Here is a 57671-nt window from a genome sequence, read left to right as displayed (position 1 = left end):
TCCTTTAAAATCATGTTCTACTTGGACCAAATATTCATCAAACTGGTGATTATCCATATAGCCTTTGGGGACAGGTTCAATATTAACTAGTACTGTATCAATAATATCTTTTCCAAGATGTTTATTTAAAACGGCAACGTGATCACTATCTCTAAAATGCTCAGTCTCACCATACTGAGTCATGATGTTACAGACATAGGCTATTTCAGCTGATGTTTCTAAGAGGGCTTCTTTAATCTCTGGAATCACTAAGCTTGGTAAAATAGAAGTAAATAAAGAGCCTGGTCCTAAAACAATCATATCACTTTCCATAATGCTTTCTACCACTTTTCGACTAGCTTTAGGAACAACATCATTATAAGTATTAGTCACATAAACATAATCAATCATTCCTTTATAGTTTGCAATTTGACTTTCTCCTACCACTTCATGCCCATCTTGAAAAATGGCGTGAAGGGTTAGGGCTTGCTCACTTGCTGGTAAAATTTTTCCAGTAACATGAAAAAATTTTGAAAGTAGTTGGATAGCATTGTAGGTTGAACCTTGCATCTCCGCAATTCCTGCAATAATCAAATTTCCTAAAGGATGACCAGCTAAAGCACCATCATTTTCACTGAAACGGTATTGAAAAATTTGTTCATAAAATTTTGGCATATCACTCATTGCCACTAAAACATTGCGTAAATCTCCTGGAGGCACTAATTGCATGACAGACCTAAGCTCACCAGAACTCCCACCATCATCTGCAACCGTTACAATCGCAACAATATCAACATTTTGATGACGTAAACTATTTAAAATAACTGGCATACCTGTGCCGCCACCAATGACGGTTATTTTGGGTTTTTTCATGAGCGATTTAAAGTCTCCTTGCGTTTTTGGTAGTCTCTATGGCTTTCATTGACTGGCCAATCTTGTTTTAAGTCCTTTGCAATACGGTGAGCAAAAGCGACACTTCTGTGTTGACCCCCAGTACAACCAATAGCAATGGTTAAGGTTGATTTTCCTTCTTTTCGATAACTTGGTAATATTGGCTGTAACAGCGTCATTAAATGGCCATAGAAGTCTTCTGATTCTTGATGGTTCATCACGTAGTCATAAACGGGTTGATCTAGTCCAGTCATTGGCCTTAGCTCAGGTTGGTAATGAGGATTTGGCAAAAAACGCACATCAAAAACAAGGTCCGCATCTAAAGGTAATCCGTATTTGAAACCAAAACTAATCACTTCTATACGAAACATTTTTTGTTGATTATCTCCGGAAAACTGATCAACAATCGTTTGACGGAGTTGTCTAGGTGTTAGGGTTGTTGTATCTACCACATTTTGACTAAGGCTTTTTAGAGGTGCTAACAATTCTCTTTCTAATTTTATGCCATCTAAAATACGACCATCCGCAGACAAAGGATGACTTCTTCTGGTTTCTTTGTAGCGTGAAATCAACTCACCGTCTGTGGCATCGAGAAATAGAATTTTAACAGAAATTTGATCATTAAGTTCTAAATTATCTAAAATATTGGTTAATTCAGAAAAGAATAAACGACTTCTCATATCAACCACTAAAGCCACTTTATGATTTTCATTAGCTTGTAAAACCAACTCTAAAAACTTGGGCATGAGGGTTGGTGGCATATTATCAATGGTGAAATAACCCAAATCTTCAAACGATTGGATGGCAACCGTTTTCCCAGCTCCACTCATTCCAGTGACAATAACAAGGTTAATGGTTTGATCAGACATGGCAACTCCTTCTCTCTTTTTCTTTTCTATATTATATCAAAAAATTCACCATCCTTGTGGTGAATTTCTTTTTATGTTTGACTTATTTTAAAAGCGCCAATTGTTCTTCTAGCATTTCTTCATTGATTTGACCTGGATAATATTTTGCTAAGCTACCATCGCTATTAATGAATACATGTGTCGGAAAAGCTCTAATCGCATACTCTTCCATAAAGTGATCATTACTGTCAAAGTAAACGGGATAAGTGGCACCAAGTTCTTTTGCTGCCGCTAAAATAGTGGCAGAATCCTTGTCAGCAGGATTACTATTTTTAAATTGTTTATCGTTTGGTGAGGTGACAGATAAAAAGACAATATCATCATCTTCTTTAACATTTTGATAGACTTTTTCTAATTCTGGAAATTCTCGCTTACAAGGACCACACCAGCTCGCCCAGACATTAATATAAACTTTTTTTCCTTTCAAATCACTTAAGGAAATGGTTTCACCTTTATCATCTATCAAGGTGAAATCAGGTGCTTTTTCTGTCTTTGCTTCTTGAGTTGTTTCAACTTGACTCGAAGATTGTTTATCTTCTTTTGTGGTTGAGCAAGCTGTCAGTAAAAAAAGTGATGCTAATAATAAAAAATATTTTTTCATGGGTTAACCTTTCTTATATTAAATGATTCATAACAGTCGTAAATGATCCCGTCATGATGCTAATGCCAATCACAAGTAGAATAAGGCCTGAAACAATTTTAGTATAGCTGACAAATTTTACTTGTTGTTTAAAGAATTGGAGTATTTTCTGAGAAAAAATAGCCACTAGTAAAAACGGGAGCATAAAACCAATAGAATAAACTAACAAAAAGAGGATGCTAAGACTTCCTTGATGGGAACTGGCATAAAAGAAGACACTCGCTAAAATAGGACCGATACAGGGACTCCAAGAAAAACTAAAGGTAAATCCTAGTAAAAAAGCTAAGAGTGGCCCTACTTTTTGACCTACTTTATATATCGATTGTTTAGCTGAAAATTCTCTCAGTAGAAAGTCAATTTTAAGCCATCCCATTTGAAATAGTCCCATCGCAATCATCAAAATGCCACTAATCATCTGTAATAATTTTAAATGCTCATTTAAAAAACGACTTAAAAGACTACTCGCAAAGGCTAAGATAAAAAAAGTTAAAGCAATGCCTGAAATAAAACATAATGTATTAATCAGCACTCTTTTTTGCCGCTTGACTAAACGATCTTGACTGTTTTTATCACTATCTCCAGCTAAAATCCCAATATATATCGGTAAGATGGGTAAAACACAGGGAGAAAAAAAGGATAAAATGCCTTCTAAAAAGAGGGCGAATAGTGTGATGTTTTGGATTGCCATATCATCCTCCTTATGATTGTTATCGTTAAGACTAAATATTGACAAAACGATAGCGATTATTTACTCACTAACATCATCTGAAATAATAACATCTCTATTTTTAAAATAGAGTATCGGTGCTAGTAATACTAGCAATAAACCTAGCAAAATAAAGGTTCTTGCAAAACCACAATTATCAATCAACCAACCCGTGAAAGGAAAAACAATAATCATTGACAAGCTAAAACACATAGCGTTAACACTTAACAGCGTTGCTCTCACTTCACTTGGTAAATTGTGTTGTAGATCGTTGTTGAAAATGGGTAAAAATAAGGCATATAAGCCATTACTAAGAAGATAAATCAAAGCATAAAAGATGACATTTCCAGTGATAGCAAAAACAAAACTCAGTCCTGTTAGAAAGACCAAAATCGGAAAAATGCGTCTGGAATGCCATTTTTCACCAATACGACTAGCCAACCAAACGGCTAAAACATTGATGACACTCCCTAAAAGCATGATAAAACTAATTTGCCAAACGGTTAAATTTGGTAGTTCATTTTGATAGTAGAAATAAAACATACACATGATGCTAGCGACAAATTGAAAACTAAGCATCCAAAAGAGTAGCCCTGGTTTTTCTTTAAATTCTTTTGACACAACTAAAACGATTGATTTTAAAGTTGTCTGTTCACCTTCTTTAGCTTTTAACTGTGGTTCTTTCATCAGATAGATTAACCCAATACCAATCAATGACAAAACAATCATGATGTAGTAAGTATAATGTAAAAGACCATGAACAAAAAAACTAGCCATAACACTGCCAAGGGCTAATCCTGCTTCAACAAAGCCAGCAATGACACTTGTGATTTTTAAGTAGCGTGACTCAAGCCCCGCTTCTTTAGCCGACTCAAAAAGCATGGCAGAATCTGTTCCTGAGCTAAAATTATAACCCAAGGCGGTTAGAATCATGGCGATGGCATAAATCCAGAAATTGCCTTGTCCTAAAATCATTAAAAGACTGGATAGGATAGTCATCACTCGACTGATATAAAGATTGGTTTTATAGGTGAATCGATCTGCCAGCATGCCTGAAGGAATTTCAAAAAGAATACTAGTTCCATGAAATAGACTTTCCAAAAGACCAACTTCTAATAAACTCATCCCGTTTTGGCTAAGAAATAAGACCCAAAAAGTGGTAATGCCAAAAAAGGATAGGAAATCTAATCCTCCAAGAAGGCTGATATTGCGACGATATTTTTTCTGATACATGCTGTTTTATTCTCCCTTACTATCAGACATTATATCATAAAAGACCCTGCCGATTCAGTCCTGTATGGAATAATTTTGAAAAAATTTAATAAGGTAATTGGTGTCGTTGCCGATGTTGTTATAGTCATTATTGGTCAGTTATACTAGTAATGGCACTATCAAAATAATAGTATTAATCCCTGCATGACATAAGATTGAAACCCATAAATTGTTGCTCTTTTTATAGGCAGTACCTAATATTGCTCCAAAGAGTGCATAATAGCCAAATGAAGCAAATGTTTCTGGACCATGTAGGATTGAAAAAATGCTAGAAGTGAGTACAATACCCCACCATGTGTTTTTAAAAGCACCTTTTTGGATAAATCCTCTTAAAAACAACTCTTCTTCCAATGGAGCAAAAATGGTAATGCTTAAAACTAATAATAATTGATAACCATCTGTCATCAAACTATTATTAATATCAGTACCCGACTGTGAATGAAGAACAAAAACAGAACTGTAAATACCGGAATATAAAAAAATTGTCACCAAAGACACAAGAAAAATTAACCATTGCTTTTTAGTTGGAAAACGAAGTTTGTCTATCTCAGACTTTTGAAAATACCGAAAACTAAGCCACAATAGAATGATCTCTAACACCACTTGAACGATATCATTTACCGCTCTATTATCAAAACGAAACATGTATAAGATAGCCCCCAAAAAAAGAGGACCTAATAACCCAATAAAAAAATTACCTACTCTTGCCAAATTCTTCTCCTTTTTTTGAATTCATTTATCGAAAAAGCCATCTAAGCATTCTTAACCAGATGGAATTCCCTTTTTTCTGTGATAATTCTTTTTTATAACGCTCACGCTCATCTTTCATACCGTCTTTAAGTACAAAATAAACAATAAGTACAGTTCCTAAAATAAAAATCAGTTCCTTTAACCATTGCATCATTTTCTCCTTTTATTTTTTATTTTAATAGCACAGGTTATTTGCTTAACCTGTCCTATTAATTTTACATCATCGCAATTGGGCCATATAGTTTAAGATTTGGTTTGACGTATTCAAAATGGAAACGATCATAGGATTTCCATGCTTGATAGGCATCAGCTTCCAACTTTAATTGTCCAATCCCAACCAAAAGACTAGCCGTTTGATAAAATTTTTCCAATTCTAGCAATATAACATTATCAATCTTTTTGTTTTTTTCAATAGTTCTCATGATACCATCAATATTACTTTGAAATTTTTGTTCATCTCCCAACCCTTTTTTAGAGTTTTGGAAATTTTGATTTAAAGTATTGATAAGTGTAGTTGCTTGTTTAAGTGTATCATTTGTAAATGTTGCCATTATAACTTCCTCCAATCATCCAAGTGACAGTTTTAAAAATCGAAATACTAAAAAATGAAACAGTGAAACAGTCCCCGCCCTTGATAAACAATCAATAGTATCAATTAATTTTCTAGCGTCTTCAGGAAGCGTCACACCCGCAGTCACAATTTTTTTATTGACCGTTGTCACAAATTCCTTTGCTCTCTGTCGCAGGATCACATCATTTGACTTGCCTTCTTCTAGGAACACTAAAAAAATCTTGGTCAAGTGATTTAAATTGATTTTTTCATTGAGAGTGTACTCATCTCTAATGATTTGATACAAGTTTTTAACTGTTGCTTTTAGTGCCTTTTTCAACATTATTGACCCCTTTCTTGTCTCTAACCAGTAGATAACCTTCATTACAAAATCATAACTTCTTTTGATTATCCTTTAAAAGCAAAAGGATATATCTTGCTTGTCGTTTCAGATGAGCTGTTTAATGCCTGAATTTGATGCCATATCTCACTGCCTTCTTTCGATAAAACAATACCACCAGGCATTAGATGTCTTCCAAATACTATAACAAAGCGACGTATTTTAGAAGCTACCACAGCTTCACTTCTTCTTTGGAGTGACGAAGGTCTAAAAATTCCTGGATCGTTTTGAGAGCATTTTGTTTAGACTCACTAGCAATAGCCATGGCAGCAATTTCTTTTTCCAAGCTTGTCACTAAAGCAATACTTTTTTCTTTATAAGAGGTTGTCATAATTTTTTCCTTCCTTTTTACATCATTGCGTATGTCATTGATTTTTAATACCATAGTGATGTTTTTATAACTAAATAATAGCACAATAAGTTATTTTAGTTATCCTTTTTCCTAAACAGTCATTAAAACGTCCTGAATGGTAAAATCAGTGTTTTTTGAGAAATAATAAGACATTTATATGACTGGATAACTTAATGATTTAAAATAACAATACGTAAAGAGTTATGAAGCTATTATATCCCGTATGACATAGTATCGGTACGAGTAGATTTTTACTTGATTTTAAAGAGAGGGCGAAAATGGATGAAGAAAGTGCATAATAGATAAATGAAACGACATTACTAGGTTCATGCAATAGAGCAAAGACGCAAGTCGTTAAGATTATACCTAACCAAGAATTTTTAAAAACACCTTCTTGTATTAACCCTCTGAACGTTAATTCTTCTTGAATTGGGGCTAAAACTGAAACAGTAACAATAAATAAAAGACTGAGTCCTTTCGTCATTTCTTCATAAAGATAATCAGAATTATTAGTTGTTACATCAAAAATACTGGTATAAATGAAAAGTAGTGCAATAGAAAGTCCTAAAAAGAACAACCATTGAAAAAATTGTTTTTTACTTAGAAAACTGAGACTAACAACATTTTCTTTTTTAATAAACCAAATAAATAGCGATAAAAGTAAAAGATTGATGATTATAAATAATAGTTCATTTTTACCTCTCATATTGAGATTATACTTCAAGGCACCAGAAATAACTGGTAACATCATTCCTATAAAAAAGTATTTAATTTTTTTGAACATGTTATTCTCCTATAACTAAAAAGTGAACATGATTTTTGGAAGAGATTTTCCAAATGTTTATGTTTTTTGTTAATCTATTATCTCAAAAATTAAGAGAAATATTCTATTAAATCCTAAACAGTCGTTGAACTATCATAAATGGGAAATAATAACCATTTAAAATTAAAAATCAACTCTTTAGGAAGGATGACTCAAAATAATTTTTTAATAGTTTTACCATTCTGGACGTTTTAATTTACATATCCATGAAAAGATTTTTATAAAAGCGTATTTATATAGTTGTTTGATAATTATCAAACTAAAATTATTTTTTGTAGCATAAAAGAAGATTAGATATCATCTGGTCTTCTTTTTAATTAAGTTTTTAATAACCAAATATAGTTGATAAATTGTTATTATTTAGAAATATTATTTTTAATATTAATAATTAGAAGAAAATTAAATATAGAAAATGCAAAAGTATTTAAAATTAAAAATAGTGGGTTTGAACTCTTGAAAAAATTAAAGAATATTAAGCAATCAACAAGAGTTGAAACCATTTGGTCTGATTTAAAAAACTTTTAAAACGCTTTGAAATCTGTAAGGATGTACGATCCGTTTTTAATGATTTATTAATCAACCAATAGATAGATACTTCAAATAAAGAGCTGTACAATAGTAACCACCATATCTTCAAATAAGGAATAGATAACATTAATCCAGTCAGACCAGATAGTATGATATTTAATAACATTGGTAACAGTACTTTGTATTTATTCATGAGTTGTCCCTTTCTTTTAACAAATAATTTAATCTTTCAGAAAAATCTCAATCTCTAAAATGATATCTTTATATCTTAAAGAAGGTGCCATGTCCTTTGTCACTGTATTTAGCATTAGTTTCTTCAATAGAGCGGTAAAGTTCACTTTCCTCAGTGGTCAATGTCACTGGTCCATCATGCTTAATAGCACCAATCTCTTTGATTAACCACTTCACTTTTAAAGAAATACTTAAAACACTACCACCTTTTGGCGAAATTTCTTTAAGCCCTTCATCAATTTTAGCCACTATGGCTTGATGAAAGGTATCGTCATAAGATGCCATTTTTTCTTTGAAGGATTCTATTAAGGGCACAATAGTAGTTTGAAATTCTGCTGTTTTATCAGCTTTTTTTGTATGAAACATTTGTATAACCTCCAGTAAATATTCTCATGTTAGTGAATAACTTTATAAGTTTAGTATAGCACAACAAGCTTTTTTATCATTATCTTTTCCTAAACAGTCATCGAAATGTCCCAAATGGTAATCAGTGACTACCTGACTAAATAATAAGTTCAACTATAATATTCTGGTAAATATAACAATAAACTCTTTAGATAGTTTTACCATCTAGAGAGTTTATTTCATTTATAAATATATCTCCAAAACTTGACTAAAATGATAGTTCTGTGCACTGGTTTTTAGAGAAACATTGGGATAGTGTTCAACAATTTTCATGACATTATATAAACCAATGCCTCTTCCTTCGCCTTTGGTGCTCACTCCATAGTCATAGAGGCTTGAAATAGCAATCGTTTCTTCTTTGATGGTGTTTTCCACTATAAATAATTGCTTATTACCCGATGAAAGAAAGGCAATCGACATTTCTCTTGGCTTTGCTTCTATCGCATTATCACAAAGGATTGAAACAACCGTGATAAAGTCAATTAAGTCCATTTTTTGAACTTCAATGACTTCAGGAACATCAATGCTGACTGAAATCTGTTTTTCTGTTGCCTGAAAAAATTTAGTAGCCAGTAAACTCTTTAATGCTGGATTGTTGACATTGACCAATCGTCCTAAATCATATTTATGATTTTTAAAGTTCACATCAGAATCTTTGAGAACAGAATTATAAATAGCTTTGACTTGATTGATATCCTCAGATTCAATGCCCAGTCTCAATGTTGTCAATAAATTGATATAGTCATGACGAAAACTTCTAATTTCCTTATAAAGTTCTTCAATTTGCTTATTATATTTTTCCATTCCCTGCAATTGCAAATCTTTTTGGAAACTTAACTGCTCTTGCACTTGCTTACGCAAACGTCTATCCATTTGATTAATAAGACTCATGAAAAAAATTAAGTAAATCACAAACATGAAATTACGGTAATTCTCCGTTCCAATTAGCTTCTCATAATCTAAATAACTAAGTAATCCATAAACTAAATGATATAAGAACATTATGAAATTAGCAAAATAAATAATATTTTTTTCTTTAATATCCAGGAAAATTTTCTTCAATTTAGTAAAGTCATACTGTAACCATTTTAAAAAAAATAAACAATAAGACGTAACAATAATATTAACCATTAAATACCAAAAATAATTGTTTAGCAACTGCTCTTTAAAACCCAAAATTGGTAATACAAAAGAAACAATCATTCTATTAAAAAGAATGTAGAGCGTTGGTGAAAACAAACCATAAAAAATTAACAACACTATTGGTAATGGTCTTAGAAAAAGGAAAGAGAGGAGTGTCATATAGAGAGGATAATCAAAATAAGACAAAAAATTAATTTTAAAGATAGTAATTAAAGTTACTGACAATACTGCAATCGGTAATCGAATAATAATAGCTAAGAAGATTTCTTTCAAAGATAACCTTCTTTGATTAACTTTTGAAAATAAAAGTAAATCAAGAGACAAAGAAATAAATGGAAATACTATAAACAAAAAGGTAGACATGAATTTTTCCATTAGTGCAAGCCCTCAACAATCTTTACAATAGTATTAATCTTTTGTCTTGAAACGAGGCAACTAGTACCATTTGGAAAATAAACGACTCTGTCTTGTCTATCTACCTTAAGAACATTTGCCGGATTAATGGCAAAAGAGCGGTGACATTGAATGAAGCGTTTGTCCTGCTTTAAAATTTCAGATAAACTAGCCGTAAATTCCATTCTATCGTTTTTGGTGTAGAGGATAACACGATGTGGTCGTGGTGATGTTTCGATATAATAGACTTCATTGAAAGGGTACTGAACTTGGGCGAACTTAGATTTAAAATAGAAGGACTCTTCTGCCACTGTTCTGCTATCTTTTTGGTCAACATAGATAAGAGTTGTTTCAATTCTTTCTTCAAACTCTTCTTGAGAGAGTTCTTTAGCAATAAAGTCTAAAGCAGCGACTTGATAACGAAAGGTGAGCGGCATAAACTCAGTATGTGTGGTCACAAAAACAATAATCGCATAGGGATCAATCGCCCTAATTTGTTTTGCCACTTCTAACCCTTTCAACTCGTCTGTTTTGATTTCAATATCCAAGAAAAACAGCTGGTGTGCTCCTTTTTCTTCAATCGCCTCTAATAATTGATTGGCTTTCCCAAATACTTCCAATTTTTTAGGAGAAATGCCATGCTTTCTTGTTAGTTCTTTAATAGCTGTTTCCATTCGTGTTTGTTGAATAAAATCATCTTCTAAGACAAATATATTCACTTCATTTCCCTCTTACTTTCCATCACTTTGTTAGGATTACTTTCAAACTCATGTAGTAATGATTATCCATTTTTAATAATATGATTAGTCCTATCAATGATAGGTTATCATAAAACATGACGTTTTATTACCCAAATCTCAAAAGGTCATCAAAACGTCTTAAACTGTTTTTCTCATTGATAACGAAGTAGAATTCTCTTTTTTCTTTGATTATTCCTATTTTTCAATTATCTATTTTATCATAAAATTAACTTCTTTAACATCTGACAAAATGCATTTTTATCTAAAAATTGGAAAAATTAATTCTCAATTTTTAACATTATAGTTACTATCAGCAGTATGATAAATGCTATAAAATCACTTTTTCAAACTAAAAAAAAGCAACTCCTAGGAGTCACTCTTTTCTTCTTATCTTTTTATGGTTTCAAGCGGTGTAGCATACGTGGGAATGGAATAGCTTCGCGGATATGTTCATTGCCTGTGACAAAGGTTACCATACGTTCTAGGCCTAAGCCAAAACCAGAATGTGGCACGCTACCGTACTTACGAAGATCTAAATACCAACCGTATTCTTCTTCGGATAGACCGAATTCAGCAATTTTAGTTTTTAAATAGTCATAGTCAGTCGCACGCTCACTACCACCAATAATCTCGCCATAACCTTCTGGTGCAATCAAGTCGGCACAAATGACCACGTCATCTCTCGTTGGGTGTGGTTTCATGTAGAAGGCTTTAATCGCTTTTGGATAGTTCATGATGAAGGTTGGCACACCGTAGTAGTTTGACACAAAGGTTTCATGTGGTGAGCCAAAATCATCACCCCACTCGATTGGTTCGTAATCATTTTCGGCTGCTTTTTCTTGCAATAAAGCAATCGCATCATCATAGGTCACGCGCTTGAAGGGTTCGTTGAGGTATTTCTCTAAAAGACTTCTGTCGCGTTCTAAAACATCAAGCGCATAGCCTTGATTATCCAACACTGCTTTGATTAAGAACTTAATATAGGCTTCTTGAATATCAAGGGATTCTTCGTGTTGGACAAAGGCCATCTCTGGTTCAATCATCCAAAATTCCGTCAAATGACGTCTTGTTTTTGATTTCTCAGCACGGAAAGTCGGACCAAAGGTAAAGACCTTACCAAGAGCCATTGCCCCTGCTTCTGCGTAAAGTTGACCAGTTTGGCTTAGAAAGGCTGGTTGGCCAAAATAATCTGTTTCAAATAGTTCTGTGGTCCCTTCAGGCGCTGATCCTGTTAAAATTGGTGAATCAATCTTGATGAAGCCTTCTTTGTTAAAGAATTCATACGTCGCACGAATCAGCTCATTACGGATTAACATGATGGCATGTTGCTTACGCGATCTCAACCAAAGGTGACGATGGTCCATCAAGAAATCTGTTCCATGTTCTTTTGGTGTGATTGGGTATTCATCACTTTCACCAACCACTTCAAGGTCAACAACATCTAACTCATAACCAAATTTTGAACGTTCATCTTCTTTAACAATTCCTTTAACAAGGACAGATGTTTCTTGGCTTAGCTTTTTAATCGTATTAAATTTTTCTAAGCCTACTTCTTCACCAAATTTTTCAATAAAGTTTGGTTTAAAGGCAACCGCTTGGAAAAAAGCAGTTCCATCACGAAGTTGTAGAAAGGCTAATTTCCCTTTTCCTGATTTATTGGCAACCCAAGCACCGATGGTGACTTCTTGACCAACATAGTTCTTAACATCAATAATTGATACGTATTCTTTTGACATAATCTCTCTTTTCTATCTTTTAGTTATTTTTCATAAAGGCTGTTAAGCGACGAACGCCTTCTTTGAGGGTTTCTAGGTCGGTGGCATAGCTTAAACGGACGTTTTCTGGGGCACCAAAGCCCTCTCCTGTTACTAAAGCAACACCTGCTTCTTCTAAAATGGCCATTGTAAAGTCTGTGACATTTTGATAGCCCTTTATTGCCATTGCCTTAGAGACGTTTGGAAACAGATAAAAAGCGCCTTGCGGTTTAACCACTTCAAAGCCAGGGACAGCTGCTAACTGAGGGTAAATGGTATTCAGACGTTCTTCAAAGGCTTGCCTCATCTCTTCAATCACATCTTGAGGGCCACTAAGGGCTTCAATGGCAGCATACTGAGCAACTGTTGTCGGATTTGAGGTGGTCTGTCCTAAAATTTTGCCCATAGCAGCAATAATCTCTGGCTGCCCAACCGCAAAACCAATCCGCCATCCTGTCATCGCATAGGTCTTTGAAACACCATTGACAACAATCGTTTGTTGCTTAATCTCATCACTAAGCGTTGAGATAGGTGTGAACTGAGCCCCATTGTAAACCAGCCTACCATAAATATCATCTGCTAAGATAAGAATGTCATTGTCAACCGCCCACTGACCTATGGCTAGAAGTTCGTCTTTATCATAAATCATTCCCGTTGGATTAGAAGGTGAGTTCAATAAAAGAACTTTTGTCTTCTTCGTTTTAACCGCTTCTAGCTCAGCCACCGTCACTTTAAAGTGATTGCTCTGTTTGGTAGGAATAATGATAGGAGAGCCTTGTGCCATCTTGATTTGATCGGCATAGCTCACCCAGTAAGGCGCAGGTATCAAAACCTCGTCAAAAGGATTAAGCACCGCCATGAAAAAACTATACAAGATAAATTTGGCACCAGTCCCTACGACAACCTCTGCCGTTGAAACCGAGTAGCCGTAGTGTGCTTTCATATAATCTCTGATTGCTTCTTTAAGAGCAACTAATCCTGAAGCTGGTGTATAAAAACTTGCTGCCCCATTTCTAATCGCTTCAATCGCTTTGTCTTGAATCGTTTGAGGGGTCACAAAATCAGGCTCGCCCAAGGTCAAATTGATGATATCACGTCCACTTGCCTGCAAGGCTTTAGCACGTGCGCCAGCTGCCAAAGTCACACTCTCAGACATGTTTAAGACACGATCTGATAATTTTACCATATCTCCTCCACGCTATTCTATCATTCTTTAATGGTCAAAAGTGATAAATAACTTTTTCACCATGATAATCTCATAATGATTTACTAAAAGTTCTCACCACTTATTTAACACTACCTATTATAGCAAAAAATCAGATAGTTCTGATAGGATTTCTTCAAAATTTTCTTCTCTAACGGGAGATTGCTTGGTTAAGGCATGACGAATTTGTTTGCCATAACGTTTAGTGACCACTCTATTATCTAAAATAATAACCGCAGAGCGTTGTGTTTGTCTACGATTGGTCCGTCCGATAGCCTGCTTTAATTTTAAAATAGCAACTGGCAAGGTATAATCATAGAACGGATTTTTCTTATTGTCTCTAAGGTAGCTTGCCATTTTTTTAGTGAAAAAATCCTCTGGATTATCAAACGGTAACCTTGTGATGACTGCTATCATTTTATCTTGGCTAGTAAAGTCAACCCCTTCCCAAAAACTGCCCGTTCCAAGGAGAACTTTACTTTCTCCATTGTCAAAACGTCGTTTTATATTACTAGCTAAACCATTTTTATACTGAGTCAGATGTTTGATATGATGCTCCTCCAAACGTTCCGAGACAGATAACATGACTTGTTTTGATGTAAATAAAACTAGCATCGGAACGTTTTTTCTGCTCAATGAGACTATTTTTTTAACCAATAAAGCCTCATAGGAAGCTAAGTTAGTTTTCTCATAGGGCTCTGCTTCTTTATCCAGCCAAATCTTTTGATTAAGACTGACGTCAACAGGCAAATAATCAAAGGTAACCTCATCAAAACCTAGTAAATCAGCGAGATTGACTTTTTTACTAATCGACAGTGTGGCTGATATAGCGTAGGTTTTCGTTTTCGGTGATAAATATTCTTGAAAACGTCTAAAGTCGGTCTGACCACCTCTGAGATAGGTGTCACGATGCGTCTCCAGTTGCTCACTCTCTAACCAAAAAACAGTTAAAGAGCCAAACAACAATTCCTTCAACTTGTCTAAATCATTATCAGGATATTCACTAATATCTTGTTTAAGTTGTATAAGCTGTTCTTCTTTTAGAAGGACTCTTTTTTTCTTGTAAAAATCCTCAACTAAATGGCTTAATTCAAATTGAAGACTCTCTAGTAATCTTTGTAAAATAAGTGGAGGCTCTTGTTGCAATTTTTTGTGAATGATTTGTAAGATTTTTGTGACATTCACCTTTTTTTGTGAGGTTCTTTCTAAAGCCAAAAAAAATTTTTGTGCTTCATCAATCACAAGAACCTTATTTTCTAAAAAGGACTTGTCATGTTCTAAGCGAGCAAGCAAATAAGCATGATTAGTGATAATAATTGATTTTTTGTGATAATTTTTTTCTATTTTACGCCAAAAATCAACATTAAAAAATGGAGACAAAGTATCAATATAGCCATCATGTTTTATCTCGTCAAAATATGCTTCAAAGCGTTGTTTTTGTTTAACTTCATCCAAATCACCCGTATCGGTTTCAAGTAACCAAACCAAGAGTTGCATTTTATAGCGGTTAATCAGACGATTATGGTCTTGTCGATGCAAGGTTTGATAAAAAACATCTAGTTTAAGATAATTTTGCGGGCTTTTGATGCTTTGACAATCAATATTAAAAGCTTCTTTAATGTTTTGACCTTCATTAACAACAATCTGGTCTTGTAGCACTTTAGTTGGCACACTGATAAGGAGTTGTTTACCATCAAGTCTTGGTAGAAGAGTCAAAAGGTAGCCGTAAGTTTTACCAATCCCTGCTTGTGCTTCAATAAAACTCGTTGTCGGCTCATCAAAGCGTTTTTCAATTAATTGCGCAAACTGTGATTGGATTGGGCGTTCATCCAAACCCAAATAATGACAATTGGTATCAAAGTCATGAGATAAGTGTTTTGGTTTAGCCATGGCTTGATCTTTTTTTAGTAGGATATCTGCCACTCTAATAAAATCTTTATCATCATAGGATGATTTTTCAGCAAGGATTTCTTTGATCACCAACTGGGATTCAAACAAGAGACTGTCTCCAAAACTCACTATTTTTTCAAGAGTTCTTTTAGGTAATTGACGCATTTTACTTCTTAATTTTAAGAATAATTCTGCGGTGGCAATGGCATCTGAGATGGCTGTATGGGCATTTGCCAAATTAAGAGACAAACTTTTAGCCAAAATAGGCAAACTATATTTTTCTAAGGTAGGGTAGAAAATTTGAGTTAATTCAACCGTATCAACACGTGGTGTCATTAATTCATACCCTTCCAAAAATAATTGTTCTGCTAAAAGATTAGCATCAAATTTCACATTGTGTGCTACAAAAATACAGTGTTCAAGTAACTCAAAGATTTCTTTTGCTACCTGTGAAAATTCAGGTGCCCTACTTAAGCGCTCATCTGTCAAACCTGTTAAAGCAACAATATGGTCATCCAATCTTTCATGAGGGTTAATATCTGTTTCATAGGTTTTGATAATAATGTCATCTTCAATAATGACGATGCCAACTTGAATAATGGAGGCAATTGTTCCTGCTGAGGTTGCTTCCAAATCTACAACGGCATATCTTGGCTTTTTTATCTCTTCTTTCATAATATCCCTATTATATCATAGACTTTAGTACTTTTCTAAAACTCCTACAATGTCTTTTCAAAATAAAAAACTCTAACAAAATCATTTGTTAGAGTTGATTTTTAACGATTAAAACTTTCAGTCAATTGTGGTACCACTTGTTTTTTACGAGAAACCGCCCCCTCAAGGAAGGCATGGTTGTCAACCAATTTGAAATTAAAGGCTGCTTCAATTTTATCTCTATTATTGCCAAGTGATAAAATTTCTGAATTAGAATTGATAATATCAGTAATCATCAAGACAAAATCAGAATAACCATTTGTAGCAATTGCTTTTTTGATAGCGTCTTCGATTTCTGCTTGACGTTCTAGGACATCAGCAATGTCGACTGTATTGACTTGAGCGACACGGACCTTATTGCCATTAAGTTCAAAAGTCTTAGCATCAATATCAATCAATTCTGCTGCTGTTTTACTTGCAAGATTAGTACCAGCCTTAAGCATTTGAAGCCCATATTCTTCTAAGTTAACTTCTGCAATGGCAGCCAGTTCTTTGGCAACACCATGGTCAATTTGGTGCGTTGTTGGGGATTTTAATAGCAAGGTATCTGAAATCAAGCCAGAAAGTAGCATTCCTGCAATATCTTTAGGGACAGAAATGTTATTTTCTTTAAACATGCGATAGGTAATCGTGCTAGCTGAACCTACTGGTTCTAAACGCATAAAGAGTGGATTAGCTGTTTCAAAATTAGCCACACGGTGGTGATCGACGACATAAACCACTTCAACATCTCGAATATCAGAGATAGATTGTTGAAATTCATTGTGGTCGGTTAGCATGACTTGAGTTGAACCTGCTTCTTTAGCAGAATAAACAACTTCAAGAGGTTTAACACCAAAATAATCTAAGGCAAAAGTTGTTTCTTCATTTGGTTCACCAAGAGCCACTGCCTTAGTGTCATAGCCGAATGCTTCTTTTGCTAGATAAGCAAAACCATAAGCAGAACCTATTGCGTCAGTATCAGGGTTTTGATGACCAAAAACTAAAATTTTAGACATAATTATTACCTCTTCTAATATCTTTTTCTAAATTCACTTTATTTTAGCAGAAAAATAAGAATATAGCAAAATGAGACACTCCCATTATTCAAAAACAAAAGAAGTTATTGTTAAACTTCTTTTTTCTTTTTAACCGTGAATACGTTTCATATATTCTTGATAGCTCTCTGTTTCCATCAACTCTTGTGCATTTTTAACACGATCTTTTGTCGGTGGTTTAACACCTGCTAATGGATATGGAAGCCCAAGTTCACGCCATTTGAATTCACCCATAGTATGATAAGGAAGAATTTCAAACTTATCAACATTTTTTAGAGTTTTCACAAATTTCCCAAGTTCAATTAAATCATCATCGATATCTGTTAGACCAGGCACCAAGACATGACGTATCCAAACGGGAATGTTTTTATCAGACAAATAACGGGCACAAGCAAGAATATTTTTGTTGCTCTGACTTGTCACAAAACGGTGAGTGTTATCATTAATTTCTTTAATATCTAATAAGACTAAATCTGTTACAGCAAGTAGTTTATCAAATATTTTATGGTATTCTGGTTTATCACGAAATGGTAGAGCACACGTATCTAAGGTACAATGGATACCCAATTTTTTAGCTTCTGTAAACAGAGCTGTGACAAATTCTATTTGAAGAAGAGCTTCACCACCACTAACAGTAATGCCTCCTTTTTTACCCCAAAAACCACGGTAACGAAGAGCTTCTTGTAAAACATCTTCCACTGTACGTTCTTTAGATTGATTGGTTTGCATCTCCCAAGTATCAGGGTTATGACAGTATTGACAACGCATTTTACAACCCTGCATGAAAATGATAAAACGTATCCCTGGACCGTCCACGGAACCAAAACTTTCTGTTGAATGTACCATGCCTGTTACTTTCCCATAATCAATAGTTGACATGTCATATCCCTTCTAATCTTATTTCTTTAACTCATTATACCATTTTTCAAGTAAAAAAGACTAGTTTTTGAACTAGTCTTTTTCGCTTGATTCAGGAATTTCTGTAATCATGATTTTTAATTTTGTTACCCTACCATCTCTTACTTTATCATTAACTAACACAAGATGCTTATCTTTTGAGTCAACATCAAAGAAACGTTTTTCATCAGGACTGGGAATGGTGCCAACTCCTGTTAAATAAAAACCAGCAATAGTATCCACATCATCACTTTCAAGACTTGTATCAAAATAATCATTGAATTCATTAATAGTCATAGTTCCAACAACAATATAGGTATTCTCAGCAATCTCTCGGACAAATTCTGATACCTTATCAGATTCATCATCAATTTCACCAACAATTTCTTCTAATAAATCTTCTAAAGTCACAAGTCCTGCAACTCCACCGTATTCATCTAATAGAATTGCCATTTGGTTTTGAGTGTTTCTTAGAGCACTTAATAAATCATCAACAAAAATAGTCTCGGGAACAAATAAAGGTTGCTGTAATATTCGACGGATATTAATATTTTCAAATCCTTCAGTAAAACCAGCTTTTAATAGTTTTTTTGTATGAATTAAACCAATAACCTTATCGCGGTCATCATCATAAACTGGTATTCTAGAAAATGATTCTTTCAAAATAGCTTTTATAATTTCTTGTGAATCATCATTGATATCAACCATGAAGGCATCAGTTCTAGGCACCATCAATTCACGCGCCATCATCTCATCAAGTGAAAAAACACCTTGAAGCATTTCAATCTCATCTGCATCTAGAGTTGCTTCACTTTTGGTTAGCATGTATTCAATCTCATCACGTGTCATTTGTTGATCAGCATCATCAAAGGTCATAGGTGTCATACGACTCAATAAATTAGTGCTCGCAGATAATAACCAAACAAAGGGACTAACCACTTTCCCTAAGAAAATAATGAAAGGGACAGCTGCTACTGCCAAATTTTCTTTCAAATTCATAGCAATACGTTTTGGATATAATTCACCTAAAACAATTGAGATATACGTTAGAAAAGTTAATGATATCATACCACCTATTGTTTGTGCAGATGGTAAATTGCCAAACCAAGAAGCAATGACTTTTCCTAATGAATCAGCCAACTTTGCTCCTGATAACAGCGTTAAAAGTGTAATACCAACTTGAATGGTAGACAAAAAGTTATTGGGGTTTTCTAAAATTTTTAGTAAACGCATGTATTTATGGTCGCCTTCGGCTGCTTTTTGTTCAACACGAGAACGGTTTAGTGAAACCAAAGCCATTTCACTGGCTGAGAAAAAGGCATTAAAAAGAGTCAAAACAATTAATAATAATAACTGTAATATTATCGATTGACTACTCGGGTCTTCCATTGTAATATCTCCTAATATTTTTAATATAGTCTATCCATTATATCATATTTCTTAAATAATGTATTAAAATCATCCTTTTAATTATCATTAAAAATTTTATCAAACCTATACTTCTAAAAACATTTGTTGATTATTCACTTCTTTTTTCAATCATAATTAAATAGGGAGGGTGATTGATTTGATTCATAGATTGGTAACGCATAATCGTATACTGCTTTTGAGACAAGTTTTTCAAAAATTGTTCCAAAGCCTCTTTCTCCAATTGACCACCCTCATGGCCATAATAAACCATTATAGAAACACGTCCACCTACCTTTAGTATATTAAAGGTTTTCTTTAGGGCTAAAATGGTTGATTCTGGTTTTGTGATGATGGTTTTATCAGCTTTTGGAAGGTAGCCTAAATTAAAAATGGCCGCATCAATCTCGCTCACATAATTATCTATATTTTCATGACTATCTAAAATTAAGTGAACACGATTAATATTCAATTGGGAAAGCTTTGCTTTTGTAGTTTTAATAGCTATTTCTTGAATATCAAAGGCATATACTTCTTTAGCATGTTTAGCAAGAAAAAGGGTATCGTAGCCATTTCCCATTGTTGCATCAATTGCAATGCTTTGGTGGGTGAGAATCTCTGCTAAAAAATCATGAGATAGCTGAATAGGACTTTTCATAGTTTAACCTCAATAGATATGGTAAATAATTATTATAAAAAATAATGAAAGATATCTATCTTCATTCTTAATATAAAAAACTATTCTCTAAATTAGCAAAGAATAGAATTTAAAGTGGACTATCATTTTTGAAGACCTTTAAATCGCCATTTAAATCGCCATTCATCATAATAGGGAAAAATAAGATTTAAACAACCAAAAGCTAATAACCAACCACCTAGTATATCACTTGGATAGTGAACGCCTAAGTAAATGCGTGATAAAGATACAACAATAATTAAACTAGCTAGTAATAAGAGAACTAGTTTTTTCATATAACTATCTTTTAAACGTTGTTGACAGATAATAAAGAGACCACCAAAAATAAGAAGGGAACCAGTCGCATGACCACTTGGGAAAGAAAAACCGTGTTCGACTATCAAGTGAGGAATACTGGGACGCTCACGAATATATAAATTTTTTAAAATGATAATTAAAAGACCTGCTAAACTCCCATTCAAAAGCATAAAAAAGCCTTCAATTTTCCATTTTTTCCAAAAATAAAAAAATAAAAATAAAACTACTACAATAATAACTTGTGACAAAACATTTCCAATAATTGTAATATGGCTTAAAAAAAGAGTGGCTAATTGGGGTAAACTCCTTCTTAATACAGTTTGAATTGTCGTATCAAAGGTGATAAGTGTTTGAGGGAAAAATTTAACGAGATAACCCAACATCACAAAAAAAAGTAAGCTAAAAGAAGCTGTTAGTAAGTGTTGCTGTTTTTGTTTCATACTTTATAAGTCTCCAAAAACGATTTCAGTGATAGGTATATAATACCAAAGCTCATAGAAAATAAGATTCCTTGAATAATATTAAATGGAATTACCATTGCTACAATATATTTACTAATCCCAATAAATTGCCCGATATCAAAATTAGCAAAGGTAGCATACAAGGGAATAGCATAAAAAATATTTAAAATAATCATTGCAAGGGTTAGCAGTATTGTTGCCCATACACTTGAAATAATGTAGGTTTTACGTGATTTTTGCTGATTCCAATAAAAAGCAAAAACTAAGACAAATACGCCAGTAGCAACCAGATTCATAGGTAATCCAATTAAATCATTAACACCAGTATTATATAAGAAAAATTTTAAAAATGTTCTTAACAATAAAATAATGTACGCTGATTTTAAATTAAAAATAACAAGTCCAATTAAAACAGGAATAATACTAAAATCAATTTTTAAAAATTCTGCCCCCGGAATAATAGGAAAGTTAAGGAGCATCAATATAAAAGAAAGAGCTCCTAAGATAGCCATATAGGCTAATTGTTTTGTTTTTATCATAAAAAAATCCTCCAATTTTTTCAAATTGAAAGAAGTCACAAAGAGTTGTTAGAGATAAAAAAACCCTTCGTCTTCTTCCATCCAGACTTTACTGTCGGTTGTGGAATCTCACCACATCAGCTTTCGCTCACGGACTTCTAGTATACTAGTCACCGCCGGTCGGGAGTTACACCCTGCCCTGAAGACATCCTTATCATATCAAAAAAAAAAAAAAATTAGCAAGATATGGTACTTTGACAGTGATTTTTAAAAATAATTTTTAAAATAAAAGAATCAGATTTAAAATCTAATTCATTAAAAAATTTTTATTTGATGTTATTTTCAACACACGACATGCTAATCCATTGTTTATTTTAATTTATCTTTTGGATAGTGATGACTTAATTCTAAGCCAGCAAATTGTTGTTGACGTAAAGCCTCATAAACAATTAAACAAACAGTATTTGACAAATTAAGGCTCCTAACATGTTCATCATTCATCGGAACACGTAAAGCTTTTTGGGCATGACAACGCATAAAAGATTCGGGAAGTCCCTTATCTTCTCTTCCAAACATAAAATAATGAGTTCCATCATCGTCATAAGACACTTCAGAATATATTTTTTCAGCAAACTTAGTGATTAAATGAAGTTTACCATCACACTTTGCCATAAAGTCTTCTAGACTATCATAGAAAAAAACAGTTAGTTTATCCCAATAATCAAGCCCAGCTCGTTTCATTTTCTTATCATCAATTGGAAAACCCATCGGTTGGATAATATGAAGAGGAACGTTTGTTGCTGCACAAGTTCTTGCGATATTTCCTGTATTTGCTGGAATTTGTGGCTCAAATAAAACGATATGATTTTTAGCTGATACTTCTTCTTTTTGCAATTCTAATGATATTACCATCTCAATTTTTCCTTTTTTTATTGATAATAAAAAACCACGAAACCCGGAGTCTAGGCTCGGCAGATATCGTGGTTGATGGTGACTCACAGACTTAAATCACAACAGATCTGATTTAAATCAGTGAATGGTACTATTAGTATAGCACTTTAAGAGTATTTGTCAATAATTGTCTCTAAAAAATTTCATTTAAAATTTTTTGAAGTTACCAATTTTTCATGTTAAATACAATTGCTTTAAATTTCCTATAAAAAGATGATATTTTTGTAAAAAAAAGGTATGATAGATACTATATATTGGAGGTTATCATGAGAATAATTGTCGTTGGTGGCGGTAAAGTAGGTGCGGCACTATGTCGTTCCTTAGTTGAAGAAAACCACAACGTTATTTTAATCGAACAAAAAGAAACTGTTTTAGCTCAAGTTGTTAAACGTAATGATATTATTGGTATTATTGGTAATGGTGCTAATTTTAAAATATTAGAACAAGCTGATGTCGCTAATTGTGATATTTTTATTTCTATTACTGATAAAGATGAAGTGAATATGATTGCTGCTAGTTTAGCTAAAAAAATGGGGGCAAAAAAAACAATTGTTAGAGTTAGAAATCCTGAATACTCAAATACTTATTTTAAGGAAAAAAATTTCTTGGGGTTCTCACTTTTAGTTAATCCAGAGCTTCTTACTGCTCGCTATATAGCAAATGCTGTTGACTTTCCAAATGCACTTTCTGTAGAACATTTTGTTAGTGGCAGAATTATGCTAATGGCTTTTAAAATCAAAAACAATAGTGTCTTATCTAATATGACTTTGTCACAATTTCGAAAGAAATTCCAAAATATCGTTATTTGTGCAATTGAGCGTGACAAGCAAATTATCATTCCTGATGGTGAGGTTACTATTTTAAAGCAAGATAAGATATATGTTACTGGAAATCGCCAAGAAATGATTGCTTTTCACGATTTCCTCAAAAAAAGAATTGTTAAAAATCTTATGATTATTGGTGCAGGAAAAGTTGCTTATTACCTGCTCACTCTTTTAAAAGAAACTAAAATTAACATTAAATTAATTGAAATCAATCCCAAGAGAGCAGAATTATTCAGTGAAGATTTTCCAAATATTCATATTGTTCAAGGAGACGGCACCACTAAAAACCTTCTTTTAGAAGAACGCGCCGATCATTATGATGCTGTCGCTACTTTAACTGGTGTTGATGAGGAAAATATTGTTGCTTCAATGTTTTTAGACTCTCTTGGTGTTCAAAAAAATATCACCAAAGTCAATCGGACAAGTCTTCTAGAAATTATAAAGGGTGAAGAATTTTCAACTATTGTGACACCTAAGGCCATTGCGGTTGATACTATTATGCATTTTATTCGTGGTCGCGTTAATGCTCAGCACTCTAATTTAGATGCTATGCATCATATTGCAAATGGTCGTATTGAGACTCTACAATTTGAAATCCGAGAAAATAATCGCATGGCAGGTCAAACTCTCTCTTCAATTAAGCTAAAAAAGAATGTTTTAATTGCTGCTATTATCCGCAAAGGTAAAAACATCTACCCAACAGGTGAGGATATTTTCCAAGTTGGCGATAAAATTGTTGTCATCACTCTTCTTAATAATGCTAATAATATCTATGACTTGTTGAGGTAAATAATGAATAAAAGTATGGTACGTTTTTTATTAGCAAGACTTCTTATCATTGAAGCTGTCTTATTACTTGTTCCCTTAGGAGTTGCCTTTGTCTATAAGGAATCAATGACTGTCATCTCTAGTTTTTTAATTACCATGGCAATTTTATTAATCATTGGTGGAGTGGGTTGCCTTTCTAAACCGAAAAATTTTAGAATTTATACCAAGGAAGGATTTCTCATTGTTGCATTATGTTGGATGCTTTGGGCAATTTTTGGAGCACTGCCTTTTGTTCTTTCTGGTCAAATTCCTAACTACATTGATGCTTTTTTTGAAACCAGTTCTGGTTTTACAACAACAGGTGCAACCATTTTAAATGATACTGCTTTGCTATCTCCTTCTCTACTATTTTGGCGAAGTTTTACTCATCTTATTGGTGGAATGGGAGTGCTTGTTTTTGCTCTTGCAATAATGGAAAACAGTAAGAATAGCCATCTAGAAGTTATGAGAGCAGAAGTTCCTGGACCAATCTTTGGCAAGGTTGTTTCCAAATTAAAAAATACGGCACAGATTCTTTATATCATCTATCTGATTATGTTTGCCATTTTAACCTTAATCTTATGGTGGGCTGGTCTTCCTTTATTTGATAGTATTATTACAGCTATGGGAACGGCTGGTACTGGTGGTTTTGCCGTTTATAATGACAGCATTGCCCACTATAACAGCTCTCTTATTACAAATATTGTTTCTGTCGGTATGTTACTATTTGGAATTAATTTCAATCTTTATTATTTATTACTTATTGGCAAAGTAAAACATTTTTTTAAGGATGAGGAATTAAAAACCTATCTCTTAATCATTTCCATTGCTGTTGGTCTTCTTTTCTTAAATGTAGGGGGGTTATATGCTTCAACACAAGAAGCTTTTGAAAGGATTTTCTTTCAAGTATCAACAACCTTAACATCAACTGGTTTTGGATTAAATGATGTCACCTTTTGGCCATTATTTTCTCAAATCATCCTTTTATTTCTCATGTTTATTGGAGGCTCAGCAGGCTCTACTGCTGGTGGATTTAAGGTGATGCGGATACTCATTCTCTTAAAAATTGCATATAATCAAATGCTTTTAAATCTCTATCCAAATCGCATTGTTTCACTACATATCAATGATGAGGTATTGGATAAGAAAACACAACATAGTATTCTAAGATACTTTGTTATTTACGTAATGATTTTTATTAGCCTTGTTTTATTGATTAGCATTGATAATAATCAACTCATGATTGTCGTTAGTGCAGTTGCAAGTATCTTGAATAATATCGGACCAATGCTTGGAACATCTGAAAATTTCTCTATTTTTAGTCCCTTCTCAAAGATACTTTTGTCTTTAGCCATGATTGCTGGACGCTTAGAATTATACCCCATGTTATTACTCTTTTCAGCAAAAACTTGGTCAAAACAATAAAAAGCATCTTCTTCAAAACGAGGAAGATGCTTTTTATTTTATAAATTCTCATTAATCAATATTTTTTTTTCGCTTCAAACTAAAATAATCTGGCACACTATCTTTTCCACCTTCAACAAAAGGATGACAACGGAAAATTCTTGAAATCCCCATTAATACACCTTTTATACCATGTTTTTCAATAGCTATAATCATGTATTGAGAACAGGTTGGTTGATACCGACAAGAGGGTGGGAAAAGTGGTGAAATAAATGTTTGATAGCATCTCACTAATAAAATTAATAATTTTTTCATTTGATATGATTCATGGCAGCATTATGCAACTGACTAATTTCCTTTTTATTTAAACGACGTGACTCTCCAGGACGAAGTCCAGTTAAATCTAATGTGCCAAAACGTGTTCTTGAGAGTTTATCTACAGGTAAACCAACTGATTCGAACATTTTTTTTACTTGGTGATGACGACCTTCATGGATGATTAATTCAACTACAGAACGATTCTTGTCACGATCAACTTTTATAATATTGTATCTAGCTGGCTTAGTTTTTTTACCATCAATTACAACACCTCTTGTTAAGGGACGTAAATTTTCTTTGTTAGCTAGACCTTTAACACGGGCAACATAAACTTTATCAATTTCGTTTCTAGGATGAATCATTTTATCAGTAAAATCTCCATCATTGGTTAGAATGATAAGACCAGTTGTATCCCAATCTAGACGACCAACAGGATAAATACGCTCTTTTACCTCAGGAAGTAAATCAAGAACTGTTTTTCGTCCTTTATCATCTGAAACACTTGAAATGACACCTCTTGGTTTATTTAAAAGATAATATACTTTTTCCTCATTGTAAATAGGACTGCCATCAATTTCCACTTGGTCATGAACTTTAATAGTAGTGGCAAGATCTGTTACCACTTTACCATTTACAGTAACATGACCTGATGTTACCAATTCTTCAGCTTTTCGTCTGCTGGTAATACCAGCATGTGCAATATATTTATTAATTCTCATTATTATTTCCTAGTTCTTCTAGCGATATAGACTCTTTAAAAAGAGTTACTTCTTCTTCTTTCAATGCAATTGTTGAGGCATCGGGTAATTCAGTAATGTCATTTATTCCCATGAAATCTAGGAAATAATCTGTTGTAACATAAAGATTTGGTCGACCAATCACCTCTTTTTTTCCATCTTCTCGGATTAAATTATAGGCTTGTAGCTTAGTAATTACACTACTAGAATTAACTCCTCTAATATCATCAATTTCAATACGAGTAATAGGTTGTTTATAGGCAATAATCGATAACACTTCAAGACTGGCTCTAGATAAACTTTGATTGATTGGTGTTTTGGCAAATTCTCGTAACAAATCAGCAAAGATATCCTTTGTCACTATTTTATAGCTATTTGAGGATTCTATCAAACATAAGCCACTATTATCATCTTCCATATACTTTTGAGACAATTTTTCTAATTGTTGCTTTAAAGTTGATGGTGTTACTTCTAAAAAGAGTGATAACTGTCTTAAACTAAGCCCTTCTTCACCAGCAACAAATAGTAATGCTTCTATTTTTGATAAATACGTCATGCTTTCCCCCTTACCAACACAACATCACCAAAATTTTCTTCTTGTTTCACAGCAATACTTTGAACCTTAATTAATTCTAACATGGCCAGAAATATAGTAACCATTTCATTAATATTATGACTTTCTTCAAATAATTCTCTTAAGGTAATCTTGTGAAAGGTTGTCATTTTTTCTTCTATAAAAGTCATCATATCTTCAATACGAAAATCATCTCTTTCAATAGTTGTATGAGTATTTTTAATCTGCCTTTGTTTTTCAGCCATAATAGTGGAAAAAGCTAAGTAGATATCAAGCACCGACTTGTCATGATTTAAGGTCATATCCTCATAAATCAATTCTTGCTTGGGTTTTGAAAAATATAAAGCCCTTTTTTGATGCTTTTCAGCCATTTTTTGACTCAGTTCTTTAAACTGACGGTATTCCTCAATCTGTTGCAATAATAATTGTTCAGGATCTTCATCTGTTGGCGTCTCTTCAACAACCTTAGGCAGTAATCGACGGCTTTTTATCACCATCAACTGACTCGCCATCACCATATAATCACCAGCAATTTCCAATTTCATCACTTGTAGTGTCTTGATATAGGCAAGGTATTGTTCTATAACATCAACAATAGGAACATCATATACGTCCATTTGATATTTCAAGACCAGATGAAGCAAGAGGTCCAAAGGACCCTCAAAATCTTTTAATTTTATATCCATTAGTGTTTATAATACTTTTCTAGAGTTGTTGTTGTTTTTAATCCCAATTGCTTTGCTAGCGTATAGCTATCAACGCCTCTGTTTATTTCCTTCAAAATATACTGTCTTCTAAGTGTTTGAGCACTCATTGATGAACAAGCAATCGATGATAAAAAGATAGTTAGTTGATTAAATAACCACTGTCTTGAATAGGGCTTTCCATGATTATCAAAAAGATACTCATTTGAGAGCCTCCCTTCAAGATAAACAATTAAATCGTCTGGTAGGTCTTGTATCCTTCGATGTTGGTCTTTTTTAATGGTTATCACTTTAAAGTCAAGTGATATATCTTCTGATTTGATTGCTAACAATTCACTAGGTAAAAGTCCCAAAGAAACAATCATTAATGCTATCAATTGACCATCAAGATAGTTGGACTGATCATAAAACAAAGAAAAATTCTCAAATAGCTTTTCAGATTGCTCCCTTATACTAAATTGTCTAATTTTTTTTAATTTCAAAAAAGTATCGATATGGCCGTTTTCATATAGGAAATATAAAAACTGATTAACCACCGACTGCTTTCTTTTTTGAACAGACATTGTTAAAGTTAAGAGATAATCTTGATATAGATGAAGTTTATCACTTGTCACCTTTTCTCCAACCATTGTTATAAACTGTTGCAGGTCATATTGGTAGGCCATTTTTGAGTTCACTGATAATTTTTTACTAGATAAAAAATGATTAATTAGTGCTTTCATTTCTTTTTAATCTCATATGTCGCAGTAAAATTATGTAACAAGCTATTGATTGCTTTCAAAATAGATTTCCTAGTAATAATTCCCATAAAGGTTTGGTCATCAGTGACAACCGGTAAGAAAGAAGAATCAACAAGCTGGTGCATAATATCTGTTAAATTGGCAGATATTGAAATCGTCTTAATCCGTTTATTGACCATATTTGAAATATCAAGACGAGCTAACTCATCAACATCTAATTGGTGTTCTGATTGGTATTTTATAATATCAGAAACACTAATCGTACCGACATATTTTCTATCTTTGGTTATAACTGGTACACGAGAAAAACCATTACTAGCTAATACCAACATGACATGATCTGTGTTATGAGTATCAATAAAGATAGCAAGATCCTTTGCAGGTGTTAAATAAGTATCAGCATAATCAATTAAATAATTTTCAAATTCTGTAGCAATCATCGCTTAAATTCCTTTGATAATGATGGGTAAATTTCGTGGTTACGTGTGAGGTAATCAACTTTAATTGTTTGGTCATTAATAGTTACTTTAGCATATAACTGCTCATTAATCTCACCACGAGGTTGTAACACACTACCAGGGTTAATAAACAAGATTTGTTCATTTTCCCAAGCCGCTGGTCGATGTAAGTGACCATACAAACAAATATTAGCATTTACTTCTTGAGCAAACCAGTTTAGTCTGTCCCAACCAAAATTAATTCCATATAGGTGTCCATGAGTTTGTGCAATAGTAATATCTGAAAGCTTGGTGATTAAATTTTCTGGATAGCCACTATCATAATCACAATTGCCTCTGACCACCTTAATACCATTCCAGACAGGGTCTGAAGAAGGTAGCTCAGAATCCCCATTATGAAAAATAACATCAACTTTTCCCAAGTATTTTGTTTTAATGTTCTCAATAATATCTCTATCGCCATGAGAGTCACTCATAACAATTAGCGTGAGTTCTGCCATTTAGAGAAAACCTCCATTAGTTTCTTAACAGCCTGACCTCTGTGGGAAATCATATTCTTTTCTTCTGCAGAAAGTTCTGCTGCTGTTTTTCCTGTTTCACCAACAAGAAATAAGGGATCATAACCAAAGCCATTTTTACCTTTAGGCACATGTGCAATATAGCCATTCCAATCCGCCTCTACTATCAATGTTTGTTTATGAGGCGCAGCAACAGCAAGTGTTGTGTGAAATTGTGCTGCTCTATCTTTTAATTCCAATACCATAGCCATCTCATGTAATAATTTAGCATTATTTCGACTGTCAGTGGCTTCACTTCCAGAAAATCTAGCTGACCAAACACCAGGTAATCCCCCCAAAACATCAACTTTTAAACCTGAGTCATCAGCCAAAACCATTTTCCCAGTGATTTTTGAAATAGTTTCTGCTTTTAATCGAGCATTTTCTTCAAAAGTTGTTCCAGTTTCTTCCACTTCTGGTAATTCTGGGTAATCATCTAAATTTTCAACTCTAAAACCTAGTTGCCCAAATAATTTTTCAAACTCTTTAGTTTTTCCTTTATTTCTCGTAGCAATTAAAATACTTTCACCAAGATTTTCATAAGAAAAATTATCCTTACCAAAAAAATCTTCAAGTAATATTCCTTTTGGTGGCACATAAACTGACAAGAGTTTAGCATGTTCTAAAAGTATAAATGCTCCTCTATGATTGATAACTGACAAGGATTTGTTGAAATAATCATTTACCATATCAACAATAAATGTCAGTAAGCTAATTTCAGAGGAAAATTTAATGATATGAAGTTGCAAACCTCTTAAGTCTTCTTGTCTAAAAAATTTTGTAATCATCAGACTAATCTCACTAAAAATATCTTCAGACTCAAAACTAGTGATCTCAGTCTTTTCTCCCCACTTGCCAACATACCAATCGTCCTTGGTTTGGTAATTATAATTTTTTTGATTCATATCTCTACATGCTCCACTTTAACTAATAACTGCAACCACTCTTCAGCAATAACTTTGAAGCTATCTTTGTTTGCTGTCGTATAAAATTGGTGATTTCTTATTTCTTTGTCTCTTTGATGGTTAATATCAAAATAATTCAGTAAAACAGAAATATCACGAACACATTCAGCACCACTATCAATTAATTTTACTTTTTTTCCCATAACATTTTGAATAATAGGACGTAATAAAGGATAATGGGTACACCCTAAAACGAGGGTGTCTACTTGTCCCACCATAGATGAAAGTGTTTCATATACAACTTTTTTTGCTATACTAGAGGTCAGCTCATTAGCTTCAACTAAAGGGACAAAAGTGGGACAAGCTAAACTTTTCACTTTCATTTGTGGTGCTAAAGCTGTAATTTTTTCTCGATATATATCTGATGAAATGGTCATTTCAGTACCAATGACACCAATTTTACCAGAGGAAGTATTTTTAATAGCTGCACTAGAACCAGGTAAAATGACGCCCAAAACAGGTATATCTAAATTTGATTTCACTTCCTGCCAAGCCACTGCAGTAGCTGTATTGCAGGCAAAAACAATCATCTTAACATTTTTGGTAAGTAAAAAATCGACCATCTCCCAAGTGAACGTTCTGATTTGTTCGGCAGATCTTGATCCATAAGGGGCTCTTTTAGAATCACCAATATAGACAACTTCTTCGTGGGGGAGCTGTCTTAGAAGTTCTTTAACAACCGTTAAACCGCCAACACCTGAATCTAAAAAGCCAATTGGTCTATTATCCATATCTATCTTCTTTCTAAAATAAGACTAGGCAAACCCAGTCTTATCTAAAAGATTATTATTTCTTTTTAGCCTTTAATTTGGCTGCTTTTTGTTGTTTATTCATTTGACGGACAACTTGTTGGACTTTTGCTTCACTAGGTTTTTGCCCCATTTGACTCATCATTGTTCGAATAAGATCCTCATTTAACGGTGGGTTTTCTTCTAAATATTTTTCCATTTGTTTGCGGGCAATAAAAGTGCCTCCTACTAGTCCAGCCAATAAGGCAACCATAACTATTATAATCCAAATCGTTGTAGACATATATTCTCTTTTCTCCTCATTTTTTTACTTTTTTATTATAGCAAAATAGACTAGTTTTTACAAATCTTCTTAATCTAAATTATTCCTTTTCAAAACCATCATATTTATATATCATAACGTAATTAAAGTTTCTTTTACTAAGGTTTACATAGTTAAAATAAAAACATTTGATAAAACAAAATGTCTTACCAAATGATTTTATCTGATAAAAGTTTTTATCTTAACGTCTTCTACCAAAAATCCTTAATAAACTAATAAATAAATTGATGAAATCAAGGTAAAGACTTAAAGCAAGTGATACTGCCCAGCCATCTAAAACCTGTCCATTACTTTCTTCGTAGATACGTTTAATCCGTTGATTATCATAAGCAATAAGACCAGAAAAGATAATAACTGATACCATACTGATCACTAAACTAAGTGGACCACTTGCTAAAAACATATTAACAATGCTCGTAATGATTAAACCAATTAAGGCAGCAATTAAGGCTTTACCCATACCAGATAAATCTTTTTTAGTCACGCGACCAATAATAGCCATGACAAAGAACAAAATGGATGATGATACAAAAGCAGCTACAACAGCTGTTGGGTCATATTGGACAACAATAAAGCTTAATGTGAAGCCATTTAAAGCCGAATAAATTAAAAATAATGGTAGCGCTAATGGACTATTTTGACGTGCGACACTAGCTGCCCAAAAAACTAAGCCAAGCTCAATAGCCATTGCACCAAAATAAATCATTGGCTGATTAACCAAAATATCGACAAAAGTATCAGTAAATATATATAGCATTCCAGCAGATACAATAGCGGATAGTAAAATACCCATGCCAACCAATCCATAAACTTTAGCAAAAAAGTGATTTAAGCCTGTCTGAGTTTCCGTATAGATTTTATTATTCATAACAATCTCCTTTTCTTTAGTTGTGTGGACTACTTAATGTTTTGCGTTTTAAAAAATGCCATTTTTTTAAATATAAACGTAGTGGTGTAATAGCTTCCTTTACAGCCCAATATTTGTCAACCATAGTCACAATGTAGCCTTCTTTATATTTAGGTGGCGCAATAGTTGCTCCCCACATGTGTTTTAAAATAATGTCTTCTTCCTTTTTATTAAGGGTTGTAATTTTTCGAGCATTTCTCACAGCTATTCTTGGATGAACCCAAGCATGGCTCTTATTAAATTTTGTCACACGCCAGTCATAGTAGAAAAAATCATGAAGTAAAGCTCCTCTAGCAGTACTTTTTGCATCCCAGCCCAATTTTTTAGCCATTTGATAACTGGTATAGCTGACATTAATAGAATGTTCAAATCGTGTTGAAAAATGATGTTGCCTAATCGCTTCTAATTTTTTAAATCTCGGATGCTCAATCAAATGACCAATATAGGCCATAAATTCTCTATCTTTTTGATAATTTTTTTTATCCAATTTCTCACCTCTTTCAAATATTATAACACAATCTTTTAAATGAGATGAAAAATAATGATTCCGGCTGCCACTGAAACATTTAGACTCTCTGCTTGGCCTGGCATTGTAATATGAACAACTGTATCTGCTTGTTTAACGGCCAAATCAGAAATTCCTTGTCCTTCATTGCCCATAATTAAAGCAAAAAAATCATACTTGGTTAAATTCTTGTAGTTTATAGACTCTTTTCTTAAGGAAGTAGCAATAAGCGGAATTTGATTCTCTTTCATTTGTAGCAAAATTGCAGTCATTTCTAAACGATATATTGGAAGATGGAAATGACTCCCTTGCATTGACCTTAAAGTTTTATCGTTATAAATATCGGCTGTTTTCATTGAAATAAAAACACCATCAAAATTGGCAGCATCAGCTGTTCTAATCATTGTGCCAACATTTCCAGGATCTTGTACATCCTCTAAAATAAGATAACGACCTTGTTTTTTTATTGGAGGATTAACAGACATTTTTATTTCTGCAATGACCCCTTGAGGCGTTTTTGACAAGGTTAATTCTTTTAAAACAGCTTCAGAAACGACTGTTATTGGGGCAACCTGTGGAACTCTTTTTTTTTGTGAGTCAATGACAAAAATGTTTAAAATAGTAGCCTTGTATTTGATGGCTTCTTCTAATAAATGCCAACCTTCTATCAGGTAACTTTCCTTACGGTATTTTTTTTGTAATAATTTCTTTGTTTTTTTAATGAGATTATTTGTTTTTGAGGTTATAATAGTCATATAGCTATTATACCAAAAAGGAGACATTTTGATGAAAAAAGTTCGTCTATTAGTTTCAGGAAGAGTTCAAGGAGTTGGATTTCGTTATTCCATAGCTCGCTTAGCTTCACAAATTGGAGATATTAATGGGAGAGTTTGGAATAATAAGGATGGCACTGTTGAAATACTAGCCCAATCAAAAAATCATAAAAAACTAGATGACTTTATTATTGCAGTTAGAAAAACACCTTTTCGATTTGCAAAAGTCTCTTATGTAAATGTCAGCTCAGATAATTCTGAGGAATTTCAAAACTTTCAAATCATTAAATCATAATAAATTTCAAAATCATCCTTGAGAACTATTGAATTATTCTTTAAAAAAAAGTAAAATAGGAAGGTATAACTAAATTTAAAGGACAATAACTGTGAACAAAAATATTAAACGTTTCTTATTTTCAGGATTAATTTTATCAATCCTTCTCTTTCTATCTGGCTGTGTACAACAAAAAAATGGTGTGCCTACTGGTGAAGGATGGGTATATAAATTGCTTGTTGAACCTATGGGTGAAGTGATCAAGTATTTTGCCAACGATATGGGCTTAGGTTTTGGTTTGGCTATTATTATTGCAACCATCATTGTACGTCTTGCCATTATCTTGCCTTTAGGACTTTACCAAAGTTGGAATGCAACATACCAATCCGAGAAACGTGCCTATCTTCAACCCATTTTAGGTCCAATCCAAGAACGTATGCAAAATGCTTCTAGCCAAGAAGAAAAAATGGCGGCGCAAACTGAATTTATGGCTGCTCAAAAAGAAAATGGTGTAAGTATGCTTGGAGGAATTGGATGTTTACCTATCATTATCCAAATGCCATTCTTTTCAGCCTTATTCTATGCAGCAAGATTTACTGAAGGTGTTTCTGAATCTCATTTTCTCTGGTTTAAATTATCAGAATCAAACATGATTCTAACTGCTATCATTGCTGGTCTTTATTTCTTCCAATCTTGGTTATCAATGCGTGCAGTACCAGAAGAACAACAAAAACAAATGAAAACGATGATGTATTCAACACCAATCATGATGATTTTCTTTACAATTTCTCAGCCATCAGGTGTTGCTCTTTATTGGTTAGTTGGAGGTATCTTTAGTATCATTCAACAGTTGATTGTGATGACTGTTTTAAAACCTAAATTACGTGAAAAAGTTGCTGAAGAGTTTAGAAATAATCCTCCTAAAGCACCTAAAACAACTCCTCAAACACGTAAAGATATCACTCCTAAAAAAGAAGATGCAATCATTTCTCCAATTATAAAATCTAAAAAGACAAATCGAAATCTAGGAAAACAAAAGCGTTAATAATTAAAGCCTCAACTGCTTAGCAGTTGAGGCTTTTTATCATGTTATTCTTTTGATTTTTCAACACTAATAATTTCAACATCGTACTTCCCTGCTGGTGAAACAATAGTTGCTATGTCACCAACTTTTTTTCCAATTAATGCTTGGGCAATAGGGCTTTCGTTTGAAATTTTTCCTGCAAATAAGTCCGCTCCAGCCGATCCAACAATAACATATTTATCTTCTTCGTTAGTACCGACTTCTCTAATAACAACTGTTCTTCCGATAGCCACTTCATTTTTTGCAACAGCATCACTATCAATAATTTCTGAAAATCGAAGTTTTGTTTCAAGTGTTGAAATTTGGCCTTCAACAAAAGCTTGTTCATCTTTTGCTGCATCATATTCACTATTTTCTGAAAGATCACCGTAAGATCTTGCAATTTTAATACGCTCAACAATCTCTGGGCGACGGACTAATTTTAACTCTTCTAATTCTTTTTCAAGTTGAGCTTTTTCCATCAATGTCATTGGGTAAGTTTTGTCTGTCATATTTTTCCTTTTTCATCTATTATTTTTTAAAGATAAACATGATGTGAATTCACACCATGTTTTTATATTCTATTGTAGTTGACTGTTAACATATTTTTCGACATTTGAAGAATGATCTTCAAATGTTGTCGCATAATAAACTTGGCCAGTCGTTACATCAGCAACAAAATATAAATACTCTGTTTGAGCTGGCATTAGTGTTGCCTTAATTGCTGATAGACTTGGACTGTCAACTGGTCCAGGTGTTAAACCTGTTTCTTTATAAATGTTATATGGTGAATCAATCTCTGTATTTATTTGAGCATCTTCAGAAAGAGTTGTTTTCTCACCTAATTTATCCATCGCGTAAAGAATAGCAATATTACTCTGGAGTGGCATACCAATATTCCAGCGATTATAGAAAACGCTGGCAATATTCTTACGATCATCATCAGTTGAACCCTCTTTTTCAACAAGAGAAGCCAAACTTAATAATTGATTAACAGTTAAGTTTTTTGCAGCAATGGTATCATAATAAGGACTTAAGTTGCTATCCATTGTTGCAATCATCTCCTCAACAATATTTTCTACAGTGGTATCCTCACTATAGTTGTAAGTTGCCGGGAAAAGATAACCCTCTAAACGATACTTAACAGAATTAGCTTCTGGTAAATCTTCTAATAGTTTAGGATATCTTTCTTTCATTTTAGCGATGAAAGTTTCATCTGTAACAACTTTCATAAAGTCATCAGAGCTAAATGGTGATTTTTGCTTTTTATTTTCAGAGTCTGAATTAATAGTAATAGCCTCAGAAATTTGCTTAATAGTATAGCCTTCAAGTACTAAAATTTTTCCTAAAACTGGATTAACCGGAGCTGCTGTTCCTCCAACTTGTAGAGCCTTAGCAATATCATCTAGGGACATCTTTTTTTGAAAGTTATAGTAGCCACTTTGGAAATTTCCATAATTTCTAAATTTCGTATAATAATTGAAAATCGTACCATTTTTAATAACCCCTGATTTTTCCAAAATTTGTCCAATCAATTTATTTCCAGAACCTTCAGGGATTTCAACTTGAATAAATTCTGTGGAATTTCGGTCTAATGGTTCAATAGCACTCATTACATAACGATAACCAAAAAAAGTGGTTGCTAACAATAAAACTAAGACCAGCGTTCCTAACATTAAGGAAATACGAACGGCAATTTTATTAGTTTTTTTCCTATTTCTTCGACTCAATGCCTCATCCTCTTTTGTAGTTTGATTACTGATTGATAATTTTTGAGAATCAAAGTCTATAGAAGTCTCGCCTTTTGATGAAGACATTTCTTCATCTACTAACTGATTTTTTATATCTTCAGTTGATAAAATAATAGTATCTGAATGGTCTTTACTATCATGTACAATCGTTTCATCAGTCGAATCAGATAATTTATCAGGCATATTACTTTCAGAATTCAATTGATTTCTACATTCAATGGCAACCTCAGTCACCTCTAATTCATTGTCAATTAGATTAGAATCATTTTGACTTTCATCGTCATTTGTTACCTTATAATTTCTAGGTAGAGATGAGTTTAAATTCGTTTTCAAAGAATTTTTATGAATGTTTAAATTATTTGATTCATTTAGAAGGTCTAGCTCATCAGTTACTAGTTTTTCTTTAGCTTCTTCTAATTCCCTTAATATTTTTTCTTTAAAAGATTCAGGTTTAGGTGTCTTTTGGCTCTCATCATCATTAAAGATATCTGTCAAAGTTAAGCCTCCTCACATTTATCAAACGCCATTATAACTTAAAAAGTAAATAAAAGCAATCATCTTATGAAAATGTTATAAATTCTTAATAAATTTAAGTTTTTAAGAATTTTCCCAAAACATTTTGTGCCATTTTTCACCACCTAATTGTGATTGCGAAATGCCTTCAATTCTAAAACCATTCATCTCATAGTAAGGAATCAATTCTTCTTTACAAGTGAGTAAAATACCATCTCGCTGATTTTTAACGACGATATCTTTAAAAGAGGCTAATAGAAGGGTGCCAATTCCTTGTTTTTGGTAGTTTTTTACAATAGAAAGACTGGTTATCGCTTGAATACCACCAGATATTGGATTAGAAGAAACTGCTTGAAATAAATCATCTGATAGGTCCATACTATCAATCACTGGACCTTCAATATAGCCTGCAAGTTGCCCATCAATTTCAGCAATTAAAAAGCTATCTGCTATTAATTGAATTCTCTCTCTTATGGCTTCTTTAGAAGTAGCTATTCCTTCACCAAAATTGTCCATTTCAATTTGAGAGATAGCATCTAAGTCTGTTATTTCAACTTTTCTAATAAACATTTTTAGTCCTCTTAAAAAAATTTTTACTTTCGTAAAAACTTCACTTTGTTACTGATTTGTGTGAGTTAGAGAAGATAATAATTGCTCAAAAGAATATTCATATAGTTGAATGTCACCGGCTCCCATAAAAACAAAAACAGCGTTCTCATGATCTAGAAGCGGTGAAACATTTTCTACTGAAATAATTTTTGCACTTTTTTCAATTTTATCTGCTAAATCTTCAATCTTAACTTCACCGTTGTCAGTTTCTCTAGCAGAACCATATATTTTTGCTAGATAAACACTATCAGCTTCATTTAGTGACTCAGCAAACTCATCTAATAAGGCAATGGTTCTTGTAAAAGTATGTGGTTGGAAAACAGCTACAATCTCTTTTGTAGGGTATTTTTGTCTAGCAGCATCAATCGTTGCACGAATTTCAGTTGGATGATGGGCAAAATCATCAATTATTACAACACCATCAATTATTTTTTCTGTAAAGCGTCTTTTAACACCAGTAAAAGTTTGAAGATGTTGCTTAATTTGTTTGATTTCAAAACCAGCAATATATAAATTTGCAATTACAGCAGTAGCATTTAAAATATTATGTAAGCCAAATGCTGGTAAATAAAAATCACCTAGTTCCTTTTCATGATATCTCACTTTGAAATGAGAGCCTTTAGTTTCGCGAATTAAATCATAAGCAATAAAGTCATTATTTTTTTCAAATCCATAATAATAAATCGGAGCATTTGCAGTGATTTTTTTTAGATATATATCTTCACCATAAAGAAAGAGTCCTTTTTTAACTTGCTTAGCATAATCATTAAATGCATTAAAGACATCATCAATACTAGTAAAATAATCAGGGTGATCAAAATCAATATTAGTGATAATAGTGTACTCTGGATGATATGGCATAAAATGACGCTCATACTCATCTGACTCAAACACAAAATACTGACTATCTTTTAATCCTCTACCAGTTCCATCACCAATTAAATAACTAGTATCCGTAATATTTTTAAGTACATGAGATAACAATCCTGTTGTTGACGTTTTACCATGAGCTCCAGCAACACCTAAGCTAGTAAACTGATTCATTAAATCGCCAAGAAATTCATGATAACGTTTAAAAGAGTAGCCTTCTTTAATAGCTTTTGCTATCTCAACATTATTATTTTCATGAAAGGCATTACCAGCAATAATTTCAATATCATCAGTTATATTTTTTTCATCAAAAGGAAAGATTGTAATTTCAGCTTGTTCCAAATCTCGTTGAGTAAAATAATATTTCTCAACATCACTCCCTTGAACTTTTTTACCCATTTGGTGAAGCATTAATGCTAATGCACTCATCCCAGACCCTTTTATACCAATAAAATGATATGTCTTAGACATGTTTTCTCCTCTAGTTAATATCTTGAAATCGCGTCAAATTAAGCTCTTGAGCAATTTTCTTTTCTTTGTTTTGTGCCATTTCTTTTTTATTATAAATTTGACTTTTTTTTAAAAAATCATAGTTATTTTTTTGATGTTTATTAATAGCCAAATCTTGTGTATCAGGATAGCTTGTAGCTATATCAGCTAGTATATAATCTTCTTGTTGTAATTTACTTGCAATTCTACGAAGATCATTAGTAAATTTTGGGGAAGAAGCTAACACTTTTTTCGGAAAAATTGATCGTGGTGAATAAGCCAGATCTTTAGAAAGATAAGCCTGACGTTTCTTTTTAATATCTTGTCTTGCTTCTTCTCTTGCAATAGAGGCATAAGATTTCTCAGTATTATGCAACTCTGCAGGATTTGGGACAGTCTTATGAATATTAGATGCTTTAGCAACAAAGGGATAATCACTTGCAGTGTTATCAAAATTCTTATCCACATAATGACCATTGATATTGGTGATTAAATCTTCGTTATCATATAGTTTCATTAGTTTTGGTGCTTCAATAATTATTTCATCATCTGCAACCAAAGGGAAAATTCTATTTTTCTTATCCATAGCCCCAATCCTTTCCGTAATATTCCCATTATAAACTAAAACGGTTTATTTTTCAAAATTTTATCGATTTTCCTAATTTTATCTTTTAATCATCAATACCTAATATTTCTTTGATATCTTCTACACTCATGCTAGAACGAGTTTCATTTCCATCCAATACTGTGGTAATCAAATGTTTTTTATTATCTTGTAATTCTAAAATCTTTTCTTCAATCGTTCCTTTAGTAATAAGACGATAAACCTCAACCTTTTCTTTTTGCCCAATACGATGTGCTCGACTAATGGCTTGCATTTCTACCGCAGGATTCCACCATAAATCAATCAAAATAACTGTATCAGCACCTGTTAAATTCAACCCAACACCTCCTGCTTTCAGCGAAATCAAAAAAACATCTTTGCTTCCTCTATTAAAAGCTCTTGTCATTTCTTGTCTTTCAAAAGCCGGTGTTGAACCAGTTATTTTATAACTACTCAAGTCAAGAGCTGTCAACTCTTTTTCAATAATGTCAAGCATTCCTCTAAATTGTGAAAATATCAAAGTTCTATGCCCATTTTCTCTAATTTGACATAATAGTTCTCTTAAGCTGATAATTTTTCCACTACTTCCATTATAATCCATAAATAACTGAGGAGTATTACAGATTTGACGTAGTCTAGTAATTCCTGATAAAATCTCAATTTTCCGACGATTGATATCTCGGTCATCTGCACCTTTTAGATGATTTTTCATGCTTTCTAACTGTGCTAAATAGATTGCTTTTTGGCTATCTACTAATTCATTAGAATATGTCATCTCGATTAAATCAGGCAGTTCAGGTAAAACATCTTCTTTCTTCCGACGCATGATAAAGGGTTTAATATGTCTTGAAACCTCATCAGGTGTCAATTTCAAAAAATCTTTTTTAGGGGGTAATAACCCTGGGAGTACAATCTGAAAGATAGACCAAATTTCTAATAATTTATTTTCAATCGGTGTGCCAGATAAGGCAAAACAATTGCCAACATTAAAATATCTTAATTTTTGAGCAATTTTAGTCTGTGAATTTTTAATCATTTGTGCTTCATCTAAAATAAGATAGTCATAATAATTTTTTTGATATTCTTCAAAATCTTGTCTAAAAGAATGATAGCTTGTGATTAAAATTTGATGATTTTCGTTAATAATATCACTTCTATATGGTTTCAATCCGTAAGCAACACCAACATCCATTTCAGGAGTAAATTTTTCAAACTCATCTTTCCAATTATAAATCAAACCTGAAGGAGATAATATTAAAACTTTTGAATTATCTCGAAGCCGATTTTTTAAAAATGCAATAGTTTGAATTGTCTTTCCAAGTCCCATATCATCAGCTAAAATACCACCAAAACCATAAGAATCTAACATACTCATCCATTTGACACCGGTTTTTTGATAGGAACGAAGGCTTACTTTAGTTTTTGGCAATTTAATTTCAAATTGTTCAGGAAATCTAAGATTTTTAGTAAGGGTTTCAAAAGCCTTTGAAAAATTAACTCTATGGCTATTTTTAAAGAGATCTGATAGGTGAAAAGCTGTCATTTTACTTAACTGAAAATGCCCATTCACTCCTTCTTTAGCCCGTAATTGTTTTAAGACTTGACTCACTTTTTTTGTTTCTTCATCAAATAAAATCAACTTTCCAGACTGACTGATAATATAATCATTTTTATTTATTAGAGCTTCTAAAGCTTTTTTGACATCTCTTTTAGCAATAGTTGAAAAATCAAAAGAAATATCTAACAAATTTCCTTGTGTATTAATTGTTAAAATTGGATTTTCTATTTGTCTTAATTCTGATAATTTTTTAGATAAATGAACTCTTCCAATTTCTTTAAATCGTTTTAAAGTTCCTTCAAAAAAATTATAGAGATCTTCTTTTTCTAAAGGAATTCTTTTAGAAGAAAAACCAACAGAAAATTTTTCTGCTTTTAATAGTTTAATCACTTTTTCCTCTTTTTTAAAATGACTCGTAAAAGGAAGATTGTTCAACTCTTCTTGACTACTAATTTTTAGATGACCATAATCAAAAGTCATTGTTAATAAAATTTCTTTTTGCATTGAAAGATCAAAATAAAAATCAATTTTAAAATCTTGAATCGCAAAATTTTTGGGGGCATCTACCATTCCAATTTCATTAAAATCTAATAAACTAGTAGCTAATTTGGCCTGCTCTGAAATATCAAAGAAGACATGTTTACTCAAATCACTTTCAATTGGTAAATTTTTGATAGCTAAAAAGAGTTTTCTTTGTTTAAAATTAAGATGATAGAAAATACCTTGATAAAAAATATAATGATTATCAAAAAATGTTAGAATATTTTTTTCAACAATTATTAATTCAATAAAGCGACGATGCACAATAACCTTAAATTGAAATAATTGATCTTTCGAGGATAATTCTCTAAAAACAAGAGTTTGATATTTTTGATGTTCTATTTCAAAAGTAAAAGAATCAAGCTTTGTCAATAAAGATACACCCTCTTCAAAAAAACCACTAGTAAAATTCAAATGTCTTCCATGATTTGGCAAAAGATAGGATAGGTCTATACGATCTCTATACGGAATTAGACGCCATAAAAATTGAATTAATTCTTGACTACTGTCATCAAACTGAGATAAAGATAAAGGCTCATAAAAATTTTTACCAATTTGAAAGAAACTTTCTTTTCTAATTGTTGTTAAAAAGGCTTTAATATCTCGAATCACATAACTTTTTTCACTAGGAAGACGATTAATCTTAAGTGTCCACCAAAAATCCGATGAATATGGGCTTTTAATTCCTTCAGTAAAAAGACGATATTTCAGCTCGTTATCTTCTTCAATTGATAAATTATCTAAAAATAAACTACCAAGTGACCTTGCCATCTGTGATGTTGTATCTTCTTCTATAAAAATGTGTTCTGATAATTCTTTACCTTTTTTATCAGTTTTCAAAAAATATTCAATAGCAGCAAGATGCTGACAATAGTTTTTTTGAGTAAATAATTCACAAGAACAGTGAATATTAGATTCTTCATAAGAAAAAATAATATTGGCATCGGTTATTTTAGCTGTAATCGTTTTTTCTGAGTTTTCTAAAATATGAATAACCCCTTGCTCATATAACATAATGCCTTCACTTCTTATTCGACTTGGTATCAATCGTCCCATAATTATCCACCTTTTTACCTTATCCTTTCATTTTACCATACCTCAACCATTTTTTCTTGAGTAAAAAAGAAAAAACCTCATTAAATGAGATTTTAATACTTTCTAAATCGTTGATAACGATCTTCAATCAACTCTAAACTATCTTTTTGTCTTAAATCTTTTAAAGTTTCTATTAAAGATTTTTTCATCATGGCTATAATTTCACTTGAAAAATATCCATGTTCAGGAATAATTTTATCAATAACAGCCATTTTTAAAAGTTCTCCAGCGCTAATTTTCATCAACTCAGCAGCTTCAATTGATCTAGTACCATCTTTCCAAAGGATAGATGCAAAACCTTCTGGGCTAAGAACAGCATAAAAAGTATTTTCTAGCATCCAAACTTGATCAGCAACTGCAAGAGCAAGAGCCCCACCTGAACCACCCTCACCAATGATAATAGCAATGATAGGAACTTTTAAATCACTCATTTCATAAAGATTACGAGAGATTGCTTCTCCTTGGCCTCTTTCTTCAGCACCAATTCCAGGATAAGCACCCGAAGTATTAATAAATGTGATAATGGGACGTTTAAACTTTTCAGCTTGTTTCATCAACCTTAAGGCCTTACGATATCCTTCAGGGTGAGGTTGTCCAAAATTACGATTTATATTATCTTGCAAATTTTTCCCTTTTTGAATACCAATAACGGTAACAGAGGAATCATTTAATCTAGCAATACCACCAATTACTGATTTGTCATCAGCAAAATGACGATCTCCATGTAGCTCAATAAAATCTTCGAAAATGAGGTTGATATAATCTAATGTTGTTATTCTTGCTTGATCTCTAGCTTCTTTTAAAATTCTTTTAATATCACTCATGTTTTTCCTCCATGAAACATGACCAATTTTGCAATCACCTCACGAAGTTTTGTCCGTTTAACAATAGAGTCAATAAAACCATGTTCTAATAAAAACTCAGCTTTTTGAAAATCATCAGGTAAGGTTTCTCTTACTGTTGACTCAATCACACGTCTCCCAGCAAATCCAACTAAAGCTTGAGGTTCTGCAATAATAATATCCCCTTGCATGGCAAAACTAGCCGTAACACCACCAGTAGTCGGGTCAGTTAAAACAGTTAGATAGAATAAACCTGCATTTGAGTGACGTTTTACCGCTCCAGAGACCTTGGCCATTTGCATAAGACTCATGATACCTTCTTGCATTCTTGCTCCACCTGAAGCTGTAAAAATAATCACCGGTAGTTTCTCTTTTGTAGCATATTCAAAAAGTCTTGTGACTTTTTCACCTACAATAGTCCCCATGCTAGCCATAATAAAATGCGAGTCCATGATTGCAAGAGCAACCTTTTGTGATTTGATTTTTGCTGTACCTGTTAAAACAGCTTCATCCAATCCTGTTGCATTCCTTACTTGTTCTAATTTTTCCTTATAGTGTGGAAACTTAAGTGGATCTTTGGTTTCAAGACCCGTAAACATTTCCTCAAAACTAGCTTCATCAGTAATTAAATGAAGACGTTCTTTAGCAGAAATACGAAAATTATAAGAACAGCGCGGGCAGATCTTTGCAATCCCTAAATCCTTTTGATAAATCATATGTTTACATGACGGACATTTGGCAAAAAGGTCATCTGGTACTTCTGGCATCTCACGTTTATTTACCTTTTTTAATGAACGATTAGGATTTATTCTAATATATTTATCTTTTCTCTCAAATAATGCCACAAAAAATTCTATTCCTTATCTTTTTTATAGTTTGGTAAAAAATTTTCCATCAAAAATGAAGTATCATAATCACCAGTGATTACACTAGGGTCGGAAATTAAATCAAACTGAAAATCACTATTGGTTTTAATACCATCAACTTCAAATTCATATAAGGCTCTTTGCATTTTCATTAAAGCATCAAAGCGATTCTCACCATGCACAATAATTTTAGCAATCATACTATCATAGTAAGGAGGGATAGTGTAGCCACTATAAACCGCACTATCAACACGTAAACCAACACCACCTGATGGAAGATGAATATCAATTATCTTTCCAGGACTTGGTGCAAAATTAAATTCAGGGTTTTCAGCGTTGATACGGCATTCAATTGCATGACCTTTAATCATAATATCTTCTTGTTGATAAGCTAAAGCTTGTTTAGCTGCTATACGAATTTGTTCCTTTACTATATCAATACCAGTCACAAATTCTGTTACAGGATGCTCCACCTGAATTCTTGTATTCATTTCCATGAAATAAAATTCTCCTATTTGAGAATCAAACAAAAATTCAATTGTTCCAGCACCTTCATAACCAACAGATTTAGCAGCTCTAACGGCTGCATCCCCCATCTTTTGTCTAAGAGCTTCCCCAATAACTATTGAGGGACTTTCTTCCAAAACTTTTTGATTATAACGTTGTAGAGAACAGTCTCTTTCTCCTAAGTGGATTATATTACCAAAAGAATCTGCCAAAATTTGAATTTCAATATGGTGAGCAGGATAAACAACTTTTTCCATGTACATGGTTCCATCTCCAAAAGCTGCTAAGGCTTCTTTTGAAGCAGACTCAAAAGCGGACGCTAATTCTTCTTTTGTTTCAACTTTACGAATACCTTTTCCACCACCGCCAGCCGATGCTTTTAACATAACTGGATAACCAATTCGCTCTGCTTCTTTTAAAGCATCTTTGACTGAAAATATTTCTCCTTTAGAACCCGGAATGACAGGAACACCTGCTTTTATCATTTCTTTTCTCGCATTGATTTTATCGCCCATTTTATTCATCACTATGGCTGAAGGACCAATAAATGTAATATTCATTTCTTCACACATGGTTACAAATTTAGGATTTTCACTTAAAAAACCAAAGCCTGGATGAATAGCTTCTGCACCAGTAACAATTGCTGCAGATAAGACTGAATTCATATTTAGATAAGATTCGGTAGACTTTGCAGGCCCTATACAAATAGACTCATCAGCTAGTAGGGTATGAAGTGCTGTTTTATCAGCTTCTGAATAGACTGCAACAGTAGTTATACCAAGCTCTCTAGCAGCACGAATAATTCTTACAGCAATCTCACCTCTATTAGCAATTAATATCTTATGAAACATCTTTTTGCCTTCTCCTACATCTTTTTATACCTATTTTCCCATTGCAAACGTTAAAACACCACTTGCTGCCAATTGACCATCGACTTCTGCTTTTGCTTCAACAACAGCAATTGGTCCTCTTTTTTTGATAAAATTAACAGTCATAACAAGCTGATCACCTGGAACAACTTGTTTTTTAAATTTCACCTTATCCATACCGGCAAAAAAAACCAATTTCCCTTGATTTTCTTTTTTTGACAATTCCAAAACGCCTGCCGTTTGAGCAAGAGCTTCCATAATTAAAACTCCAGGCATCACAGGATATCCAGGGAAGTGTCCATTGAAAAAAGGTTCATTAATGGTCACATTTTTTATCGCAACAATGCTATCTCCGGTGTGAGAAATAACACGATCAATAAGCAACATTGGATAACGGTGAGGTAAAGCTTCTTTTATTTTTAAAATATCAATCATTTGATACTTACCAATCCTTTGCCAAATTCTACAACTTCTTCATTTGATACTAAAATATCAGTTATAATACCATCTTTAGGGGCTAAAATTTCATTCATCACTTTCATTGCTTCGATGATAAGAAGGATTTGACCTTTTTTGACAGAATCACCAACGCTAACAAATGGATCTTGTGAAGGACTTGGAGAAAGATAAACAACACCAACAAGAGGACTCTCAATGAGATCTCCTGTCTCTTGTTTTGCCGCTTCCTCAGATTGCCCCACATCTAAATTAGAACCATCCAAAAGGGCATTATGACAATCACTAACAGAGTTCTCTAATACATTATCTGACTGTGAAACTATCTTTTCTTCCACTTTTTTGTCATTTTTACTAAAAACTAATTCATTGTCATTAGTTTTATAAGAAAATTCTCGTAAACTTGATTGATCAAATTGAGTCATTAACTCTTTGATTTCTGAAATGTTCACTGTTTAATCCTCCCAACGTTTAAAAGCAAGAACGGCATTATGACCACCAAACCCAAAGGTGTTTGATAGCGCGTAATTAACATCAGCATCCTTTCCTTCTCCGTATATAACATTTGCTTCAATATCTTCTGATAATTCTGCTGTTCCTGCTGTTTTATGGATAAAGCCATGACGAATGGTTTGAATAGTAGCTATCGCTTCAACACCACCTGCGGCTCCTAAGAGATGACCTGTAAATGATTTTGTACTTGATACAGGCACATCTTTTCCAAGAACAGAAACAATTGCTTGGCTTTCACCTTTTTCATTTGCTAGTGTTGATGTGCCGTGTGCATTAACATAATCAACCTGTTCAGGTGTGATTCCTGCTTCTTTTATAGCAAGAATCATTGCCTTAGCCGCACCAGAACCGTCTGGTGTTGGACTTGTCATATGATAAGCATCACAAGTATTACCATAACCAACCACTTCGGCTAAAATAGTTGCTCCTCTTTTTTGAGCGTGTTCGAGACTTTCTAAAATCAAAATACCAGAGCCCTCACCCATGACAAAACCATTTCTATCTTTATCAAATGGAATACTTGAACGTGTTGGGTCCTTAGTAGTTGAAAGAGCTGTTAAACTTGCAAATCCTGCAATGCCAATTTTAGTGATTGAGCACTCAGAACCACCTGCAACAACAATATCCTGATGTCCATATTTGATTTCTCTAAAAGCCTCACCAATAGCATCATTAGCAGACGCACATGCAGTTGTAATGGACTTACAAACCCCTCTTGCACCGATTCTCAAAGCAATATTTCCTGCACCCATATTGGAGAGTGTTTTTGGAATAAACATCGGTTGAACACGTTTTGGGCCACGTTCATGGAGTCTAATAATTTGATTTTCCATCTCTTGAAGGCCACCAATACCACTTGACACAATGACACCCAATCTGTCCTTGTCAACATCATCTAAAGAAAGATTGGCATTATTGATAGCTTCTAAAGTAGCATAAATAGCATACATAGAATACATATCCATACGGTTTTTATCTTTTTTTACAAAGTATTTATCAAATGGAAAGTTTTTGATTTCACCTGCATTATAAACTGTAAAATCTTGTGTGTCAAATCTTGTAATTGGACCAATTCCAATTTTTCCTTCAACTAGATTATCCCAAAATTCTTCTAGTGTATTGCCAATTGGGGATGTCACTCCCATACCTGTGATTACAACGCGATTTTCTTTCATTTTAATATTCCTATCTTTTAATACATAGTCATTCCACCATCAATTGCAATGACTTGTCCAGTTAAATAATTTTGTTGTGCTAAAAAACTAACAACTTCAGCAACTTCTTTGGTTTTACCAATTCTCTTCATTGGAATTTGTGTAAGAATTGTTTCTTTCATTTTTTCAGGAATAGCATCTGTCATGTCTGATTCAATAAAACCAGGGGCTACCGCATTAACTGTAATACCACGAGCTGCTACCTCACGGGCTACTGATTTTGTTAAACCAATCACACCTGCTTTTGATGCAGCATAATTGGCTTGTCCAATATTTCCAGTCAAGCCGACAACACTTGATATGTTGATGATAGCACCTTCTCTTAATTTTGTCATCGGTTTTAAGACTGATTGTGTCATGTTAAAACTACCTGTTAGATTAATAGAAAGGACTTTCTCAAAATCATCCTGAGTCATTTTTAACATGAGCTTATCATTAGTAATACCAGCATTGTTAACCAATATATTAATAGGACCTAATTTTTCGCTTGCTTCAGCAACCATTCGTTGACAGTCTTCAAATTTTGACACATCACCAAAAATAGCAATAGCTTTTCCTGGGTATTTTTCAAATTGTTGTAAGATTTCTTGAGGAATTTCTTTACGACCATTTAAAACAACATTTGCACCTAAACTTGCAAATTGATGGGCTATAGCTAATCCAATACCTCTACTTGAACCTGTAATAAAAACTGTTTTATTTGTTAATTCCATTTATTATCCTTTCTTATTGACCCAGAAGTGTTTTAAAATCAGTTAAATCATTAACAGAAAAAACATTAGCAGACTTATCTATTTTCTTAATAAAACCACTCAAAATTTTTCCTGGACCAATTTCAATAAACTCTGTGGCACCTAATAATTTCAGTGTTTCAATTGATTCATAAAATCTGACAGGTTCTTTGACTTGACGAGCCAATAAAGATTTTATTTCATTTTGCAGCATCACTTTTGCAGTTGTATTACTAATCAATGGTATTTTAAACTCAGAAAATGAAACATTTTCTAGAGTTTCAGCTAACTGTTGACTAGCTTTTTCTAATAAGGACGTATGAAAAGGACCAGAAACATTCAGTGGAATGAGGCGCTTTGTTCCAGCTTCTTTTAAAAGCTCCACTGCTTCATTAACGGCATCAATTTCACCACCTATAACAACCTGATTAGGAGTGTTATAATTAGCAGGAGTAACAATACCTTTTTTGCTGGCTTTCTGACAAATAGCTTCAATCACTGCAGGATCTGTATTCATCACAGCAACCATTTTCCCAGTTCCTTTAGGTGCTGCTTTTGCCATAAAATCACCTCTTTTAGCAATCAAATGAACAGCATCCTCAAAAGATAAACTCCCACTTGCCACTAAAGCAGAATATTCTCCAAGAGATAGACCAAGAACAAGGTCTGGTACTATATTTCTTTCTTGTAATACCCTATAAATGGCAAGAGATGTGACTAAAATAGCAGGTTGAGTGTATTGAGTTTGATTTAATTTATCATTATCATCATCAATTAATTTTCTAAGATCATAGCCTAATATTTTACTAGCTGTTTCAAAGGTATCTTGAACAATTGAGAAATGATCATAGAAATCTCTTCCCATTCCTAGTTTTTGTTCCCCTTGTCCTGTGAATAAAAAAGCAGTTTTACCCATATTACTCCTCTACTAAATTTTCAATACGTTTTACTTCTTTTCTCATTGTTTTTAAAGCACCAAAATAAATATCTTCTAAAATTTCCTGACATGTTTCTTCTTTACGAATTAAACCTGAAATTTGTCCCGCCATAACAGAACCATTGTCAACATCACCATCAACAACAGCAAACCTTAAAGCACCAGCTCCCATTTTGTCAAAAATGGTTAAATCTGGATTTTCTTCTTTAAAGGCATCTTTTTCAGCTTGATCAAATTTTCTGGTTAATTTATTTTTAATACCTCGAACAGCATGACCAAAATGTTGAGCTGAAATAACTGTATCTATATCTTTAGCATTTAGAATTTTATCTTTGTAATTTTGATGTGCATTAGATTCTTTTGCTACCACAAAACGTGTCCCTATTTGAATAGCCTCTGCGCCAAGCATAAAGGCTGCCGCCATTCCTCGACCATCAGCGATGCCACCAGCAGCAATAACAGGAATCTTAACAGCATCAGTCACTTGCCTTACTAAGGTCATTGTGGTTAATTTACCAATATGACCTCCAGATTCCATACCTTCTGCGATAACAGCATCAACACCAAGTTTTTCCATCCTTTTAGCCAAAGCAACACTTGGAACAACAGGAATAACAACAATCCCAGCTTTATGAAGCCGCTCCATATATTTACCTGGGTTTCCCGCCCCTGTGGTAACCACTTTAACACCTTCTTCTATGACAAGATCAACGATATCATCGACAAAAGGAGAAAGAAGCATGATATTAACACCAAATGGTTTAGTCGTTATTGATTTAACTTTATGGATATTTGCTTTAACAACTTCTTTAGGGGCATTCCCACCACCAATGATACCCAAACCACCAGCTTTAGAAACAGCTCCGGCCAAATCTCCATCTGCAACCCAAGCCATACCACCTTGAAATATAGGATATTTTATCCCTAACAGTTCTGTAATTCTTGTTTTCATCAATTTTAACTTTCTATTCTTAACAATATAATAGTTTGATTATCAAAATATTATGATAAGAAGAAAGAATATTCTTGTTAGAATATTCTCAAATGCACTTATTTTGTTTTTCCTTCAACATAAGCCACTAAATCACCTACAGTGTTTAGCCCTTCTTCAGTTTCAATTTGAATATCAAAAGCATCTTCAATTTCTGATATTACTTGGAAAATATCTAATGAATCTGCATCAAGCTCATCAAAAGTTGTTTCTAACCTTACTTCTTCTACTTCTTTCCCAAGTTCTTCAACGATAATTTCTTGTATCTTTTCAAATACTGTCATCTTTTTTCTCCTTTAATTTTTAAAAATTTTTATTAATCACATGAAACAACATATAATTTAACTAATTAGATTTTAACAATAAGACTTCCCCATGTCAAACCACCACCAAAACCTACTAATAAAATTGTTTTGGTTCCATCAAGTGAAATAAGTCCCTTATCAACTGTTTCTGATAGTAAAATAGGAATACTAGCCGCACTAGTGTTACCATATTCCATCATATTTTCAAGAAATTTCTCTCTTGTAATACCGATTTTTTTCGCCATTTTATCTAAAATGCGACGATTAGCTTGATGAAATAAAAGATAATCTATTTCTTCAATAGCAATAGGTGAGTTTTCAATTAATTGAATCACATCTTTTGAAATATCTTTTACAGCAAAATCATAAATCATTCTACCTTCCATTTTAAGATACTTCTCATTTTCTGATGATATTGAAAATGGTGAGTTTAAGCCAAGGTTACCAGAAGTAAGAGATTGGCTTCTGCTTCCATCAGAATGGAGAGATTCTGCGATAAAATGTTCACAATCTGCTTGTTCTATCAAAACACCTCCTGCTCCATCACCAAATAAAACTGCTGTTGTCCTATCTGTCCAATCAAGAATTTTAGAAATGGTTTCTGCACCAATAATAATACCTTTTTTGTAGACTCCAGACCTTATCAATTTATCCGCAATCCCTAAGCCAAATACAAAACCACTACATGCAGCTGTCAAATCAAAAACAAAAGCATTTTTGGCTCCGATATGAGCTTGAACTTTTGCTGCAGTTGATGGCATCGTACTGTCTGGTGTAATAGTAGCAACAATAATAAAATCAATTTCTAAAGAATTTAGTTGAGATTTTTCAATTAATTGTTCAGCCACACGATTGGCTAAATCACTAGTTAATTCATCTTGACTAATATGCCGGTTTTTAATTCCAGTCCTTGAGAAAATCCATTCATCACTAGTGTCTAAAATAAGAGATAAATCATTATTTGAAATAGTTTGTTTGGGAACATAATGAGCCACTTGACTAATTTTTGAATAAAACATTAGATTAACTCCTCAAGAAATTTGTGTAAACTTCCTAAGCCTCTAGTCAAAACTTCAACATCTTGTGAATCCATTCCTGCTACAATGTGATTTACCATTGACTTGTGAAACTTTTGATGAAGCCTATCTAAAAGTCTTCCTTTTTTAGTTAAAGTCAAATAAACAACTCTTCTATCTATCTTTGATCGTGTTCTTATAATATAACCTTTTGCTTCTAGTTTGTTAAGACTTGTTGTAACAGTTCCCAAAGTTAGCAACAATTCTCTAGCAATATCACTAGGTGTCACACGATCACTTTTTCCAATAATTTCAATGGTGTGCATTTCTTTTAAAGACACATCACTAAATTGACTAGACTTCAAACTTGTTTCTTCAATAATCAAAACTTTATTGAAAATATCAACAAGATATTTATTGATTTTATGATAATCCAATCAAGACCTCCTACAAATAAACTTTGATAGTCGAATTATATCAAACGTCAAACTAATTTGCAAGATAAATCATTAAATTTCTATTTACCAGTAAATATTGGTCTTCTTCTTTCACCGTAAGCTAAAACACCTTCTTTAAAATCTTCCCTAAATGCAAGAGATTTTTGTAGAGATAATTCTAAATTGGCATAGTCATTCCAATCTGAAAAATAGCTTTTCCAAAGTAGAGACTTCATTGCAGCATAAGAATTGAATGATCCTCGTTTTAAGCGTTTGAGCAAGAGATTTAATACTTTGTCTAATTCGTCTTCAGTACACTTTTTATATACGAAGCCATAATTTTCAGCTTTTTCGGCAGAAACTGATTCACCCGTCATAACAAGATGTAACGCACGATTAATTCCTAGAGACCTCACTAATAAGTAAAGACCACCAGCATCAGGTGCTAAACCAACATTAACGAATGCTTGAATAAATTTTGTTTTAGTAGTAGCAATGCAAAAATCAACCGCTAATGCAATATTAAAAGCAGCTCCAGCAACAGGTCCATTAGCACATAAAATAACTGGTTTTGGTAATTTTTTAATTGCAAATGAAATATTTTGAACTAATTCAGCAATTTTAACCAAAGATCTAATGTCATCTTCTGAAACAGCTCTCTTCATTTCCTCTAAATCTCCACCAACAGAAAATATTTTACCCTTTGCTTTAATAACTAAAATTTTAATCGAGTTTTCTTGCTTTATCGTCTCAATAGCATCTAGTATTTCTTCGCACATTAAAACATTAAAACCATTGGAAACTTCAGGTCTATTAAAAATTAATTGAGCAACCTCATCCTTTCTTTCAAGAATGATTGTTTGATAAGACATAAAAACCTCTACTTTCATTATAGTTTGATGATTTTATTATTTAATAGTCAAACTATTTGATTATGAAACTATCATACCACAATTCGTTAATAAAAATCAAGAAATTTTATTAAAAAAGAAAATAAAGAGATAAATGACATTTTAACTCAATTCTGTTATAATTTAATATAAACTCAAAGGAATGGTTATTAAATGAAAGTTGTAAAATTTGGAGGTAGTTCATTATCTGATGCTTCTCAACTAAAAAAAGTATTAGATATTGTTAAATCCGACCTCAAAAGACGGATTATTATTGTTTCTGCTCCTGGCAAAAGAAATAAAAATGATACTAAAGTTACTGATGCTTTAATTAAATATTTTAAAAATTATATTAACCATAAAGACGTATCAAAAGATCAAAAATGGATTATCAATCGTTACAAAGATATTATTGATGAGCTAAATTTACCCTCTACACTCCTTGATGACATCAAGCAATCAATTAAAAAATTGGTAACTCTACCAATTGAACATAATGATTATCTCTATGATTGTTTTCTATCTGAAGGAGAAAACTCTAATGCCAAAATTATTGCTGAATTTTTTAAACAAAATAATCTTGATGCAAACTATCTTCATCCTAAAGAAGCTGGTTTAATTGTTTCCAGTGAACCTAGTAATGCAAGAATTTTACCCTCAAGTTACGACAAGATTGAAGAGTTAACATCAAGAGAAGAGATTTTAGTTATTCCAGGATTTTTTGGAGTTACAAAAGACAACCAAATTTGTACCTTCTCAAGAGGTGGATCTGATATTACAGGTGCAATTATTGCGGCTGGTATTAAAGCTGAAAGCTATGAAAATTTCACAGATGTTGATGGTATTTTTGCTGCTCATCCTGGAATTATTGATAATCCTGAACCAATATTAGAGTTGACTTACCGTGAAATGCGTGAATTAGCCTATGCAGGATTTAGCGTTTTACATGATGAAGCGTTAATCCCAGCTTACAGAGGTAAAATACCACTTGTTATCAAGAATACAAATAATCCAAGTCACCCAGGGACAAGAATTGTTTTGGAAAAACAAAATAATACCAATTCCGTAGTTGGTATTTCAGGAGACAAAGGTTTTGTAAGCATCAATATTTCTAAATATTTGATGAATAGAGAAGTTGGATTTGGAAAAAAATTATTACAAATTTTAGAGGATTTAAATATTTCATGGGAACACATGCCAACTGGAATTGATGACCTCTCAATAGTATTAAGAGAAAAAGAGTTAACACCCATCAAGGAACAAGAAATTGTAGCAAGATTGACTAGAGAATTGGAAGTTGACACTATTACAATTGAACACCATCTTTCAATTATTATGATTGTCGGAGAGAATATGAAAAATCATATTGGTGTCACAGCAAAAGCAACACAAGCACTATCAAATCAAAACATTAACTTATCAATGATTTCTCAAGGATCCAGTGAGGTATCTGTTTTATTTGTCATTAAAACTCAACAAGAAAAAGAAGCGATAAAGGCACTTTATCAAACCTTTTTCGCACAACGATAAAAACCGTATAATTATACGGTTTTTATTGTTAAATCAGAAAAAATCTTTCCCAATTTTCTTTAATTTTCTTATAAAAGCAGCTCTACCTTTAAATCTCTCTCCTACCAACAAAGAATCAAACATAATCAGCTCTTCACTACTTAGTAATTGAGATAATTGTGTTACAGAATCTTTAAATACAATAAAATCATCCACTAGTATTTCAGAAGAAGATAAATAGTGTTCAATATCACTAATTTCTTCATAATTAGGTTTATTAAATTGTCTCTTTTGACTTTCTTGACGTCTAATTTCATCATTAATATAATTAGAAAATTTAGTTTTAAAAAAACAAAATAATTTTAATTTATCTAAAGAAAGTTCAGGATTCTTTTTTAATAGTTCATAAAGACTAATCATAGCTTCTTGCTCCCAATCATCATTATCCCATATATGCAAATGATATTTTCTTCTCAATTTTAAAACAATTGGACGAACAAGCTCATATATATTTTCAAATCTCATTTCAAAACTCCATTTCTTCATTGTTATTTCATTATAACTAGTAATAAATAAAAAGAACATGACATATATGTCATGTAAAAATTTCCAAATTACTTTAAACATAATAAATTATCTATCAGATTAATCTTGTTTCTTCTATCTTGATTGAATTATTTAAAGTAATATTTTGCTTTTGCTAAAAATATAGAGTGTGAATTTTATTATTTTTTACATAGATTTAGATAATTGAAATTTTCCACAATTGTCAAGTTAAGTGCAACTATCCTTCAACCGACTTAGTTAGTAATTTTTAAACTGTTCCAGCTAGTTAAAACTGTTTTTTTGCAGGTTGATGGTTATATATTCATCTAAGTCTATCATTGATAGCTTGGGTGTAGATAGCAAGTTTTCTTTGTTCACGTCAACTAGTGATAGACTTTTAGGAATAAGCTCTCTCAGCGAGTCATTGAAGTTCTCGTTTGTCCCACGCTCATAAAACAAATAAGCGTGTGCAAAATAAACATCTATCCTTCTAATTCACTTAGTAAAGTAAATTCAATCCAATTATTAGCTGTGATTAACTTGATGGGATAACTTTTCAGATAGTCTAAAAAAACTTAATTCCATATCCACTTTTTCAGTAAATTTAATAGTGAGTACGTCTCTTTTCTGACGCTCAACTAAAATGATAATGGTAGATTCACAAGCGGTTTTCAATCAAAGTACTGAATCAAATTCAAGTTTCTAAAAGTCGAACGATCATTTATTGAATGAAGTCTTTAATTAATGGAAATTCTAAGTTGTTTTAAGGTTGATGGACGTCTCCTAGTTTTATTGCCAATGCGAATAACTTTGGCTAAATCAATTGGCTTAATAGCCATTAGTACCTTATGACTCTAAATATAGAGTATCTTATACTTGGAAAATAACTTCACGATGTTCAAATTTATAAAAATGACCAAAAGTATCAACAATATGAACTATTGGTTTTGCTGACATCGCTACTGAAAACTGTCAGAAAGTGCTTTGATATTCAGCCATTCAGTTAATAAATACCTTTTTTTGGTTTATCATAACTGTTTTGTGCTGTGTCAGTGAAGAATAGTTCGTAGTAACTTTCTTGTCTTTAACCAGTTTCACTTGACTAACAATCACACGTTTCATATCACGCAAAGTGGTTGAGCAATGCCTCCCCAAACCTCGAGAAATTTACACTAATTTCAAACCATCAAACAAGTCAATTTTAATTTTTCCACTTTCTACTTCAGAAAAGGAGCGATGAGAGTTTTTTAATAGAATAGTTGATGGACATGTTTATCTTTCCTTTATACAGTGTTTTGCGATTTTAGTTTGTCAGGTGAACATGTCTTTTTATTGCTCTTCATTTTACAAAAGGGATAATTAAAAATGTTTTTAGTGATACCATTAAACAATAAATTAAACAATAAAAAAACTAGCCTAAGCTAGTTTAAAAACTCCGGCAGTAGGACTCGAACCTACGACATCATGATTAACAGTCATGCGCTACTACCAACTGAGCTATGCCGGATATTAGCTAAGCAACTACCCTATCTCACAGGGGGAAACCCCCAACTACTTCAGGCGTTCTAGGACTTAACTACTGTGTTCGGCATGGGTACAGGTGTATCTCCTAGGCTATCGTCACTTAACTATCGAATGATTAATCATTCAAAATTGAATATCTATCACAAGAGTAAACTTGACGCTATTACTTCTTTGGATAAGTCCTCGAGCAATTAGTATTAGTCCGCTTAACATGTCACCACGCTTACACTCCTAACCTATCAACCTGATCTTCTCTCAGGGCTCTTACTG

Annotated in this window: 62 protein-coding genes, 1 tRNA gene, 2 rRNA genes and 1 riboswitch (1 of these 66 running past the window's edge); of the genes, 5 read left to right on the top strand and 60 right to left on the bottom strand. The window is 32.9% G+C overall.

The window, feature by feature from the left end; translation table 11 throughout:
- The 24 genes from A3I1_RS0103645 to A3I1_RS0103525 form a co-directional block, all read right to left on the bottom strand.
- On the bottom strand, positions 1 to 852 hold the 5' portion of the coding sequence (locus A3I1_RS0103645) for a YvcK family protein (protein ID WP_018369954.1). Its footprint begins 126 nt before the window's first position; 852 of the gene's 978 nt are visible here — the first part of the coding sequence; its start codon is at positions 850 to 852; its stop codon lies beyond the left edge, outside the window.
- Complete coding sequence (gene rapZ / locus A3I1_RS0103640; protein WP_018369953.1) at positions 849 to 1739, bottom strand: RNase adapter RapZ; 891 nt, start codon at positions 1737 to 1739, stop codon at positions 849 to 851. The genes A3I1_RS0103645 and rapZ overlap by 4 nt, the downstream gene beginning before the upstream one ends.
- An 82-nt stretch (positions 1740 to 1821) precedes the next feature.
- Entirely contained in the window at positions 1822 to 2379 is a 558-nt protein-coding gene (locus tag A3I1_RS0103635) for a TlpA family protein disulfide reductase (RefSeq protein ID WP_018369952.1), read from the bottom strand.
- A gap of 13 nt (positions 2380 to 2392) precedes the next feature.
- Positions 2393 to 3106, bottom strand: coding sequence for a cytochrome c biogenesis CcdA family protein (locus tag A3I1_RS0103630; protein WP_018369951.1), 714 nt, complete (start codon positions 3104 to 3106; stop codon positions 2393 to 2395).
- Between the two features lie 60 nt (positions 3107 to 3166).
- Positions 3167 to 4357 carry an MFS transporter gene (locus A3I1_RS0103625; RefSeq protein ID WP_018369950.1) on the bottom strand — a complete coding sequence of 397 codons (1191 nt, stop codon included), beginning with the start codon at positions 4355 to 4357 and terminating at the stop codon, positions 3167 to 3169.
- 138 nt (positions 4358 to 4495) lie between these two features.
- Positions 4496 to 5107: a CPBP family intramembrane glutamic endopeptidase gene (locus A3I1_RS07880; RefSeq protein WP_018369949.1), complete on the bottom strand. Its 612-nt coding sequence runs from the start codon at positions 5105 to 5107 to the stop codon at positions 4496 to 4498.
- A 25-nt stretch (positions 5108 to 5132) separates the two neighbouring features.
- Complete coding sequence (locus tag A3I1_RS08495; RefSeq protein WP_018369948.1) at positions 5133 to 5297, bottom strand: hypothetical protein; 165 nt, start codon at positions 5295 to 5297, stop codon at positions 5133 to 5135.
- A gap of 64 nt (positions 5298 to 5361) precedes the next feature.
- Complete coding sequence (locus A3I1_RS0103610; RefSeq protein ID WP_018369947.1) at positions 5362 to 5697, bottom strand: hypothetical protein; 336 nt, start codon at positions 5695 to 5697, stop codon at positions 5362 to 5364.
- A gap of 15 nt (positions 5698 to 5712) precedes the next feature.
- Positions 5713 to 6039, bottom strand: coding sequence for a hypothetical protein (locus A3I1_RS0103605; protein ID WP_018369946.1), 327 nt, complete (start codon positions 6037 to 6039; stop codon positions 5713 to 5715).
- A gap of 226 nt (positions 6040 to 6265) precedes the next feature.
- Positions 6266 to 6427: a hypothetical protein gene (locus tag A3I1_RS08490; protein WP_018369944.1), complete on the bottom strand. Its 162-nt coding sequence runs from the start codon at positions 6425 to 6427 to the stop codon at positions 6266 to 6268.
- 199 nt (positions 6428 to 6626) lie between these two features.
- The gene (locus A3I1_RS0103590; RefSeq protein WP_018369943.1) at positions 6627 to 7232 is read right to left on the bottom strand and encodes a CPBP family intramembrane glutamic endopeptidase; all 606 of its coding nucleotides are present in this window, start codon (positions 7230 to 7232) and stop codon (positions 6627 to 6629) included.
- A gap of 828 nt (positions 7233 to 8060) precedes the next feature.
- On the bottom strand, positions 8061 to 8396 hold the full coding sequence (locus tag A3I1_RS07875) for a hypothetical protein (RefSeq protein ID WP_018369942.1): 336 nt from the start codon (positions 8394 to 8396) through the stop codon (positions 8061 to 8063).
- Between the two features lie 222 nt (positions 8397 to 8618).
- The gene (locus A3I1_RS0103580) at positions 8619 to 9941 is read right to left on the bottom strand and encodes a sensor histidine kinase (protein ID WP_026216748.1); all 1323 of its coding nucleotides are present in this window, start codon (positions 9939 to 9941) and stop codon (positions 8619 to 8621) included.
- Positions 9942 to 9952: 11 nt separating this feature from the next.
- A complete protein-coding gene (locus A3I1_RS0103575) occupies positions 9953 to 10690 on the bottom strand; it encodes a response regulator transcription factor (RefSeq protein WP_018369940.1) in 738 nt (245 codons plus the stop codon).
- A 416-nt stretch (positions 10691 to 11106) separates the two neighbouring features.
- Positions 11107 to 12447 (bottom strand): asparagine--tRNA ligase, encoded by a 1341-nt coding sequence (gene asnS / locus A3I1_RS0103570; RefSeq protein WP_018369939.1) that lies wholly within the window; start codon positions 12445 to 12447, stop codon positions 11107 to 11109.
- A gap of 19 nt (positions 12448 to 12466) precedes the next feature.
- Positions 12467 to 13651: a pyridoxal phosphate-dependent aminotransferase gene (locus tag A3I1_RS0103565; RefSeq protein ID WP_018369938.1), complete on the bottom strand. Its 1185-nt coding sequence runs from the start codon at positions 13649 to 13651 to the stop codon at positions 12467 to 12469.
- Positions 13652 to 13768: 117 nt separating this feature from the next.
- The gene (locus A3I1_RS0103560; protein ID WP_018369937.1) at positions 13769 to 16234 is read right to left on the bottom strand and encodes a bifunctional DnaQ family exonuclease/ATP-dependent helicase; all 2466 of its coding nucleotides are present in this window, start codon (positions 16232 to 16234) and stop codon (positions 13769 to 13771) included.
- A 101-nt stretch (positions 16235 to 16335) separates the two neighbouring features.
- Positions 16336 to 17271, bottom strand: a complete 936-nt coding sequence (locus tag A3I1_RS0103555; RefSeq protein WP_018369936.1) for a manganese-dependent inorganic pyrophosphatase — start codon at positions 17269 to 17271, stop codon at positions 16336 to 16338.
- A gap of 129 nt (positions 17272 to 17400) precedes the next feature.
- Positions 17401 to 18189, bottom strand: coding sequence for a pyruvate formate-lyase-activating protein (gene pflA / locus A3I1_RS0103550; protein WP_018369935.1), 789 nt, complete (start codon positions 18187 to 18189; stop codon positions 17401 to 17403).
- A gap of 72 nt (positions 18190 to 18261) precedes the next feature.
- Positions 18262 to 19596, bottom strand: coding sequence for a hemolysin family protein (locus A3I1_RS0103545; RefSeq protein WP_018369934.1), 1335 nt, complete (start codon positions 19594 to 19596; stop codon positions 18262 to 18264).
- A gap of 130 nt (positions 19597 to 19726) precedes the next feature.
- Complete coding sequence (gene mnmM / locus A3I1_RS0103540) at positions 19727 to 20272, bottom strand: tRNA 5-(aminomethyl)-2-thiouridylate-methyltransferase MnmM (RefSeq protein ID WP_018369933.1); 546 nt, start codon at positions 20270 to 20272, stop codon at positions 19727 to 19729.
- A 122-nt stretch (positions 20273 to 20394) separates the two neighbouring features.
- A complete protein-coding gene (locus A3I1_RS0103535; protein WP_018369932.1) occupies positions 20395 to 21048 on the bottom strand; it encodes a phosphatase PAP2 family protein in 654 nt (217 codons plus the stop codon).
- On the bottom strand, positions 21045 to 21608 hold the full coding sequence (locus A3I1_RS0103530; RefSeq protein WP_018369931.1) for an ECF transporter S component: 564 nt from the start codon (positions 21606 to 21608) through the stop codon (positions 21045 to 21047). Before A3I1_RS0103530 ends, A3I1_RS0103535 begins: the two co-directional genes overlap by 4 nt.
- Before the next feature lie 65 nt (positions 21609 to 21673).
- A riboswitch (FMN riboswitch) is annotated at positions 21674 to 21798 on the bottom strand.
- A gap of 158 nt (positions 21799 to 21956) precedes the next feature.
- Positions 21957 to 22499, bottom strand: a complete 543-nt coding sequence (locus A3I1_RS0103525; protein WP_018369930.1) for a tRNA (cytidine(34)-2'-O)-methyltransferase — start codon at positions 22497 to 22499, stop codon at positions 21957 to 21959.
- Positions 22500 to 22804: 305 nt separating this feature from the next.
- On the opposite strand from A3I1_RS0103525, the gene trkA reads away from it, so the two are divergent.
- A complete protein-coding gene (gene trkA / locus A3I1_RS0103520) occupies positions 22805 to 24151 on the top strand; it encodes a Trk system potassium transporter TrkA (RefSeq protein ID WP_018369929.1) in 1347 nt (448 codons plus the stop codon).
- Between the two features lie 3 nt (positions 24152 to 24154).
- The gene (locus tag A3I1_RS0103515) at positions 24155 to 25594 is read left to right on the top strand and encodes a TrkH family potassium uptake protein (RefSeq protein WP_018369928.1); all 1440 of its coding nucleotides are present in this window, start codon (positions 24155 to 24157) and stop codon (positions 25592 to 25594) included.
- A gap of 51 nt (positions 25595 to 25645) precedes the next feature.
- Here the strand turns inward: A3I1_RS0103515 and yidD are convergent, their stop codons facing one another.
- The 13 genes from yidD to A3I1_RS0103450 all read right to left on the bottom strand — a co-directional run bounded on the left by yidD (position 25646) and on the right by A3I1_RS0103450 (position 33864).
- Positions 25646 to 25888 (bottom strand): membrane protein insertion efficiency factor YidD, encoded by a 243-nt coding sequence (yidD, locus tag A3I1_RS0103510; RefSeq protein WP_018369927.1) that lies wholly within the window; start codon positions 25886 to 25888, stop codon positions 25646 to 25648.
- Complete coding sequence (locus A3I1_RS0103505) at positions 25885 to 26610, bottom strand: pseudouridine synthase (protein WP_018369926.1); 726 nt, start codon at positions 26608 to 26610, stop codon at positions 25885 to 25887. The genes yidD and A3I1_RS0103505 overlap by 4 nt, the downstream gene beginning before the upstream one ends.
- Positions 26600 to 27184 carry an SMC-Scp complex subunit ScpB gene (gene scpB, locus A3I1_RS0103500; protein ID WP_018369925.1) on the bottom strand — a complete coding sequence of 195 codons (585 nt, stop codon included), beginning with the start codon at positions 27182 to 27184 and terminating at the stop codon, positions 26600 to 26602. Before scpB ends, A3I1_RS0103505 begins: the two co-directional genes overlap by 11 nt.
- On the bottom strand, positions 27181 to 27888 hold the full coding sequence (locus A3I1_RS0103495) for a segregation/condensation protein A (RefSeq protein WP_018369924.1): 708 nt from the start codon (positions 27886 to 27888) through the stop codon (positions 27181 to 27183). The genes scpB and A3I1_RS0103495 overlap by 4 nt, the downstream gene beginning before the upstream one ends.
- Positions 27888 to 28628, bottom strand: coding sequence for a site-specific tyrosine recombinase XerD (xerD, locus tag A3I1_RS0103490; protein WP_018369923.1), 741 nt, complete (start codon positions 28626 to 28628; stop codon positions 27888 to 27890). Before xerD ends, A3I1_RS0103495 begins: the two co-directional genes overlap by 1 nt.
- Positions 28625 to 29086, bottom strand: coding sequence for a cyclic-di-AMP-binding protein CbpB (gene cbpB, locus A3I1_RS0103485; RefSeq protein ID WP_018369922.1), 462 nt, complete (start codon positions 29084 to 29086; stop codon positions 28625 to 28627). The genes xerD and cbpB overlap by 4 nt, the downstream gene beginning before the upstream one ends.
- Entirely contained in the window at positions 29083 to 29604 is a 522-nt protein-coding gene (locus tag A3I1_RS0103480; protein WP_018369921.1) for a metallophosphoesterase, read from the bottom strand. The genes cbpB and A3I1_RS0103480 overlap by 4 nt, the downstream gene beginning before the upstream one ends.
- Positions 29586 to 30566 (bottom strand): nucleoside-triphosphate diphosphatase, encoded by a 981-nt coding sequence (locus tag A3I1_RS0103475; RefSeq protein ID WP_018369920.1) that lies wholly within the window; start codon positions 30564 to 30566, stop codon positions 29586 to 29588. The genes A3I1_RS0103480 and A3I1_RS0103475 overlap by 19 nt, the downstream gene beginning before the upstream one ends.
- On the bottom strand, positions 30563 to 31357 hold the full coding sequence (gene racE / locus A3I1_RS0103470; protein ID WP_018369919.1) for a glutamate racemase: 795 nt from the start codon (positions 31355 to 31357) through the stop codon (positions 30563 to 30565). The genes A3I1_RS0103475 and racE overlap by 4 nt, the downstream gene beginning before the upstream one ends.
- A gap of 55 nt (positions 31358 to 31412) precedes the next feature.
- Positions 31413 to 31658 (bottom strand): YneF family protein, encoded by a 246-nt coding sequence (locus tag A3I1_RS0103465; RefSeq protein WP_018369918.1) that lies wholly within the window; start codon positions 31656 to 31658, stop codon positions 31413 to 31415.
- A 220-nt stretch (positions 31659 to 31878) separates the two neighbouring features.
- Complete coding sequence (locus A3I1_RS0103460; protein WP_018369917.1) at positions 31879 to 32565, bottom strand: Bax inhibitor-1/YccA family protein; 687 nt, start codon at positions 32563 to 32565, stop codon at positions 31879 to 31881.
- A gap of 16 nt (positions 32566 to 32581) precedes the next feature.
- On the bottom strand, positions 32582 to 33055 hold the full coding sequence (locus A3I1_RS0103455; protein ID WP_033376359.1) for an HD domain-containing protein: 474 nt from the start codon (positions 33053 to 33055) through the stop codon (positions 32582 to 32584).
- A 71-nt stretch (positions 33056 to 33126) separates the two neighbouring features.
- Positions 33127 to 33864: a TrmH family RNA methyltransferase gene (locus A3I1_RS0103450; protein WP_018369915.1), complete on the bottom strand. Its 738-nt coding sequence runs from the start codon at positions 33862 to 33864 to the stop codon at positions 33127 to 33129.
- Positions 33865 to 33895: 31 nt separating this feature from the next.
- Here A3I1_RS0103450 and A3I1_RS0103445 point away from each other — a divergent pair, with 31 nt between their 5' ends.
- Both A3I1_RS0103445 and yidC read left to right on the top strand, forming a co-directional pair.
- A complete protein-coding gene (locus A3I1_RS0103445; protein ID WP_018369914.1) occupies positions 33896 to 34177 on the top strand; it encodes an acylphosphatase in 282 nt (93 codons plus the stop codon).
- A 91-nt stretch (positions 34178 to 34268) separates the two neighbouring features.
- Positions 34269 to 35201 (top strand): membrane protein insertase YidC, encoded by a 933-nt coding sequence (yidC, locus tag A3I1_RS0103440; protein ID WP_018369913.1) that lies wholly within the window; start codon positions 34269 to 34271, stop codon positions 35199 to 35201.
- Between the two features lie 44 nt (positions 35202 to 35245).
- Here the strand turns inward: yidC and greA are convergent, their stop codons facing one another.
- From greA to fabM, 19 genes are all read right to left on the bottom strand, one after another.
- Positions 35246 to 35731 carry a transcription elongation factor GreA gene (gene greA, locus A3I1_RS0103435; protein WP_018369912.1) on the bottom strand — a complete coding sequence of 162 codons (486 nt, stop codon included), beginning with the start codon at positions 35729 to 35731 and terminating at the stop codon, positions 35246 to 35248.
- Positions 35732 to 35800: 69 nt separating this feature from the next.
- Positions 35801 to 37465: an endolytic transglycosylase MltG gene (gene mltG / locus A3I1_RS0103430; RefSeq protein WP_018369911.1), complete on the bottom strand. Its 1665-nt coding sequence runs from the start codon at positions 37463 to 37465 to the stop codon at positions 35801 to 35803.
- Positions 37466 to 37567: 102 nt separating this feature from the next.
- On the bottom strand, positions 37568 to 38053 hold the full coding sequence (locus A3I1_RS0103425; protein ID WP_018369910.1) for a GNAT family N-acetyltransferase: 486 nt from the start codon (positions 38051 to 38053) through the stop codon (positions 37568 to 37570).
- A gap of 48 nt (positions 38054 to 38101) precedes the next feature.
- Positions 38102 to 39433 carry a UDP-N-acetylmuramate--L-alanine ligase gene (gene murC, locus A3I1_RS0103420; protein ID WP_018369909.1) on the bottom strand — a complete coding sequence of 444 codons (1332 nt, stop codon included), beginning with the start codon at positions 39431 to 39433 and terminating at the stop codon, positions 38102 to 38104.
- 10 nt (positions 39434 to 39443) lie between these two features.
- On the bottom strand, positions 39444 to 40037 hold the full coding sequence (locus A3I1_RS0103415; RefSeq protein ID WP_018369908.1) for a divisome accessory protein ZapJ: 594 nt from the start codon (positions 40035 to 40037) through the stop codon (positions 39444 to 39446).
- 85 nt (positions 40038 to 40122) lie between these two features.
- Positions 40123 to 43209 carry a pilus expression-regulating Snf2 family helicase gene (locus A3I1_RS0103410; protein ID WP_018369907.1) on the bottom strand — a complete coding sequence of 1029 codons (3087 nt, stop codon included), beginning with the start codon at positions 43207 to 43209 and terminating at the stop codon, positions 40123 to 40125.
- Positions 43210 to 43301: 92 nt separating this feature from the next.
- Positions 43302 to 44072 (bottom strand): acetyl-CoA carboxylase carboxyl transferase subunit alpha, encoded by a 771-nt coding sequence (locus A3I1_RS0103405; protein ID WP_018369906.1) that lies wholly within the window; start codon positions 44070 to 44072, stop codon positions 43302 to 43304.
- Positions 44069 to 44935, bottom strand: coding sequence for an acetyl-CoA carboxylase, carboxyltransferase subunit beta (gene accD / locus A3I1_RS0103400; RefSeq protein WP_018369905.1), 867 nt, complete (start codon positions 44933 to 44935; stop codon positions 44069 to 44071). Before accD ends, A3I1_RS0103405 begins: the two co-directional genes overlap by 4 nt.
- Positions 44936 to 44943: 8 nt before the next feature.
- Positions 44944 to 46314, bottom strand: a complete 1371-nt coding sequence (gene accC, locus A3I1_RS0103395) for an acetyl-CoA carboxylase biotin carboxylase subunit (protein WP_018369904.1) — start codon at positions 46312 to 46314, stop codon at positions 44944 to 44946.
- A gap of 30 nt (positions 46315 to 46344) precedes the next feature.
- Positions 46345 to 46767 (bottom strand): 3-hydroxyacyl-ACP dehydratase FabZ, encoded by a 423-nt coding sequence (gene fabZ / locus A3I1_RS0103390; protein WP_018369903.1) that lies wholly within the window; start codon positions 46765 to 46767, stop codon positions 46345 to 46347.
- Complete coding sequence (locus A3I1_RS0103385; RefSeq protein ID WP_419756766.1) at positions 46764 to 47213, bottom strand: acetyl-CoA carboxylase biotin carboxyl carrier protein; 450 nt, start codon at positions 47211 to 47213, stop codon at positions 46764 to 46766. Before A3I1_RS0103385 ends, fabZ begins: the two co-directional genes overlap by 4 nt.
- 30 nt (positions 47214 to 47243) lie before the next feature.
- The gene (gene fabF, locus A3I1_RS0103380) at positions 47244 to 48476 is read right to left on the bottom strand and encodes a beta-ketoacyl-ACP synthase II (protein WP_018369901.1); all 1233 of its coding nucleotides are present in this window, start codon (positions 48474 to 48476) and stop codon (positions 47244 to 47246) included.
- Between the two features lie 17 nt (positions 48477 to 48493).
- Positions 48494 to 49228: a 3-oxoacyl-[acyl-carrier-protein] reductase gene (gene fabG, locus A3I1_RS0103375; RefSeq protein ID WP_018369900.1), complete on the bottom strand. Its 735-nt coding sequence runs from the start codon at positions 49226 to 49228 to the stop codon at positions 48494 to 48496.
- Between the two features lie 13 nt (positions 49229 to 49241).
- Positions 49242 to 50162, bottom strand: coding sequence for an ACP S-malonyltransferase (fabD, locus tag A3I1_RS0103370; protein WP_018369899.1), 921 nt, complete (start codon positions 50160 to 50162; stop codon positions 49242 to 49244).
- Position 50163: 1 nt separating this feature from the next.
- On the bottom strand, positions 50164 to 51135 hold the full coding sequence (gene fabK / locus A3I1_RS0103365; protein WP_018369898.1) for an enoyl-[acyl-carrier-protein] reductase FabK: 972 nt from the start codon (positions 51133 to 51135) through the stop codon (positions 50164 to 50166).
- A 98-nt stretch (positions 51136 to 51233) separates the two neighbouring features.
- Positions 51234 to 51458, bottom strand: coding sequence for an acyl carrier protein (locus A3I1_RS0103360; RefSeq protein ID WP_018369897.1), 225 nt, complete (start codon positions 51456 to 51458; stop codon positions 51234 to 51236).
- Between the two features lie 65 nt (positions 51459 to 51523).
- Entirely contained in the window at positions 51524 to 52498 is a 975-nt protein-coding gene (locus tag A3I1_RS0103355; protein WP_018369896.1) for a beta-ketoacyl-ACP synthase III, read from the bottom strand.
- Positions 52498 to 52932 (bottom strand): fatty acid biosynthesis transcriptional regulator FabT, encoded by a 435-nt coding sequence (gene fabT / locus A3I1_RS0103350; protein ID WP_018369895.1) that lies wholly within the window; start codon positions 52930 to 52932, stop codon positions 52498 to 52500. The genes A3I1_RS0103355 and fabT overlap by 1 nt, the downstream gene beginning before the upstream one ends.
- Positions 52933 to 53012: 80 nt before the next feature.
- On the bottom strand, positions 53013 to 53804 hold the full coding sequence (gene fabM, locus A3I1_RS0103345) for a trans-2-decenoyl-ACP isomerase (protein WP_018369894.1): 792 nt from the start codon (positions 53802 to 53804) through the stop codon (positions 53013 to 53015).
- Between the two features lie 192 nt (positions 53805 to 53996).
- Here fabM and A3I1_RS0103340 point away from each other — a divergent pair, with 192 nt between their 5' ends.
- Positions 53997 to 55352 carry an aspartate kinase gene (locus A3I1_RS0103340; RefSeq protein ID WP_018369893.1) on the top strand — a complete coding sequence of 452 codons (1356 nt, stop codon included), beginning with the start codon at positions 53997 to 53999 and terminating at the stop codon, positions 55350 to 55352.
- A gap of 33 nt (positions 55353 to 55385) precedes the next feature.
- Here A3I1_RS0103340 and A3I1_RS0103335 read toward each other — a convergent pair whose 3' ends face one another.
- The 4 genes from A3I1_RS0103335 to A3I1_RS0103320 all read right to left on the bottom strand — a co-directional run.
- On the bottom strand, positions 55386 to 55958 hold the full coding sequence (locus A3I1_RS0103335; RefSeq protein ID WP_233275093.1) for a sigma-70 RNA polymerase sigma factor region 4 domain-containing protein: 573 nt from the start codon (positions 55956 to 55958) through the stop codon (positions 55386 to 55388).
- A 1352-nt stretch (positions 55959 to 57310) separates the two neighbouring features.
- Positions 57311 to 57384, bottom strand: a tRNA-Asn gene (locus A3I1_RS0103330).
- 5 nt (positions 57385 to 57389) lie between these two features.
- A 5S ribosomal RNA gene (gene rrf / locus A3I1_RS0103325) occupies positions 57390 to 57505 on the bottom strand.
- Between the two features lie 67 nt (positions 57506 to 57572).
- A 23S ribosomal RNA gene (locus tag A3I1_RS0103320) occupies positions 57573 to 57671 on the bottom strand; the annotation flags it as partial.

The organism is Streptococcus marimammalium DSM 18627, from assembly GCF_000380045.1.
Taxonomy (GTDB): Bacteria; Bacillota; Bacilli; order Lactobacillales; family Streptococcaceae; genus Streptococcus; species Streptococcus marimammalium.
This window is presented reverse-complemented; position numbering and strand designations above follow the sequence as displayed.

Excerpts from the sequence above, each read along its gene's own strand:
- rapZ (WP_018369953.1), bottom strand. The coding sequence starts at position 1,739 with ATGTCTGATCAAACCATTAACCTTGTTATTGTCACTGGAATGAGTGGA.
- A3I1_RS0103635 (WP_018369952.1), bottom strand. The coding sequence starts at position 2,379 with ATGAAAAAATATTTTTTATTATTAGCATCACTTTTTTTACTGACAGCT.
- A3I1_RS0103630 (WP_018369951.1), bottom strand. The coding sequence starts at position 3,106 with ATGGCAATCCAAAACATCACACTATTCGCCCTCTTTTTAGAAGGCATT.
- A3I1_RS0103625 (WP_018369950.1), bottom strand. The coding sequence starts at position 4,357 with ATGTATCAGAAAAAATATCGTCGCAATATCAGCCTTCTTGGAGGATTA.
- A3I1_RS08495 (WP_018369948.1), bottom strand. The coding sequence starts at position 5,297 with ATGCAATGGTTAAAGGAACTGATTTTTATTTTAGGAACTGTACTTATT.
- A3I1_RS0103610 (WP_018369947.1), bottom strand. The coding sequence starts at position 5,697 with ATGGCAACATTTACAAATGATACACTTAAACAAGCAACTACACTTATC.
- A3I1_RS0103605 (WP_018369946.1), bottom strand. The coding sequence starts at position 6,039 with ATGTTGAAAAAGGCACTAAAAGCAACAGTTAAAAACTTGTATCAAATC.
- A3I1_RS08490 (WP_018369944.1), bottom strand. The coding sequence starts at position 6,427 with ATGACAACCTCTTATAAAGAAAAAAGTATTGCTTTAGTGACAAGCTTG.
- A3I1_RS0103590 (WP_018369943.1), bottom strand. The coding sequence starts at position 7,232 with ATGTTCAAAAAAATTAAATACTTTTTTATAGGAATGATGTTACCAGTT.
- A3I1_RS07875 (WP_018369942.1), bottom strand. The coding sequence starts at position 8,396 with ATGTTTCATACAAAAAAAGCTGATAAAACAGCAGAATTTCAAACTACT.
- A3I1_RS0103580 (WP_026216748.1), bottom strand. The coding sequence starts at position 9,941 with ATGTCTACCTTTTTGTTTATAGTATTTCCATTTATTTCTTTGTCTCTT.
- asnS (WP_018369939.1), bottom strand. The coding sequence starts at position 12,447 with ATGTCAAAAGAATACGTATCAATTATTGATGTTAAGAACTATGTTGGT.
- A3I1_RS0103565 (WP_018369938.1), bottom strand. The coding sequence starts at position 13,651 with ATGGTAAAATTATCAGATCGTGTCTTAAACATGTCTGAGAGTGTGACT.
- A3I1_RS0103560 (WP_018369937.1), bottom strand. The coding sequence starts at position 16,234 with ATGAAAGAAGAGATAAAAAAGCCAAGATATGCCGTTGTAGATTTGGAA.
- A3I1_RS0103555 (WP_018369936.1), bottom strand. The coding sequence starts at position 17,271 with ATGTCTAAAATTTTAGTTTTTGGTCATCAAAACCCTGATACTGACGCA.
- pflA (WP_018369935.1), bottom strand. The coding sequence starts at position 18,189 with ATGTCAACTATTGATTATGGGAAAGTAACAGGCATGGTACATTCAACA.
- A3I1_RS0103545 (WP_018369934.1), bottom strand. The coding sequence starts at position 19,596 with ATGGAAGACCCGAGTAGTCAATCGATAATATTACAGTTATTATTATTA.
- mnmM (WP_018369933.1), bottom strand. The coding sequence starts at position 20,272 with ATGAAAAGTCCTATTCAGCTATCTCATGATTTTTTAGCAGAGATTCTC.
- A3I1_RS0103535 (WP_018369932.1), bottom strand. The coding sequence starts at position 21,048 with ATGAAACAAAAACAGCAACACTTACTAACAGCTTCTTTTAGCTTACTT.
- A3I1_RS0103530 (WP_018369931.1), bottom strand. The coding sequence starts at position 21,608 with ATGATAAAAACAAAACAATTAGCCTATATGGCTATCTTAGGAGCTCTT.
- A3I1_RS0103525 (WP_018369930.1), bottom strand. The coding sequence starts at position 22,499 with ATGGTAATATCATTAGAATTGCAAAAAGAAGAAGTATCAGCTAAAAAT.
- trkA (WP_018369929.1), top strand. The coding sequence starts at position 22,805 with ATGAGAATAATTGTCGTTGGTGGCGGTAAAGTAGGTGCGGCACTATGT.
- A3I1_RS0103515 (WP_018369928.1), top strand. The coding sequence starts at position 24,155 with ATGAATAAAAGTATGGTACGTTTTTTATTAGCAAGACTTCTTATCATT.
- yidD (WP_018369927.1), bottom strand. The coding sequence starts at position 25,888 with ATGAAAAAATTATTAATTTTATTAGTGAGATGCTATCAAACATTTATT.
- A3I1_RS0103505 (WP_018369926.1), bottom strand. The coding sequence starts at position 26,610 with ATGAGAATTAATAAATATATTGCACATGCTGGTATTACCAGCAGACGA.
- scpB (WP_018369925.1), bottom strand. The coding sequence starts at position 27,184 with ATGACGTATTTATCAAAAATAGAAGCATTACTATTTGTTGCTGGTGAA.
- A3I1_RS0103495 (WP_018369924.1), bottom strand. The coding sequence starts at position 27,888 with ATGGATATAAAATTAAAAGATTTTGAGGGTCCTTTGGACCTCTTGCTT.
- xerD (WP_018369923.1), bottom strand. The coding sequence starts at position 28,628 with ATGAAAGCACTAATTAATCATTTTTTATCTAGTAAAAAATTATCAGTG.
- cbpB (WP_018369922.1), bottom strand. The coding sequence starts at position 29,086 with ATGATTGCTACAGAATTTGAAAATTATTTAATTGATTATGCTGATACT.
- A3I1_RS0103480 (WP_018369921.1), bottom strand. The coding sequence starts at position 29,604 with ATGGCAGAACTCACGCTAATTGTTATGAGTGACTCTCATGGCGATAGA.
- A3I1_RS0103475 (WP_018369920.1), bottom strand. The coding sequence starts at position 30,566 with ATGAATCAAAAAAATTATAATTACCAAACCAAGGACGATTGGTATGTT.
- racE (WP_018369919.1), bottom strand. The coding sequence starts at position 31,357 with ATGGATAATAGACCAATTGGCTTTTTAGATTCAGGTGTTGGCGGTTTA.
- A3I1_RS0103465 (WP_018369918.1), bottom strand. The coding sequence starts at position 31,658 with ATGTCTACAACGATTTGGATTATAATAGTTATGGTTGCCTTATTGGCT.
- A3I1_RS0103460 (WP_018369917.1), bottom strand. The coding sequence starts at position 32,565 with ATGAATAATAAAATCTATACGGAAACTCAGACAGGCTTAAATCACTTT.
- A3I1_RS0103455 (WP_033376359.1), bottom strand. The coding sequence starts at position 33,055 with ATGGCCTATATTGGTCATTTGATTGAGCATCCGAGATTTAAAAAATTA.
- A3I1_RS0103450 (WP_018369915.1), bottom strand. The coding sequence starts at position 33,864 with ATGACTATTATAACCTCAAAAACAAATAATCTCATTAAAAAAACAAAG.
- A3I1_RS0103445 (WP_018369914.1), top strand. The coding sequence starts at position 33,896 with ATGAAAAAAGTTCGTCTATTAGTTTCAGGAAGAGTTCAAGGAGTTGGA.
- greA (WP_018369912.1), bottom strand. The coding sequence starts at position 35,731 with ATGACAGACAAAACTTACCCAATGACATTGATGGAAAAAGCTCAACTT.
- A3I1_RS0103425 (WP_018369910.1), bottom strand. The coding sequence starts at position 38,053 with ATGTTTATTAGAAAAGTTGAAATAACAGACTTAGATGCTATCTCTCAA.
- murC (WP_018369909.1), bottom strand. The coding sequence starts at position 39,433 with ATGTCTAAGACATATCATTTTATTGGTATAAAAGGGTCTGGGATGAGT.
- A3I1_RS0103415 (WP_018369908.1), bottom strand. The coding sequence starts at position 40,037 with ATGGATAAGAAAAATAGAATTTTCCCTTTGGTTGCAGATGATGAAATA.
- A3I1_RS0103410 (WP_018369907.1), bottom strand. The coding sequence starts at position 43,209 with ATGGGACGATTGATACCAAGTCGAATAAGAAGTGAAGGCATTATGTTA.
- A3I1_RS0103405 (WP_018369906.1), bottom strand. The coding sequence starts at position 44,072 with ATGAGTGATATTAAAAGAATTTTAAAAGAAGCTAGAGATCAAGCAAGA.
- accC (WP_018369904.1), bottom strand. The coding sequence starts at position 46,314 with ATGTTTCATAAGATATTAATTGCTAATAGAGGTGAGATTGCTGTAAGA.
- fabZ (WP_018369903.1), bottom strand. The coding sequence starts at position 46,767 with ATGATTGATATTTTAAAAATAAAAGAAGCTTTACCTCACCGTTATCCA.
- A3I1_RS0103385 (WP_419756766.1), bottom strand. The coding sequence starts at position 47,213 with ATGACTCAATTTGATCAATCAAGTTTACGAGAATTTTCTTATAAAACT.
- fabF (WP_018369901.1), bottom strand. The coding sequence starts at position 48,476 with ATGAAAGAAAATCGCGTTGTAATCACAGGTATGGGAGTGACATCCCCA.
- fabG (WP_018369900.1), bottom strand. The coding sequence starts at position 49,228 with ATGGAATTAACAAATAAAACAGTTTTTATTACAGGTTCAAGTAGAGGT.
- fabD (WP_018369899.1), bottom strand. The coding sequence starts at position 50,162 with ATGGGTAAAACTGCTTTTTTATTCACAGGACAAGGGGAACAAAAACTA.
- fabK (WP_018369898.1), bottom strand. The coding sequence starts at position 51,135 with ATGAAAACAAGAATTACAGAACTGTTAGGGATAAAATATCCTATATTT.
- A3I1_RS0103360 (WP_018369897.1), bottom strand. The coding sequence starts at position 51,458 with ATGACAGTATTTGAAAAGATACAAGAAATTATCGTTGAAGAACTTGGG.
- A3I1_RS0103355 (WP_018369896.1), bottom strand. The coding sequence starts at position 52,498 with ATGTTTTATTCAAAAATTAGTCAAGTGGCTCATTATGTTCCCAAACAA.
- fabM (WP_018369894.1), bottom strand. The coding sequence starts at position 53,804 with ATGTCTTATCAAACAATCATTCTTGAAAGAAAGGATGAGGTTGCTCAA.
- A3I1_RS0103340 (WP_018369893.1), top strand. The coding sequence starts at position 53,997 with ATGAAAGTTGTAAAATTTGGAGGTAGTTCATTATCTGATGCTTCTCAA.
- A3I1_RS0103335 (WP_233275093.1), bottom strand. The coding sequence starts at position 55,958 with ATGTTTAAAGTAATTTGGAAATTTTTACATGACATATATGTCATGTTC.